43 protein-coding genes, 1 tRNA gene and 2 pseudogenes are annotated in these 48,995 nt (G+C 64.0%); 21 read left to right on the top strand and 25 right to left on the bottom strand.

Features of this window, described 5'->3' with window-relative positions; genetic code table 11:
- Positions 1–324, top strand: a pseudogene (locus AC3WJM_RS18315) (DUF3417 domain-containing protein); the annotation flags it as partial.
- A gap of 103 nt (positions 325–427) precedes the next feature.
- Positions 428–1,747 (top strand): annotated as a pseudogene (gene glgC / locus AC3WJM_RS18310) (glucose-1-phosphate adenylyltransferase); the annotation flags it as partial.
- On the opposite strand, the gene AC3WJM_RS18305 reads toward glgC, so the two are convergent.
- The 9 genes from AC3WJM_RS18305 to AC3WJM_RS18265 form a co-directional block, all read right to left on the bottom strand.
- Positions 1,743–5,174, bottom strand: coding sequence for an error-prone DNA polymerase (locus AC3WJM_RS18305; RefSeq protein ID WP_492272590.1), 3,432 nt, complete (start codon positions 5,172–5,174; stop codon positions 1,743–1,745). The pseudogene glgC and the gene AC3WJM_RS18305 sit on opposite strands and share 5 nt — an antisense overlap.
- A gap of 35 nt (positions 5,175–5,209) precedes the next feature.
- Positions 5,210–6,832, bottom strand: coding sequence for a DNA polymerase Y family protein (locus AC3WJM_RS18300; protein WP_332602069.1), 1,623 nt, complete (start codon positions 6,830–6,832; stop codon positions 5,210–5,212).
- Positions 6,829–7,485: a DnaE2-dependent mutagenesis accessory factor ImuA' gene (gene imuA', locus AC3WJM_RS18295; protein ID WP_332602070.1), complete on the bottom strand. Its 657-nt coding sequence runs from the start codon at positions 7,483–7,485 to the stop codon at positions 6,829–6,831. Before imuA' ends, AC3WJM_RS18300 begins: the two co-directional genes overlap by 4 nt.
- Before the next feature lie 31 nt (positions 7,486–7,516).
- The gene (locus AC3WJM_RS18290) at positions 7,517–9,259 is read right to left on the bottom strand and encodes an ABC transporter permease subunit (protein WP_307052947.1); all 1,743 of its coding nucleotides are present in this window, start codon (positions 9,257–9,259) and stop codon (positions 7,517–7,519) included.
- Positions 9,259–10,785 (bottom strand): ABC transporter substrate-binding protein, encoded by a 1,527-nt coding sequence (locus AC3WJM_RS18285; RefSeq protein WP_306959446.1) that lies wholly within the window; start codon positions 10,783–10,785, stop codon positions 9,259–9,261. The genes AC3WJM_RS18290 and AC3WJM_RS18285 overlap by 1 nt, the downstream gene beginning before the upstream one ends.
- A gap of 34 nt (positions 10,786–10,819) precedes the next feature.
- On the bottom strand, positions 10,820–12,082 hold the full coding sequence (locus tag AC3WJM_RS18280; protein ID WP_492272589.1) for an MFS transporter: 1,263 nt from the start codon (positions 12,080–12,082) through the stop codon (positions 10,820–10,822).
- Positions 12,079–12,879: an ABC transporter ATP-binding protein gene (locus AC3WJM_RS18275; protein ID WP_306959450.1), complete on the bottom strand. Its 801-nt coding sequence runs from the start codon at positions 12,877–12,879 to the stop codon at positions 12,079–12,081. The genes AC3WJM_RS18280 and AC3WJM_RS18275 overlap by 4 nt, the downstream gene beginning before the upstream one ends.
- On the bottom strand, positions 12,876–13,670 hold the full coding sequence (locus AC3WJM_RS18270; protein WP_492272588.1) for an ATP-binding cassette domain-containing protein: 795 nt from the start codon (positions 13,668–13,670) through the stop codon (positions 12,876–12,878). The genes AC3WJM_RS18275 and AC3WJM_RS18270 overlap by 4 nt, the downstream gene beginning before the upstream one ends.
- A gap of 241 nt (positions 13,671–13,911) precedes the next feature.
- A complete protein-coding gene (locus AC3WJM_RS18265) occupies positions 13,912–14,757 on the bottom strand; it encodes a phosphotransferase (RefSeq protein WP_492272587.1) in 846 nt (281 codons plus the stop codon).
- Between the two features lie 14 nt (positions 14,758–14,771).
- Between AC3WJM_RS18265 and AC3WJM_RS18260 the strand changes: the two genes are divergently transcribed.
- The 3 genes from AC3WJM_RS18260 (at position 14,772) to AC3WJM_RS18250 (ending at position 16,517) form a co-directional block, all read left to right on the top strand.
- On the top strand, positions 14,772–15,446 hold the full coding sequence (locus AC3WJM_RS18260) for a cadmium resistance transporter (RefSeq protein WP_492272586.1): 675 nt from the start codon (positions 14,772–14,774) through the stop codon (positions 15,444–15,446).
- Positions 15,447–15,534: 88 nt separating this feature from the next.
- Positions 15,535–16,098, top strand: a complete 564-nt coding sequence (locus AC3WJM_RS18255) for a hypothetical protein (RefSeq protein ID WP_492272585.1) — start codon at positions 15,535–15,537, stop codon at positions 16,096–16,098.
- A 47-nt stretch (positions 16,099–16,145) separates the two neighbouring features.
- Positions 16,146–16,517 carry a sec-independent translocase gene (locus AC3WJM_RS18250; RefSeq protein ID WP_332602078.1) on the top strand — a complete coding sequence of 124 codons (372 nt, stop codon included), beginning with the start codon at positions 16,146–16,148 and terminating at the stop codon, positions 16,515–16,517.
- Between the two features lie 4 nt (positions 16,518–16,521).
- Here the strand turns inward: AC3WJM_RS18250 and AC3WJM_RS18245 are convergent, their stop codons facing one another.
- Both AC3WJM_RS18245 and AC3WJM_RS18240 read right to left on the bottom strand, forming a co-directional pair.
- Entirely contained in the window at positions 16,522–18,243 is a 1,722-nt protein-coding gene (locus tag AC3WJM_RS18245) for an amidase (protein ID WP_492272584.1), read from the bottom strand.
- Positions 18,240–19,286 (bottom strand): agmatine deiminase family protein, encoded by a 1,047-nt coding sequence (locus tag AC3WJM_RS18240; protein WP_492272583.1) that lies wholly within the window; start codon positions 19,284–19,286, stop codon positions 18,240–18,242. The genes AC3WJM_RS18245 and AC3WJM_RS18240 overlap by 4 nt, the downstream gene beginning before the upstream one ends.
- Before the next feature lie 100 nt (positions 19,287–19,386).
- Between AC3WJM_RS18240 and AC3WJM_RS18235 the strand changes: the two genes are divergently transcribed.
- Positions 19,387–20,052, top strand: coding sequence for a TetR/AcrR family transcriptional regulator (locus AC3WJM_RS18235; protein ID WP_492272582.1), 666 nt, complete (start codon positions 19,387–19,389; stop codon positions 20,050–20,052).
- Here AC3WJM_RS18235 and AC3WJM_RS18230 read toward each other — a convergent pair.
- Genes AC3WJM_RS18230 through AC3WJM_RS18215 form a run of 4 tightly spaced genes read right to left on the bottom strand, consistent with a single transcriptional unit; the run spans position 20,049 to position 23,889 of the window.
- A complete protein-coding gene (locus AC3WJM_RS18230; RefSeq protein ID WP_492272581.1) occupies positions 20,049–20,888 on the bottom strand; it encodes a PfkB family carbohydrate kinase in 840 nt (279 codons plus the stop codon). The two genes, AC3WJM_RS18235 and AC3WJM_RS18230, sit on opposite strands and share 4 nt — an antisense overlap.
- Positions 20,889–20,934: 46 nt before the next feature.
- Positions 20,935–21,429: a nucleoside deaminase gene (locus AC3WJM_RS18225; protein ID WP_284988296.1), complete on the bottom strand. Its 495-nt coding sequence runs from the start codon at positions 21,427–21,429 to the stop codon at positions 20,935–20,937.
- An 11-nt stretch (positions 21,430–21,440) separates the two neighbouring features.
- The gene (locus tag AC3WJM_RS18220; protein ID WP_492272580.1) at positions 21,441–22,418 is read right to left on the bottom strand and encodes a nucleoside hydrolase; all 978 of its coding nucleotides are present in this window, start codon (positions 22,416–22,418) and stop codon (positions 21,441–21,443) included.
- Positions 22,419–22,455: 37 nt separating this feature from the next.
- Positions 22,456–23,889, bottom strand: a complete 1,434-nt coding sequence (locus tag AC3WJM_RS18215) for an MFS transporter (RefSeq protein WP_284988294.1) — start codon at positions 23,887–23,889, stop codon at positions 22,456–22,458.
- Positions 23,890–24,048: 159 nt separating this feature from the next.
- Here AC3WJM_RS18215 and AC3WJM_RS18210 point away from each other — a divergent pair, with 159 nt between their 5' ends.
- On the top strand, positions 24,049–24,834 hold the full coding sequence (locus AC3WJM_RS18210) for a GntR family transcriptional regulator (protein WP_492272579.1): 786 nt from the start codon (positions 24,049–24,051) through the stop codon (positions 24,832–24,834).
- A gap of 105 nt (positions 24,835–24,939) precedes the next feature.
- Here the strand turns inward: AC3WJM_RS18210 and AC3WJM_RS18205 are convergent, their stop codons facing one another.
- Positions 24,940–25,719: an SDR family NAD(P)-dependent oxidoreductase gene (locus AC3WJM_RS18205; protein WP_284988292.1), complete on the bottom strand. Its 780-nt coding sequence runs from the start codon at positions 25,717–25,719 to the stop codon at positions 24,940–24,942.
- A gap of 91 nt (positions 25,720–25,810) precedes the next feature.
- A complete protein-coding gene (locus tag AC3WJM_RS18200; RefSeq protein ID WP_059389342.1) occupies positions 25,811–26,428 on the bottom strand; it encodes a TetR family transcriptional regulator in 618 nt (205 codons plus the stop codon).
- On the opposite strand from AC3WJM_RS18200, the gene AC3WJM_RS18195 reads away from it, so the two are divergent.
- Positions 26,310–27,479, top strand: coding sequence for a ScbA/BarX family gamma-butyrolactone biosynthesis protein (locus AC3WJM_RS18195; protein WP_492272594.1), 1,170 nt, complete (start codon positions 26,310–26,312; stop codon positions 27,477–27,479). The genes AC3WJM_RS18200 and AC3WJM_RS18195 overlap by 119 nt on opposite strands.
- Position 27,480: 1 nt before the next feature.
- Here AC3WJM_RS18195 and AC3WJM_RS18190 read toward each other — a convergent pair whose 3' ends face one another.
- On the bottom strand, positions 27,481–28,179 hold the full coding sequence (locus tag AC3WJM_RS18190) for a ScbR family autoregulator-binding transcription factor (RefSeq protein WP_284988290.1): 699 nt from the start codon (positions 28,177–28,179) through the stop codon (positions 27,481–27,483).
- Here AC3WJM_RS18190 and AC3WJM_RS18185 point away from each other — a divergent pair.
- Positions 28,170–29,120 carry an NAD-dependent epimerase/dehydratase family protein gene (locus tag AC3WJM_RS18185; protein WP_284988289.1) on the top strand — a complete coding sequence of 317 codons (951 nt, stop codon included), beginning with the start codon at positions 28,170–28,172 and terminating at the stop codon, positions 29,118–29,120. The genes AC3WJM_RS18190 and AC3WJM_RS18185 overlap by 10 nt on opposite strands.
- A gap of 251 nt (positions 29,121–29,371) precedes the next feature.
- Positions 29,372–29,447 (top strand) — tRNA-Ala (locus AC3WJM_RS18180).
- A gap of 75 nt (positions 29,448–29,522) precedes the next feature.
- Here the strand turns inward: AC3WJM_RS18180 and AC3WJM_RS18175 are convergent.
- The gene (locus AC3WJM_RS18175) at positions 29,523–29,900 is read right to left on the bottom strand and encodes a cupin domain-containing protein (RefSeq protein ID WP_059389338.1); all 378 of its coding nucleotides are present in this window, start codon (positions 29,898–29,900) and stop codon (positions 29,523–29,525) included.
- Between the two features lie 209 nt (positions 29,901–30,109).
- Between AC3WJM_RS18175 and AC3WJM_RS18170 the strand changes: the two genes are divergently transcribed.
- Entirely contained in the window at positions 30,110–31,249 is a 1,140-nt protein-coding gene (locus AC3WJM_RS18170) for a class I SAM-dependent methyltransferase (protein WP_492272593.1), read from the top strand.
- A gap of 3 nt (positions 31,250–31,252) precedes the next feature.
- On the opposite strand, the gene AC3WJM_RS18165 is transcribed toward AC3WJM_RS18170, so the two are convergent.
- Entirely contained in the window at positions 31,253–32,143 is an 891-nt protein-coding gene (locus AC3WJM_RS18165; RefSeq protein ID WP_332602082.1) for an aminoglycoside phosphotransferase family protein, read from the bottom strand.
- A 129-nt stretch (positions 32,144–32,272) separates the two neighbouring features.
- Here AC3WJM_RS18165 and AC3WJM_RS18160 point away from each other — a divergent pair, with 129 nt between their 5' ends.
- The 4 genes from AC3WJM_RS18160 (at position 32,273) to AC3WJM_RS18145 (ending at position 36,791) form a co-directional block, all read left to right on the top strand.
- Entirely contained in the window at positions 32,273–33,526 is a 1,254-nt protein-coding gene (locus tag AC3WJM_RS18160) for an ROK family transcriptional regulator (RefSeq protein WP_284988286.1), read from the top strand.
- Between the two features lie 104 nt (positions 33,527–33,630).
- Positions 33,631–34,986, top strand: a complete 1,356-nt coding sequence (locus AC3WJM_RS18155; RefSeq protein WP_492260307.1) for an extracellular solute-binding protein — start codon at positions 33,631–33,633, stop codon at positions 34,984–34,986.
- Between the two features lie 126 nt (positions 34,987–35,112).
- On the top strand, positions 35,113–35,916 hold the full coding sequence (locus tag AC3WJM_RS18150; RefSeq protein ID WP_492272592.1) for a carbohydrate ABC transporter permease: 804 nt from the start codon (positions 35,113–35,115) through the stop codon (positions 35,914–35,916).
- A 20-nt stretch (positions 35,917–35,936) separates the two neighbouring features.
- Positions 35,937–36,791 (top strand): carbohydrate ABC transporter permease, encoded by an 855-nt coding sequence (locus AC3WJM_RS18145; protein ID WP_306960214.1) that lies wholly within the window; start codon positions 35,937–35,939, stop codon positions 36,789–36,791.
- Positions 36,792–36,809: 18 nt separating this feature from the next.
- On the opposite strand, the gene AC3WJM_RS18140 is transcribed toward AC3WJM_RS18145, so the two are convergent.
- Entirely contained in the window at positions 36,810–37,013 is a 204-nt protein-coding gene (locus AC3WJM_RS18140) for a hypothetical protein (RefSeq protein ID WP_113990700.1), read from the bottom strand.
- Between the two features lie 451 nt (positions 37,014–37,464).
- On the opposite strand from AC3WJM_RS18140, the gene AC3WJM_RS18135 reads away from it, so the two are divergent.
- Together AC3WJM_RS18135 and metE are read left to right on the top strand one after the other, a co-directional pair.
- The gene (locus AC3WJM_RS18135; RefSeq protein WP_307052968.1) at positions 37,465–38,433 is read left to right on the top strand and encodes a methylenetetrahydrofolate reductase; all 969 of its coding nucleotides are present in this window, start codon (positions 37,465–37,467) and stop codon (positions 38,431–38,433) included.
- 65 nt (positions 38,434–38,498) lie between these two features.
- A complete protein-coding gene (metE, locus tag AC3WJM_RS18130) occupies positions 38,499–40,832 on the top strand; it encodes a 5-methyltetrahydropteroyltriglutamate--homocysteine S-methyltransferase (protein WP_492272578.1) in 2,334 nt (777 codons plus the stop codon).
- A gap of 89 nt (positions 40,833–40,921) precedes the next feature.
- On the opposite strand, the gene AC3WJM_RS18125 is transcribed toward metE, so the two are convergent.
- Positions 40,922–41,428 (bottom strand): DUF2004 domain-containing protein, encoded by a 507-nt coding sequence (locus tag AC3WJM_RS18125; RefSeq protein ID WP_059389332.1) that lies wholly within the window; start codon positions 41,426–41,428, stop codon positions 40,922–40,924.
- A gap of 51 nt (positions 41,429–41,479) precedes the next feature.
- Complete coding sequence (locus AC3WJM_RS18120) at positions 41,480–42,457, bottom strand: LysR family transcriptional regulator (RefSeq protein WP_492260306.1); 978 nt, start codon at positions 42,455–42,457, stop codon at positions 41,480–41,482.
- A 486-nt stretch (positions 42,458–42,943) separates the two neighbouring features.
- On the opposite strand from AC3WJM_RS18120, the gene nrdH reads away from it, so the two are divergent.
- The 4 genes from nrdH to nrdF all read left to right on the top strand — a co-directional run bounded on the left by nrdH (position 42,944) and on the right by nrdF (position 46,965).
- Complete coding sequence (nrdH, locus tag AC3WJM_RS18115; RefSeq protein WP_028267421.1) at positions 42,944–43,186, top strand: glutaredoxin-like protein NrdH; 243 nt, start codon at positions 42,944–42,946, stop codon at positions 43,184–43,186.
- A 56-nt stretch (positions 43,187–43,242) separates the two neighbouring features.
- The gene (nrdI, locus tag AC3WJM_RS18110; RefSeq protein ID WP_059389331.1) at positions 43,243–43,713 is read left to right on the top strand and encodes a class Ib ribonucleoside-diphosphate reductase assembly flavoprotein NrdI; all 471 of its coding nucleotides are present in this window, start codon (positions 43,243–43,245) and stop codon (positions 43,711–43,713) included.
- 11 nt (positions 43,714–43,724) lie between these two features.
- A complete protein-coding gene (gene nrdE / locus AC3WJM_RS18105) occupies positions 43,725–45,872 on the top strand; it encodes a class 1b ribonucleoside-diphosphate reductase subunit alpha (RefSeq protein ID WP_492272591.1) in 2,148 nt (715 codons plus the stop codon).
- 118 nt (positions 45,873–45,990) lie between these two features.
- Positions 45,991–46,965: a class 1b ribonucleoside-diphosphate reductase subunit beta gene (gene nrdF, locus AC3WJM_RS18100; protein ID WP_059389329.1), complete on the top strand. Its 975-nt coding sequence runs from the start codon at positions 45,991–45,993 to the stop codon at positions 46,963–46,965.
- Between the two features lie 97 nt (positions 46,966–47,062).
- Here nrdF and AC3WJM_RS18095 read toward each other — a convergent pair whose 3' ends face one another.
- Together AC3WJM_RS18095 and AC3WJM_RS18090 are read right to left on the bottom strand one after the other, a co-directional pair.
- Entirely contained in the window at positions 47,063–47,731 is a 669-nt protein-coding gene (locus AC3WJM_RS18095; RefSeq protein WP_492272577.1) for a DNA alkylation repair protein, read from the bottom strand.
- A 118-nt stretch (positions 47,732–47,849) separates the two neighbouring features.
- On the bottom strand, positions 47,850–48,995 hold a 1,146-nt coding region (locus AC3WJM_RS18090; protein WP_492272576.1), incomplete at its 5' end, for an HNH endonuclease signature motif containing protein.

The raw sequence follows: 48,995 nt of genomic DNA, 5'->3' as shown, positions 1-48,995 counted from the left end.
GAACACGTCGATTCCATCGGCGTCTCCGAGGAGCCCCAGATCGGCGACACCCTCCAGGTCAACGCCTACATCGCCCTGCACGAACTCACGCCCGAGGACGTGTCGGTTGAGGTGGCGTATGGCCGGGCCCAGGACGGAGACGAACTGGAAGATGTGGCCCTGGTCGAGCTGACCGAAACGGAGGACCTTGGCAACGGGCGCCACCTGTTCACCGGGTCCATCCTGATCAACCGCTCCGGATCCTTCGGTTACACCGTCCGGGTCTTCCCGAAACACCCCTCCCTGGCCTCCAAGGCCGAACTGGGGCTGATCGCGAACGCCTAGGAATGCGCCCCCGCTGCTGTTCGAGCAGCGGGGGCGCGTTCCACCCCGAGCTTCATCGCAACGCGCGGTGAGTAGTTCCACGGCCAACATCAAACACAAGGGAGTGACGATGGCTTCGAAGAAAGTCTTGGCGATTGTGCTGGCCGGCGGTGAGGGTAAGCGACTCATGCCGCTTACCGGAGATCGCGCCAAACCAGCCGTCCCGTTCGCAGGGAGTTACCGGCTGATCGACTTCGCCCTGTCCAATCTGACCAACTCGGGCTATTGGCAGATTGTGGTGCTGACCCAATACAAGTCCCACAGCCTGGACCGGCACATTTCAGAAACGTGGCGGATGTCCGCACAATTGGGCAACTATGTAGCGTCGGTTCCGGCTCAACAGCGCGTCAGTAAAAGCTGGTTCCTAGGCAGCGCAAATGCGATCTACCAGTCGCTCAACCTCATCGAAGACGCCCGTCCTGACATCGTCGTGGTCGTGGGTGCTGACCACGTCTACCGGATGGATTTCGAGCACATGGTGCGCAGCCATATCAGCTCCGGCGCAAAGGCCACTGTGGCGGGCGTGCGTCAACCTCTGGCCATGGCCGACCAGTTCGGCGTGATCGAGGTGGACGAGGCCGCTGGTTCCGATACCGCGAGCGGCGGCGCGGCCAAGAGGATCGCAGCATTTGTGGAAAAGCCGGCTTCGACGCGTGGGCTTCCTGAAGACCCTTCCCAGTTCCTGGCATCGATGGGGAACTACGTTTTCGACGCCGATGCCTTGGTGGGGGCGCTTGAGCACGACGCCACCCGGCAAGACACGAGACACGACATGGGCGGTGACATCATCCCCTATTTCGTTTCCCGTGGCGAAGCGTTCGCCTATGATTTTTCAAGCAATGATGTCCCAGGGGCCACGGATCGTGACCGCAACTACTGGCGCGACGTCGGTACTATCGACTCATACTTTGAAGCACACCTCGATTTGATTTCGCCGGATCCGGTGTTCAATCTCTACAACTCCGATTGGCCGATCTACACACGGCAAAGTGCTTCGCCTCCGGCCAAGATGGTTCGCGGGGAAGGCGGAACCGTCGGCACGGCCCAGGACTCAATTGTTTCCAACGGCGTCATCGTATCGGGCGGTCTCGTGGAAAATTCGGTGCTCTCCAACGATGCGTTCATTTCCAGTGGTGCCCGCGTTATCGACTCGGTGCTGTTGGACAACGTCACCATCGGCGAAGGGGCGGTGGTCAAGCGGGCCATCCTGGACAAGAACGTCAGGGTTCCAGCCGGCGCAACCATCGGCCTGGACCCGGACCTGGACCGACGGCGCGGCTATAACGTCACGGATTCGGGCATCACGGTCCTGAGCAAAGGTCAACACGTACCTCTCCCGGATGAACACGACCGGGAACTCGCCCGTGCGGCACTCCTGGCTACCTGAAGTCGCGGGAGTTGGACTTCACTGTCAGGACCAGGGGTTCCAGCTTGTCCGCCACGAGATTGGTGACTCCTTCCGGCGATCGTTCGAGGAAACCCCGGACGACCAGCGCGGATGATTCCCGGGCGACGCGGCGATGCCTCTTCCAGAGGCCAACGCTGCAGATGACATTGAGGATGCCGCTCTCGTCCTCCAGATTCACGAAGGTGATCCCTTGCGCGGTCTGGGGGCGTTGGCGGTGGGTCACGACGCCGGCCACTTCAACACGCGTGCCGGACTCGACCTGGGAGAGCCGGTCCACCCGCAGCACCCCCCTCGAATCCAGGGCCTCGCGGGCATGGCGCATCGGATGGTCATCGGTGCTGATTCCTGTCGCCCACATGTCGTAGGCAACATTTTCCAGGGGGGAGAGCTCGGGCAGCAGCGGTGGCTGGACGGCGACGTGGGTCCCGGGCAATTGTCCTTCCCGCTCGAGCGCGGCATCTCCGGCTTGCCACAATGCTTCGCGGCGGTTCATTCCCAGCGAATCGAGTGCTCCCGCTGAAGCGAGTGCCTCCAGCTGATCCGCGCTGAGATTCGCGCGGCGGGACAGATCCGCCATGTCCCGGTAGGCGCCATGCTCCGCACGCTCGGTGACGATCCGCTTCGCCACTTCGACGCCGATGGACGTGACGCCGTCGAGCCCCAACCGCACGGCGCGTGAGCCATCCCGCCGGTGCAGGTGGTCCTCGCGTGGTCGATCCTGATGGAAGAGGCCGATCTCCGGCTGGTGGAAGTCCAAGCAGGAATCCATGCCGCCCACTTGGCCTGTTTCGGCACTTGCAGCCTCGTCGAGCACTTCGAGGGTCGCCTCGGCAAGGGAATGCAGTACATCCGGGCGCAACACCTGGACCCCGTGCCTGCGGGCATCCGCCACGAGGGTTTGCGGGGAGTAGAAGCCCATGGGTTGTGCCCGCAGCAGGGATGCGAGAAATGCGCCAGGGTAGTGCAGCTTCAGCCACGAGCTTGCGTAGACCAACACCGCGAAGCTCAAGGAGTGGGATTCCGCGAAACCGAAGTTCGCAAAGGCCTGGATCTTGGCGTAGATGGCGTCGGCGTCGTCCTTGCTGATCCCGTTGGCCGCCATCCCCGCATAGAGCTTGGCCTCGAGCGACTCGATCTTCTCCCGGCCCCGTTTGGAGCCCATCGCGCGGCGGAGCAGGTCCGCATCCTCGGCGGTGCAGCCGCCCACGGCAACTGCCATCTGCATCAGTTGCTCCTGGAACAAGGGCACACCCAAAGTCCGCTTAAGCACGGGCTCCAGCAATGGATGAAGGTACGTGATTTTTTCCGTGCCTGCACGGCGCCGAATGTAGGGGTGCACGGCGCCACCTTGGACCGGACCTGGGCGGATCAGCGCGATTTCGACCACCAGATCGTAGAATTTCCTCGGTTTCAGCCGCGGCAGCGTGCTGATCTGGGCCCGTGATTCCACTTGGAACACCCCGATCGAGTCGGCCCGGCAGAGCATGTCGTAGACGGCCGGTTCTTCCCGCGGGATGGTCTCGATGGTCCAACGCTCCCCGAAATGCTTGTCGATCAAATCAAAGGAGTACTGCAGGGCGGCGAGCATGCCCAGGCCAAGAAGGTCGAACTTGACCAGGCCCATCCACTCGCAATCGTCCTTGTCCCATTGCAGGACCGTGCGGTTTTCCATCCGGGCGCGTTCGATGGGTACCACCTCGCCGACAGGCCGTTCGGTGAGGACCATGCCGCCGGAGTGGATGCCCAGGTGCCGGGGGAAGCCCAGTATCTGGTCAGCAAGGTCCAGGACCGGGGCCGGGATGTTGTTGGTCTTGCCATCGCTGAGATCGCCCCAGTGATCGAGCCGCTTGGACCAGGCGTCCTGTTGGCCCTGGCTGTAGCCGAGTGCTTTGGCAATGTCCCTGACGGCGTTCTTCGGCCTGTAACTGATGACATTCGCTACTTGGGCCGCGTTGAACCGTCCGTACTTGCGGTAGACGTATTGGATGACTTCTTCCCGCCGGTCCGAGTCGAAATCGACGTCGATGTCCGGTTCTTCTTCGCGGAGGCTGGAGAGGAAACGCTCAAACGGAAGGTTGTAGAAGATGCTGTCGACGGCGGTGATCCCCAGCGCGTAGCAAACGGCAGAGTTCGCCGCGGACCCCCGGCCTTGGCAGAGGATGCCGCGGGAACGGGCAAACTGCACGATGTCGTGCACAATCAGGAAATAGCCGGGGAAGTTTTTCGCCTCGATCACTGCGAGTTCCTGCTCGATCCGGCGATGGACCCGTTCGTCGGCGTCCGGGTACTTGTCCCTCACCCCTTCTTCAACAAGTTGCCGCAGCCACGTGATGAGACTGTGCCCCGCAGGAACATCGAGCTTGGGAAGCTTCGGGCGGGCGGCCCGTAACTGGAATGCAAGCTCGTCTGCGATCTCGACAGTCCGTTCGACCGCGCCGGGGTAGCGGGCGAACCGCGCTACCATCTCGGAACCGCTCCGCAAATGGGCGCCGCTGCTTGCGGGCAGCCACCCGTCCAGCTCCTCCAGGCTGCGGCGTGCCCGGACCGCCGCCATGGCCGTTGCCAGCGGATATCCCTCCGGGGACGCATAATGTACGGCGTTGCTGGCGATGAAAGGTATGCCTGCGCGCTCGGCAATCCGGACGAGGGCATCGTTGTGGCTGCTGTCGAGGGGATTCCCGTGATCGAAGAGCTCCACCACCACGTTTTCCCGCCCGAATCTCTCGATCAAGGCCTCCACTTCCAACGCAGCGGCTTGCTCGCCGTCGCTCATGAGGGCCCTCCGGACTGAGCCTTTGCGGCATCCGGTCAGCACCAGGCAGTGGTTCCTCAGCGAATGCGCCAGCTCGTCGAGGTCGTAGATGGGATGGCCCTTCTCGGCATCGGCCGCCAGATGGGCGGACGTCATGGCCCCTGCCAAACGGTGGTACCCCTCTTCCTGGCGGGCGAGGACGAGCAAATGGTCACCTTCGGGGTCGGCTTCGCCTTGCTGGGGTTTGCTGAGCCCGAGTGACAGCTCAGCGCCGAACACGGTCTTCAGCTCGTAGGCTTCGGCGGCCTCCGCCATTCGCACGATCCCGTAGAAGCCGTCATGATCGGTCAGTGCGAGGGCATGGAGGCCCAGCCGGACCGCCTCCTCAACCATCTTCTCGGGTGAGGAGGCGCCGTCCAGGAAGCTGTAGTGCGAATGCGCGTGCAGTTCGGCATAAGGCACGACGGCGGCACCCGCCCTCGACGCGACCCTTGCGGGATCGAGGGGGACCGGGCGGTAAGGCCCGCGTTTCCTTGACCAGGCGGGGCTGTCGCCGCCGTCCCCTTTGGACTTGCCGATCTCCGGCACGCGCCGGTCCGACAGCGTGCGTTCGAACTCCGACCACGGGATCGACGGGTTGTTCCAAGCCATCTTTGTCTTCCTGACTAAAGTTCAGTGTCTGGTGTTCAGTCGTAGCGGGCCTCTGCCCACCAGTTCTGCTCGTCCAGGAGAAGGAGCCAAGCCTCTCCGTTTCCGTCCACAAGCTGGAACCGGTCCGCTTCAAGGCGATGATCGGCGTCCCACCACCTCTGCCGCAACGGCCAGGGGCCGGCCCACTGCGCTACCAGTCGCCGTCGTGCAGGGTCTCCGCCAGGACAGAACCACATGGGCGGTGCAATCAATCCGCCGCGATGGTCTGTACGGACTTTTTCCTTGTTCGCATCAAGCAGCAGGACGGGGATGAGGGAAGCGAACACCGTGGCGGGCTGCGGGTCTGGAATCCTGCCCGGCCACGGCCTGGAGGCCAGGGCGGCCGTTCCCGCGGGCAAGGCATCTCCCCAAGGAACCAGGCGGCGCCGCTCGGCCAGCAAGCGACCTCCGGAAACCGCGGGCACTACCACGGCTTCATGCCCCAGCATGCTTTGGATCCGGCTGAGTCCATGATGAATCTGTTCCTCGGCTCCGTCTCCAAAGAGCGCCCGACCATGATGGGCAATGGAATCCACACGGACGGGGACGAACTCGACCCTCGTGACCGGTGACGACAGTCCGCCGCGTGCCATGCCGCCGTCGTGCGTTCCGCTGGCTTGGGCAGTTTTATCGTTGGATACAGGGGGCTGCGACTGAAGCTGCCAACGCACCCTGTCCACGACGTCGCTGGCTGTGAAATGGCGGGGGTGGCCCCACGTCCGCTCGGAGCGGCTCCCTCGTTCGTCAGTGATCAGAACCCTCAGCTCCGTGCAGACCAGGCCTTCCGTCTGCACCCCGGCCACGAAGGCGTCTGCCGTGGCGCGGAGTTGGAAGGCGAGTTGGTCAACCCGGTCCAGGCCGGGTTCGAATTCGACACGTTGATCCAGTTTCCGCGGGGGAGTCCGGGGGATCACCTTGCGGGGATCCTGTCCGCTTGCCAGGGCATGCGCAGTGATTCCGGCAGCCCCGAAACGGGCCCTGACATCTGCGGCGTGAAGATTCGCGAAATTCCCCAAAGTGAGGATGCCAAGGCGTTTGAGCAAGGAAGCCAGCTTCGGCTGCCCCAGTACTTCCACCGGAAATGGAGCCAGGAAATCCCGGGAAGAACCCGTCGGGAGGACCAGGACGGCAGATAGTTCGCTGGTGCTCCGGGCTGCTTGCTCGGCGGCGAACACGGAATCGGCGATCCCCACCCGGGCCTCCACGGCGAGGCGGTCGGCCGATTCAAGCACAGCACCTGCGGCCGCTTCTTCTCCGCCGTAATACCGGGCGGCACCCTTGGCCCGGATAGCGCAGAGGCCGGGTCGAAGCACTTCCACTCCAGGGGTCCGTTCCTCGAGAGACGAGACCACAGGTTCGAATTCCCTCGCATCCCGCACCGGATCAACGGCACACACCACCAGCTCAGGGCAGCGGGTCTGCGCTTCCCGCAGCCGCAAGCCCCGGACCACTCCCTCTGCCCGGGCTTCCGCAGAGCAAGCAGCAATGACCCCTTGGCCGATGACTGCCACAGGTACATCAGGCGGCAGGGCATCTGCCAGGCGGGCGGCGACGAGGGGCCAATCCGGGAACCAAGTCACCAACGCCCGTACCGGGGTTTCAAGCTGAAACAGCATCATGCTCCCATCCGATGGCGGGACAGCTCCACCGGGCCGCTGTCCGCAAGATCCACGGAGGCCCTGCGGGAACTGCCCCGCAGCGCAACCTCGAGCTCGAGTTCCTGCTTGGCGAGATGTCCGTGGCCCTGTCCGAGCCCCGCCCACTCGTATCCATTCACGTGCAAGACGGCTTCACTCTGCGGCCATGGTCCCAAGACAAGGAGGACGGCACTCCGCTCGCGGAGCCTGGCTCCCAAGCGGGCGGCCTCGGCGGGTGCGACTCTTTCCGGAGCCCGAGCAAGGACCACCGAGAGCACGTCCGCCAGGGCGGCGATCACCGGCATCCAACTGGCCCCGGGGTCAGGCACCAGCACCAGCCGGTCGAGCGCAATGCCGAAACCTGCTGCCGCCTCGATCCCGAAGTCAGGCAGCCCAGCTACTCCGCACCATGAGCCATTGCGTGACGGCCCGGCCAACAAGGCCATGGCCAGCGACATGGATCCCTGTACGGAGTACGCCGCTCCCGGTCGCAGTCCGCCCGGGAGAAGCCTGCTGAGCGAGGGGAGTACGGGAAGCGAACGTTCGCTTCCGCGCTTGCCCTGCATGAGATGGATCTGCGCCTGCAAGTCATCGCGCAGCGAAGCCGGCGAAGCGGAAGACAGGCGGGATGACATGCTTCAATTTTCGAACATATATTCGAATGAGTCAATCGGGGGCCGGATCCCCCTGCGAGCGCGACCACGTGACGCTCGACAGTGAAACGGCCAGAATCGAGGCGAGGATCAATGCCGACGCCGGGGCGGCAACGGCCCACGGTGCCCGCTCCACGTAGTTGATTCCTTCGGCAAGGACGAGGCCCCACTCGGGCGACGGCTGATGGGGGCCGAGGCCCAGGAACCCCAGGGCAGCCAAGGCGAGCGCGATTCCCGGTATCCGGAGCATCGAATGCCTGAACACCGGGCCAAGGATGGTCGGGAGGATGTAGCGCCAGAGGATGCGGACCCTTCCCACGCCCAGGACCGGAAGGATCTTCACGTGGGGCTGGGCCCTGGCCTCCTGCGCCAGGGCGGCAGTGTGGGCGGCGAGGGGTGCCCAACTGACCAGGGTGACGGCTATCGCCGCACCTTCAGCCGATGGGCCGGTCATCACGGCAACGATCAGCCCGGCCAGGATAGGCGGAGCGGCGTTGGCTACTTCAAGGGGACCGGTGGCCGCGAGCGGGAAGAGCCCGACGACGATCCCGATCACAAGGCAAGCCAGGACCACGAGCAATGCAGTTCCCAACGTGGACACGGCGCCATGCCCCACCCGGGCAAGGAGGTCCCGTCCGCTTGCATCGGCCCCGAAGGGCAGCTCCAAACCCGGGCCGGCAAGCCGTGCATGGCTTGAGGTGAACGGATCGCGAAGCAAGCCCGCGACGACGATGAGCAGCAACGCTCCCGCAGCGACGAGCGGAACCGCGGCATCCCGCCGTCGTGGTGTTCCCGGGGAGTCCGGAACCGGAACTGTCCCCGAGCGCAGCGCTGCTCCCATGAGAAGGTTCCGGGCCGCGGCGCTGAGGGAACCTGCCCCGATCGCCAGCATGAGGAGGGCCAGTACTCCTGCCTGCAGCGCAGGTATGTCCTGGGCGCTCGCCGCCCCCAGGACCGCACGGCCCAAACCGGGAATCGCGAAGACCTTCTCCACGGCAACTGCCCCACCGGTGAGGCCAATGAGGACAAGCCCGATCTGGCTCATCACCGATGGCAGGGCCCGACGGAGCACAGCCGCGGTGAGCCTGGCGCGGCTTGCTCCGGCCATGGCCCACGTGGCCACCCATTTTTCGGCGAACGCCACGCTGATGGCGTCGGACAGGAGCCGCCCGATGAGCCCGCCGGCGGGCAGGCCGAGGGCGAGAGCCGGCAACACCGCGTGGTCCAGGACCTGCCAGCCGTACGGCGGGAACAAGCCCAGCCACACCGCGCCGACGACAAGGAGCATCGCCGCCAGCAGGAACTCGGGGAGCGCCGTCATGGCCGCCGCCACGACGCCGGAGCCCCGCCTGGGGTTCCCGGCGAGCCCCCGCATCACGGAAGGAACGCACAGTGCGGTGGCCACCACCGTTGCAACGGCCACCGCGCAGGCCATCAGGGTGACGGAGACGCCGAGGGTTTCCACAGTGCCGGCGCCAACAGGCGTGTTGGTGATCCAGGAATTTCCCATGTCCCCGCGCACAAGGCCTCCGGCCCAGTCGAAGAAGATGTGTACTGGTCCTCGATCGAGTCCAAGCTCCGCGCGGATCATGCCCAGCGTTTCGTCAGTCGCTTCCCGGTCGGCATACCGGGCCCGCAGGATGGTGTATTCCGGGCTGTGTCCCGAAAGCCACGGCAGGAGCCCGATCAGCACGACTATGGCAAAGAGCGCCACAGCTCGGGAAACCGCAGCTTTGATGAACGCGGGGCACCGCATCAGCCGGAGATTCCTGTCTTGCTGGTGATCAGGGCGCGCTCGCGGGGATCGCGTTCCACGTTGCGGATCCTGGCCGATTCGCCTTGGATGACGCGTTCGTGGAGCAGGGGCACCGCCGCGTCCTTCGAGAGGATCAGTGCCTCGGCGGCGGCAATTGCCGCCCGGCGCTCCGGGCCTGCCGGGATGGCTGCGGCCTTGCTCAATGCCGCGTCCACCTCCGGATCGCAGAACTGGGAGATGTTGAAGGAGCCTTTGCAGGAGAAGTCGCTGAACATATAGGCGACGGGGTCGCCGGAGTCGAGGACCGTGGCCCGGGACAGGATGAAGGCATCGAACTTTCCCGCCAAGGCGTCTGCCTCGATGTGCTGGTACTCGCGGACTTCCTGCTCCACGATGAAGCCGGCGGCTTCGAGCTGCTGCTCAAGCTGCACGGCGACCTCGGGCAGCTCGGCCCGGTCCGTGAACGTGCCAAGTTTGATGCGGCGGCCGTTGGCGGGTGCCGCTTCCGCCCGCTTTTTCAGGGCTTCGATATAGGAGGCGTTTTGCCGCTCCTTGGCGGCCCAGGGGAGAGCCGGGCCGAGGAAACCTTCGGCGATGTCCGCCCGTCCTTCGTAGACCCGGTCAACAATGGTGGCCCGTTCGACCGACGTACGTGCCGCTGCCCGGACCGACGGATCCGCGAAAGGACCCGCCTTGGTGTTCAGGTAGAGGGTGTTGGTGCGGGGCATGGGGACTTCGTGGATCAAGTCGGCCTTGATCTGGGCGACCTGGCCTACGGGAATGGCCTCCACGACGTCGGCCGTTCCGGTCCTGAGGGCGGCAGCGCGTGCCGTGCCGTCGGGAACGTATTGGACGTCGACGCCGCCGCTCGCCGCCTTCTCGCCCCAGTAGTCGGCGAAGCGGTTGAGTGTTGCCGAGCTGGTGCCGTCCGCGGACGCCAGGACGTAGGGCCCCGTTCCGGCGTTGATGGGGCTCACGACGCCACCGGGCTTGTAGGCGGACGCGGCGAGGATGGATAGCTGGGGACTGGAAAGCCGCTGCGGAACCAGCGGGTCGTCCGTCTGGGTGGTCACGACGACGGCGTTCCCGCCGTCGGTGCGGACGCTGAGCTGCACGCCGTCGAGGATCCGCGGCTTGGGCTTGGCATTGGCTGCTGCCGTTAACGACGCCGCCACTTGCTCCGCCGTCAGGAGCGTTCCGTCATGGAATTTCACGCCTGCACGGAGTTCGAAGCGCCAGTTCCTGCCGTCCAGTTGCGTCCAGGCTGTTGAAAGCGATGGCTGGGCATCGCCGAGGGCATCCAGGACAACCAAAGTCTCGGCGGTCTTCCAGCGTGAGAGTTTGAAGGCGTCGTCGCTCAAGGGAGTAAGTCCTGAACGCGGTGGCTGCAGCATGGCTACCTTGATCCGGGAGTCGGTGCTGCTGGCTGATGGCGCGGTGCCTTGGGCGAAGCAAGCGCTGAGGGCGGCGGCCATTGCGGAGGAGAGGAGTATCGCGGCAACTGCTTTTGGGCGTGGAATAGCCATGGATTGGTGCCTGTCTTTCGTGGGTGTGAGTGGATCAAACGGTGTGGAGTTGTTGCGGACGCGGTGCCGGGACGGATGCCGGAAGGAAGCGATGTATGAGTGCCGCGGAGCTCGCCGCGAGAATTGCCGACACCAGCCACGGAGAGACCGCGGCCAGGGATGGTGTGGTGGCCTGTTCATAGAGCGGAGCAAGGAGCATATTGCCGAGGAGAACCATGGTTCCGCCGCAACTCGCGAGCAAGCCGTAATAGGCGCCGGTGGAGCGTCCTGCGGCAAATTCGAGGACCAGATCCATGGCAACTGGTGCCACGCACATGTGCCCGACGGCGAGCGCAGTGACCAGCAGGAACGCCGGTAGCGCAGGGAATGCGGCGGGCGGGGGGAAGGCGGCCATGGCTGCGATAGCGACGAACCCCAGGGCCTGAACGGCGAATCCCGCGGCGAGCGCGACGCCCGGTCCCTTCCGTTTCATGAGCCTGGCGATGGGCCATTGCAGGGTGATGATAAAAATGGATGCGTAGGCGAAAATCGCCGAGAGCGCACCCAAACCCGCGTCGCTCCGTTCCAGCTCGATGGGCAACCCGAAGTAGAGCTGGTTGTAGGCAAAGAGGTTGACGCTATAGAAAGCCGCGAATGAGACGAAGCCCTTCTCCCTGAGGCAGGACCAAGCGTCCGACGGCGGCGCGGCGGCCGAGTTCCCGGCGGACGTTACGACGGCGCTCGCCGTCGTCGCTGGTAGGAAAGTGCCGAAGACCACTGCCATCACGGCGAAGACCCCCGCCCCGACGAGCAGGGCCGCGTCGAAGCCGGTCTGAAGCAGGACGGAGCCGAGCAGGGGACCGGCCACGGCGCCGATTTCCCCGAAAATGACCAGCAGCGCGAAAAGAGTGGTTTTGTGGGGCTGAAGGGTGGCACGTCGTTCTTCGGCCCCACCCACAAGGCTTTCCAAAGCGGGTGAAAAGAGGGCGCCACCCGCCCCTGTGATGATGGCTCCCAGGAGGAAAAGGGGGAAGTCCGAAGCCCACAGCAACAAAAGGTACCCGGAGATCCGGGCGAGGCATCCGGCAATCATGACGGGCCGGGCTCCCCAACGATCCGCGGCGGCTCCGCCCACGAGGAACAATCCTTGCTGGGCGAAAGTACGTGCGCCGAGGACAACTCCCACGGCCATTGCGCCCATGCCAAAGTCCTCGCGCATCAAAACCGCCAGGAAGGGGACAACCGAGTAGAAGCCAAGGTTGAAGATGAGCTGGCTGGCCAGCAGTAGCCGGGGCGTGGGCTCCGCGCGTGAGTTCATGGCTTGTCCTGTCCTACGTCCCTGCCCAGTCCGGGGATGGAGGTGACAAGCTCCCTGGCCTCCCGGGTCTGTGGGTTCGCGTACACGGCAGCGGTGGGTCCTTGTTCCACGATGCTTCCCCCGGAGAGGACCAGGGTTTGGGAGCACAACCGGGCGATGGCGGCCAGGTCATGCGAGACAAACAGGAGCCCAAGCCCGTCCCGATGGACCAGCTGTTCCAAGAGGGCCAAGACCGAGTTCCTGAGGGGAAGGTCGAGTCCGCTCACCGGCTCGTCAGCCAGGAGGATGGTTGGCGCGGGGACCAGGGCACGTGCAATGGCCACGCGTTGTTTTTGCCCGCCGGAGAGTTCCGAGGGCCGACGCGCAAGCAAGCCGCGATCGAGATCGACCCGTTGCAAGGCATCCAGGATCATCCTGCGGTGATCTCCATTGATGCGCAGTTGCCTCAGGGGTTCAAGGAGCAGCCGCTCCACGTTCATGCCCGGATCAAGGCTCGCCGCCGGATTCTGCGGGATGTATTGCACCGCGCGGCGGTACCACCTCAAGGACGACGCCGGGCCGGGCACAACCGGGGTGTCGTTGAACGTGACGGTTCCGGCGTCCGGCTTCTCCAAAGCAAGCAGGATCCGCAGGAGCGTCGATTTTCCGGCGCCCGAGCCACCCACCAGGCCAACGCTGTCTCCCGTGGCAATCCTGAGGGAAACGTCCTGCAATGCCGGCCGGGCCGGCCGTTGCTTCAGGAGCCTGCGGCCCGGGTAGCTGAGTCCGAGATTGCCAGCGCTCAGGACTGCCTTCATGCTGTGGCTCTCCGGCGGAGGGAATCGAATCCGAGATGGGCGGCTTCCACCAGTTGCTTCGTGTACTGGTGCCGGGGCCGCTCCACCACCGATTCCATGGATCCCTCTTCGACGATCCGGCCGGAACTCAAGACGAGGGCCTGGTGGCAAAACGCCGCAGCCACAGCAAGGTCATGCGTAATGAACAACATCGCGCCGGCGGCCGCGGAACGCGCGGATTCCGGATACACGGATTCCGAGCAAGCTGATTCCGAATACAGGGACAAGGCCTCAAGGACCTTGGCCTGGCTGACCATGTCCAATGCGGTAGTGGGTTCATCAGCTACCAGGACGGAGCTGCGGCAGGCAAGGGCGAGCGCGATGCAGACCCGCTGCAGCTGACCTCCCGACAGTTCGCCGCTGAAGCTTTCCATGGTCCGTTCGGCTTCCTCTATTCCCATCGACGCGAGCAGCTCAAGTGCCCTTTTCCGCGCCGCGGAGCCTGAAAGGCCGGCATGCCGCAGCGGGATCTCCAGCTGTTTGCCCAGGCGCACCAAGGGATTGAGCGCTGACATCGGGTCCTGATGGATAGCGGTGAGTCCCGAGCGGCGGGTTCGCCGGTCGGACAAGGTCACGTCTACTCCGTTGATCTGCAACTGCCCGGAGGCGCTCATCGAAGCCGGGAGCTGTCCCAGGAGGGCAGCCGCCGTCAGGGACTTGCCCGAACCCGAAGCTCCCAAAAGGGCCAGTCTTTGACCCCGGTCGACAGTGAAGCTGACTCCGTCAATCAGGGCGCGTCCATGGAGGGACACCCTCAAGTCTTGAACCAGGAGGGCAGGGTGCATGGTGAACTTTCGGCTAGGGGCGATATGATTACTGATGCTATCAATAATCATTATCATTAAACCAAATGTTTCCGGGGAGCCGCCTGATGATCGTGCCTGGAAACCATGGAGACTGCCTTGGGGAACAAGCAGCCAGCGACGGCGATCTCCGGACCACGCGCGACCCTTCCTCTTCTGCTCCGTTACCTCGACGACGATTAACGCCAGGTCACGTTATTGCGGCGTGAAGAACTGCGGCGTTTTCGGCTAGCCACGCTTGGCGGCGAAGAATCTTGTCCCCGATGCCCTCGTCCCACATCCGTTTCCACCCGCCGCCCTGGGCAAGCGCCCTGTGCCGCATCACATGCCAGGAGCGCTCGGCGGCGTTCCGGGTTACGCCAACAATCTTGGCCCGATCGGCCGGGCCCAAGCCATAGGCGTCCACCAGCATGGCAGCCCGGGAGGCGGCGTCGACTCCGCGCATGACGGGATCGCGGTCGGCGACGGGCATCCACGCGCCCCACCAGAGGAGCAAGTTCGCGACCTCTTCAGACCGGGTCGCGGGGCGCAGCAGATCGAAGTCAATCAGGGCGACGGCGGTGCCGTCCCGGAAGACGACATTCTCCGGGGTGATGTCCATGTGGGCGAGGAATGTCGCCGGTCCCGCGATTGAGCCGGGGCACCCAAGAGGATCAGCGGCGTCGTCCCCGTGTGCCCAGCCGGGTACGCCCAGCGGCTGCACTGCGTCATCGTAGGCCCGCACCAGGCGCGCGACGCTGATGGCACTCGATTCGTCGGCTACCCAGCTTGGCCAGGGACGGCCGGCGGTGTCCCCGGGAACGAAACTCAGGGTGTCCCTGCCGCTTTCGTCGATGCCCAGGAATCGGGGCGCGCCCTGGAAGCCGGCCGATTGGAGGAAATCCAGGAGGCGGCGGACCCGCGGAGAAGTGTCGCCCACAGGGCGCCGCACTGTATCGCCCACCCGGACGAGCCCCTCCGTCACGTCCCCGCCAAGTAGCGGAACGGCAAGTTCCTGCTGCCCGGGCTCGACGTACGGACGGGTATCTGTGGTCATCGTCCGATGCTGCCATGGCGGGGTCGACTGCGCCAGCCGGTGTGGTCAGGGCAAGGGCACCGGCCCACGCGGTAGTGTCATCAGCGATGGAAGATCTGGGCGGCACCGTACTGACAGCGGCTGGAGCCTTCGCGGCGACCAATCTTGATGACCTCCTGGTCTTGTCCGTTCTTTTCCTGTCAGCCAGGACGCGCCCGGTGCCCAGACTCTGGAGAATCTGGGTAGGTCAATACCTCGGCATTGGAATACTGACCGGTGTGGCGGGCGCGGCCGCGTTGGCGCTAACTCCCGTCCCGGTTGAGTGGGTTGGTTTCCTGGGTCTGGTGCCGCTTGTCTTGGGCTGCTACGCCTTGATTAAGGTTTCCCGCCCGTCCGGAGATCCACCGAAGCCCCGTTCGCTGACCGTGCCCGTGGTTGTCGCGGTGACAGTTGCCAACGGTGGAGACAACATCTCGGTCTACATTCCACTGTTCCATTCGCTGGGACCGACTGCTTCGGTCGTGACGGGGCTGACTTTCGCGGTGCTGGTGGCGGTGTGGTGTGCCGCCGGTTACTGGCTGACAGCCCACCCGAAGGTGGGCGCGTTCTGCCGGCGGGCCGGAAACTGGGCTATTCCCGTGGTGTATGTGGCGCTTGGGCTCACCATCATTGTCCGCTCCGGAATCATTGCGCTGCTGTTCCAGCGCTGATCTTCGTAGCATGCAGGGTTCTCCCATCCGGAACTGATATGACTGCGGGTGGGTTTCATCCGGAAGCGCGCAGGAGGATTGGCAGGATATGTTCCGAGGTTCGTTTGTTGTAGGCGCTCTGGTTCTGCTTTTCGGGGCAGCGGCCGTGTTGGGGTTCGGAGCCATCTTCCGGGCCAAGAGTGTCGCGGCCCGGATTGACGCCGTAGCCGCCGGGATATTGGCCGCCGCAATGGCGGCGGTAGGGCTCGGGTGGGCTCCGCTCGGTGTGGTCCCGCTGGGAGCGGCGACTGGCGTTGTCTTCCTCTTGTCCGTCGTGAGGATCGTGTACCAAGGGCCACGGGCAGCGGGAGCCGCCGGAGCCGGGCGGTGGTCGGCGATCTATGGCGCAGCGGTGGCAGCCCTCTCGGGCTGGGTGCTGCTCTCCGCGTCGAGTGGAGCCGGATCGGTGTCGGATCATCCAGGACACCAACTGGGCATCATTCTCGCCGACATCATGGGCGCGATCCTCATGCTTTTCGCCGCCACGGGTTGGCTGTTGGGCACGTTCGCGATGCCGGCCGAGAGTAAATCGCACGCCGTACCCCGATTGAAGGGTGTCCGCGAGGCGTTGGTGGCAGCTGGACTTGCCGTAGCGTTGTACGCGATCTCCTAAGCCCGGTGCCGCCCGGAACCACCTGGCGGCGGATTTAGAATGGAGCCATGATCGATATTTCGGTCGAGAAGGTAGCTCTTCTCCTGATCATTGCCGTTTTGGTCCTTGGACCCACCAAGCTTCCGGAGTACGCGAGGAAGCTGGGGCGGCTTATCCGCGAACTGCGGCGCATGGCTTCCGGAGCGCAGGAAAAGCTTCGCCAGGAGCTCGGTCCGGAATTCGAGGACATCGATTGGCGGAAAATGGATCCGCGCCAATACGATCCTCGCCGCATCATCCGTGAAGCCCTCCTCGAGGACGAGCCGCTTCCTGAGCCTGCCATCCCAACCCAGCCCCAGACCCCTGGACAGCCTCCTGCCCGCCCGGTTGTGCGGTTGGCGGCCGGGCAGAAGGCCCCTTTCGACGACGAGTCCACCTGATCCGTTAGTCGAGGCGCGGTGTGCGCGGGGGAGCGGTGCGGCGCTCGCCTGTTCCTTCGAAGGCCGCGGCCAGTGTCAGCAGTGCGGTGTCGTCGTACGCGCGGCCGGCGAACGTGAGCCCCACGGGCATGCCGATATCGCTCATAGTTCCCATCGGTACGGTGACTGTCGGGATCCCCAGGTGCCGGGGGACGAGGTTGCCGTTGGCCACCCAGACGCCGTTGCGCCAGCCGAGATCGGCTGAGGATTCGTTGACGTCCATGTCGGCCGGGCCGACGTCGGCTGCCGCGGGGAAGATGACCGCATCCAGGCGGAGGCCGTCCATCCACTCCTCAAGGTCAACCCGCCGGGTCTCTTCGAGTCCGTGCAGTCCTTCTTCGAGGGACGGGATGTCGGTGACGGAGGCAACCCCGTGCAAGCGGATGTGCGCCGGGTAGTCGGCGATATCGTCGTCGAACCCGTCATAACGGTCCGGGAGCGCGCCTTCCGGATGCGGGAAGATCGCAGCGCCGTCGACGTCGGCCAGGCTGTTGAGCGACGGATCCCCGTTGGCGGAGAGGAAGTCGTCCCAGGCCCAGGCCGAGAGATCGACGATTTCGCGCTTGAGGAAGTCCGGGCTCACCAGTCCGCGGGTGGCGATGGTGGGCGCCCCCGGGCGGTCGCCTTCGTAGTTGGAAACCACGGGGAAGTCCACCAGCACCACGTCGGCGCCGGCGGCTTCGAGGTCGCGCCGGGCTGCCTCCCACAGTGCCATGACGGAATCGCGCGTCTGGATTCGTTGACCGGTGGGTCCGCCGATGCCGGGAGTTTCGCTGGTGCCGGCGTCGGGGTCCGCGTTGATGTACATGCGCGGCACCCCGAAGCGCTTGCCCCTCAACGCTGAGCGGGCGCCGTCTACGTTGGATGGTGCCAGCGCAGGGTAGGAGGCCGGACGGACCTGGGACGCGGCCGGGATCTGGACCCAGGGCTGCGCGCGCCAGAAGTCGCCGCGGGTTTCGGCGTCGTCGGCCACAATGACATCGAGCAGTTCCAAAAGATCCGCCATGGACCGGGTGTGCGGCACCACGACGTCCATGGTGGGGACCAGCGGCCAGTTCCCGCGCACCGAAATGACCCCGCGAGACGGTGTGTACGCGCACAAGGCATTGTTCGACGCCGGCGCGCGGCCGCTGGACCAGGTCTCCTCGCCCAGGCCGAAGGCTCCGAAGCTCGCGGCGGTAGCGGTTCCGGAACCGTTCGAGGACCCGGAGCCGAAAGCGGCGGTGAGGAAATCGCCGTTGTACGGGCTTTCGGCGCGTCCATAGACGCCGCGCTGCATGCCGCCGTTGGCCATGGGCGGCATGTTGGTCAGGCCGATGAGCACGGCCCCTGCCGCGCGGAGGCGTTCGATGGTGAAGGCATCGCGTTGCGCGATGAGGTTTTTGAACGCGGGGGAGCCAGCGGCGGCCGTGAGCCCTCTGGCCAGGTAGCTGTCCTTGGCGGTGTAGGGAATGCCGTCGAGGGGCCCGAGGGTGGTGCCGCTTGCCCGGCGCACGTCGGAGGCCCGGGCATCGGCGAGTGCGTCGGGGTTCATCACCACCAGTGCGTTCAGCGTGATGCCGTTGCGGTCGTAGGCGTCGATGCGGTCAAGGTACGCCTGGGTGAGTTCCCGGCTGGTCACCGTGCCGGCTTCCAGGGCGGTGCGCAACTGCGCGATGGAGGCCTCGACGACGTCGAAGCGGCTCATCGTGCCACCGGCCCGTTGAGTGTGGGCTGCTGCTGCGTGATGCAGTGGATTCCCCCGCCCCGGGCGAGGATTGGCCGGGCGTCCACGGTCACGACCCGGCGGCCCGGGTAGGCCTCGGCCAGGATTTCCGCGGCCAGGGCGTCAGCGCGCTCTTCGCCATAGCCGCATGCGATCACGCCGCCGTTGACTACGAGGTGGTTGACATAGCTCCAATCGACGAAGCCTTCTTCGTCGCGGAGGGTCTCAGGCGCGGGAAGCAGCGTGATCTCGAACGGCTTGCCAGCCGCGTCTTGCTGGGTTTCGAAGAACCGCTGCAGGGTGCGGCTGACCTCGAAGTCGGGGTGGCCCGGGTTGGTCTGCGAGTGCAGCAGGACCCGGCCGGGAGAGGGAAGGGTGGCCACCATGTCGATGTGGCCGCGTGTGCCGAGGTCCTCGTAGTCACGGGTGAGACCGCGCGGTACCCACACGGTGTGGGTCGTGCCCAGGGTGCGCGACAGTTCCGCTTCGACCCGTGCCTTGTCCGCGTAAGGGTTTCGGTGTGGATCGAGCTGAACGGTTTCGGTAACGAGGACGGTGCCTTCGCCATCGACGTGGATGGCCCCGCCTTCGTTGACCAGCAAGGAAGTGACCAGTTCAGCGCCGGACTCTTCGGCGACAAAACGGGCCATGCCGGCGCTCTTCTGCCATTCGGACCAGGCCGGGGCGCCCCAGCCGTTGAAGATCCAGTCAACTGCGCCGAGCACTCCGGGCCGTTCGTCGTCGACGACGAAGGTGGGTCCGACGTCGCGCATCCAGAATTCGTCGAGGGGAGCCTCAAGCTGTTCGATTCCGGCGCCGAGCATCCGGCTGGCCCTGTCCCGTTCGCTGGGGTCGACCACCATGGTGACGGGTTCGAACTCGGACACCGCATGCGCGACGGCGGTCCAGGCCGCGTACGCTTCTTCCGCCGAAGCGGCGTCGTCGCCCAAGGTCAGGCCAGTGCGGGGGAACGCCATCCAGGTGCGCTCATGGGGTGCGGTTTCGGCTGGCATTCTCCAGGCCATGGAAGTCTCCTCCGTGTTGTGAGGTGAAATGTGGTGTGAGGTGTCATTTCTTATTGATCGCATGATCAACAACAGGAAAACTACTTTAGACTGTTGTGTGATGTCAAGCACCATACAGAAACGCGCTGCGCGGAAGACGCCGGCCGAACGCGCGGCCGAAATAGCCGAGGCCGCCAAGGAAATAGCGCTTGAGCAGGGGCTTTCCGCCATTACGCTGCGGAACGTTGCAGCGCGGGTAGGGGTGGCCTCGGGCCTCGTCGCGCATTATCAGCCCAACGCGGAGGCCTTGGTGGCGGGGATCTTCTCGACCATCGTGGCGGCGGAGACCGAGGAGGTTGCCGGCCTTCTGGAGGCGCAGCCGACTCCCTTGGAACAGCTCGGCATGCTCCTTGAAACGCTCATGGACAGCAGCCGCCTGGACGTCACAGCCATCTGGGTGGAGGCATGGACCCTGGGGCGCCGGAACGAGGCGCTCGCAGCCTGCGTCCGTGAGCAGATGGATGCATGGCAGGCCGTGGTGCAGCGCGTGGTCGAAGCGGGGATCGACGCCGGTGAGTTCGACACGTTCGACGCTCCGTCTGTGGCCTGGCAGATCCTGGGCATGGTGGACGGACTGAACGCCCAGGCGCTGGTGCGCTGGGACGGCGTCAGCGACCGCGGAACGCACCTGGCCCGCGCAGTGGAGGGCATGGTGGGTGCGGCCCGCGGTTCGCTGTTGCCGGGCGGCGTCCAGCACACCGGGATGACCCCAAGTCCGGATTCTTAGTTCGGCAGGTAGTGTTCCAGCCGCTCGAACTCCGGTTGCGAAAGCTCGCTCCCGACGGCGGCGGCCCCCACCGCGCAGGCCGCCGCGAGGCTGCTTTCCTCGTCTAGGCCCGACGCAAGTGCGAGGACGAGCGCCGCACAGAAGGCGTCGCCGGCCCCCACGCTGTTGACGACGCTCGTCCTCGTCGCGGGCGCATGGGCAGTCTTGACCCCTTGCGTGTACATCGACGCCCCGCCCGCACCATACGTCACGGCCACGCGTTTGGCGTTTCGAAGCTGGGGGATGAGCTCGTACTCCGACTCGTTGACGATCACCAGATCGCACCGTTCAAGAAGCGCTGCCGGGAGTGCCTGTGCCGGGGCCGCGTTGAGGGCGAAGAACCCGGTGGTGCGGCGCGCGGCTTCCAGTACGGTTTCGACGGCGATCTCAAGCTGTGCGAGTACCGGCCCGCCATCCGAGAAATCAGCGCGTTCCAGCGAAACCATGGCGTTGGCTCCAGGAGCCACGGCGATCTGGTTTTCGCCCTCGCTGTCGATCACGATCAACGCGGTGCCGGTCGGCGCTGAAACCTGCTCCACTGCCGAAGTGTCAACCCCTGCCCGGTCCAGGGCCTCCGTCAGAAGCCGGCCATCCGGATCCGCGCCGACTGCGCCCACCATGCGGGCGGCACCGGCGAGCCGGGCAGCTGCCGCGGCCTGGTTGCCTCCCTTTCCGCCGGGCTGCCGGGTGAGCGTGCCGCCGCCGATGGTTTCACCGGGGGACGGCAAGCGATGGACGCGGCACGTGAGATCGACGTTGAGGCTGCCGACAACAGTGAGCGTGCTGGGGTGGGGCATGAGTTGTCCTTCGGGTGGTGCTGGATTGCGGGGTCGGGTTTCTGGCCTAGTGCCAGAAGCCACGGTGGACTTCTGTCGCCTCGGGAAGCGGAACCGGGCCGGTCACGGCGACGGTGTTGCCGCCGTGGGCAAGGACTTCGCGGCAGGGCAGGTCAAGGGTGGGCACGCCCGACTGCTCGGTGACGATCGAGGCAAGGTCCTTCTCGGACAAGGCATAGACCACGCGCCCGATTCCCGCCCAATAGATGGCACCGGTGCACATGGCGCATGGTTCGGTGCTCGTGTACAAAGTGCTGCCGGCCAGTGCCGCGGCATCGAGCTTCCTGGCGCTCAATCGGACCAAATTGGTCTCGGCATGCCCGGTGGGATCGTGTTCCGTGTTGACGGTATTCATGGCTTCCACGAGGGTTCCGTCCGGGGCCAACAGGAGTGCACCGAACGGGTGGTCGCCGCGATCCCGGGCAGCCCGCGCGAGCGAAATGGCGCGGTGCAGGAACTCAAGGTCGGCCTGGCTTGGCTTGGCGGGTAACGAAGTGTTCATCAAAAGCCCCTTCAGTTCGCTGTTGGCAGGGACAGGATCCGCTCCAAGAGGTGTGCCGCGGCGTCGCCCTTGACGGACAGCACAACCCGCGATGCCCGGTCCGGCACCTCCCGCACGCCGGCGGCTTCGCCGTCGAGCCGCTCACAGCGGGTCTTGCCGTGAGCCTCACCCTTACTCGTATCCACGGAAATTCCAACGTACGGGGCGTCGTCGAGCTCGAGGGCACCCACGGCGATTGCGGCCGCCAGCGGATCGTGGAGGGCGGCGCAGTGTTCACCGAAAATCGTGTTGTAGAAGGCGAAGTACTGGACGAGCATGCCCGACAGTGCGCTGGCCACCGGATGTCCGGCAGTTCCGAGCGCCGCACGATGGGCCTCATCGAAGCGGTGGTTCATGGTGACATCCAGGGGCACCAACGTGACCGGCCAGTCGGCTTCCATCACCACGGCCGCGGCCTCGGCGTCGTTGAAGATGTTGGCCTCGGCGACGGGGCTGATGTTGCCCGGCACAAACGCGGCTCCGCCCATGATCGTGACATCGCGGACGAGTGCCGGGAGGTTCGGGTCCAGCTGCAGCGCGAGGGCCAGATTGGTGAGCGGGCCTACGGCGATGACGCGCAATTCACCCGGATACTCGTTGGCGAGCCGCACCAGAATCTCCGCGGCAGTCTCTGGTTCCACCGTCAGTCCGGCGTCTTCCAAGGTGATCCCGCCGATGCCGTTCTCGCCGTGAACGTGCGGCGCCCCGCCGTCGAACGTCCCCATGAGGGGATCGTGGGCACCCACGGCAACCGGGATCCCGGCCCGGCCCGCAGCATGGAGCAGATTCAAGGTGTTGACGGCCCCGGTTGCGGCGCTGACGTTGCCGCTGACGGTTCCGATCCCGGCCAGCTCCACCTCTGGGCTGGCCAGGAGATAGGCGATGGCCAGGGAATCGTCGATGCCGGTATCGCAATCGAGGTAGAACGGCTGCGGTGTGGTGGTGGTCATGGTGCTCCTTCGGGGTTTTGGTGACGTGGGTTCGGGCTTAAGCATGGGCGGCGACGGCGGCAGGTGCCGCTGCGGCGCTCGCAGCGACAGGGCGGAGGATCAGGGAAGCAGCAAAAGCCGCCAGGGCGAAGCCTGCCGAGATCCACAGGGCAGTTTGGTAACCGGCGATGGTTCCGGCGGCGACGGCGGGTGCGACGACGGCGATTCCCACACTGGCTCCGATTCCAAAGCATGCTCCATTCAGGCCGGGCACGGAACCGGGCGCCGATTTGGGTGAATTCAGCACGGCGATCCCGCTGACGGTGCTCTGGAACTGGCCGAGATAAAGGACTCCCATGATGATCAGCAAGGCGAAGACCATCCAGCGGTCCGCGGCAAAGATTGCCACCGCGACTGCCGCGACGACGATCAGCCCGCTGCTGATCCGCAGGGCCTTGAACCAGCCGATGCGCTGCGCGAACCAGCCGGAGAACACCGCAGTGAGCACACCCACGAACGCTGTAGGCGTCAGGTACAGGAGGGCTGACATGGAGGCGGATAGTCCGTATCCCGCGTGTGCGTCCTGGCTGAGGAGGATCACGGTGAAGTTCAACGCCGAGAAGATACCGGCAAGGGTCAGCACGGTGCTCGCCAAAACCGGCCATACCTGGCGGGATCGCAACTGTTCGATGGCGATCAGGGGACGCGCAACCCTCTTTTCCACGGCCACGAACGCCAGCCCGGCAATCACGGCGCCGGCGAGATATCCAAGGGTCCAGATATCGCCCCATCCGGACGTGGAAGCCTGTCCGATCAGGTTGCTCAAGAGAACCAGGAACGTGCCCAGGGTGCCCGCGCCCCACCAGTCCATGCGTCCTTCCCGTGTCCGGGCGGCCCTTTTCGGGACGACGACGGCGACCAACACGATCGCCAGCACGCCCACACCGAGGACAAGGACAAAGAGGAACTGCCAGCCGATGGTGTCGGTGATGAAACCGCCCAGGAAGCCGTCGAGTCCGCCGATGCCGCCGTTGACCGCCGAAATGACGCCGACGGAAATGCCGAAGAGGCGTTTGCTGAAGCGCTCCGACAAGAGCAGGAAGGAAATGGTGAACGTGGCGCTCGTGGCACTTTGCAGGACACGGCCCACGAGAAGGATGGTCAGGTTCGGCGCCCACAGGCATAGGACCGTGCCGCACAACATCATCGAGAGGACGATCAGCAAGGTGCGGCGGCGTCCCAGGAAGTCGCTCCATCGCGAAAGCGCCATGCCCAGGACGGCGCCGGTCAGGAAGAACAGCGACTGGACTTTGGCCACGTTTTCGGTGGATTCCTGGAAATGGGCAGCCATGGCCGGCAGGGCCGCCGAGAACAGGCTGGCGTTGAGCTGGTAACTGAGGATCGAAAGGATGAGCGTGGCGATGAGGACGGGCACTCGCGCTGCTTTTCGCCGAAGGGGGAGCCCTGGGGTGCTGGTGGCTTGGGTGGTCATGGACAAACTTCCTTGTTTGAAACAAAACGGCTTCTGGGGGCGGCTCGATGCAGGTGTGGCGCAGAGCACAGGATGGCTTATATGTGCATCATACACGCTTGTTATACAAGCTCGGAATACCCATCGCGTAAACTCTGAACATCGACGAAGGGAGCCATCTTGGACCGCAGCGCTGAAGCCGTTCTGTCGGAGCCGTTGGATGCCACCGCCAACATCCCGCTCCGTGTTGCCGTGTACTCGCGCATCATGAACGCCATCAGGGCGGGGCACTTCCCCGTTTCCTCGCTATTGCCTTCGGAAACGGACCTGGGTTCGGCAATGAAGGTCAGCCGGACAGTAGTCCGTGAGGCGCTCATGCTCCTCGAGGAAGACGGCTATGTGCGGTCCCGCCGGGGCATTGGACGGTTTGTGGCCACGCGCCTGCCGCGGGTCGGCCTGGAGCGGATCAGGCCCATGGAGGAGATTCTCGCTGAGGCCGGATCCGCTATCCAGGTCAGCCGGACGCAGCACGTACTGCACCCGTCGTCGTCGGTGTTTACCGCAGAGCCCCTCGGAATCCGCGAAGAGGAGCCCTCCTGGTTCTTCGAGAGCGTCCTCACACGGGACGGCTCTCCTATCGCCTTGGTCCAAGAGCACGTCGCAAGCGAGGGGGGTCTCATCGATCGTGACCCTGAAGCGGCACGCGCCATTGTGGACGACGTCGGGCGCGAGGCCACGCTGCTGGCTAACTTGATCTCGGCTGTTGGCCCGGCCTTTGGTCCCGGCGAGACCGACATCGCAGCAGGCACCCCGGGCGTCGCGCGCGGCGAGCTGCTTGAGCTGGATGCCCAGGACCCGGTGCTGATCCTGACCCAGACCGTGGAGCACTCCGGCCAGGTCGTCTACCTGGCCAAGACACTGGTCAACACCGGAGTGGTCCAGATCGGAATCATCCAGGGAACCTAACGGGCGGGCACCCAACTGACTCGCAGTAGATGTCGTTTTGAGGGCCTATAACGACACCTGCTGCTAGTCAGTTGGGGACTTGCGGGGCGAGGGTGGCCGTGGGGACTAGTTGGCTGGGCGGACGGCTCGTCCCGCGGCTGCGATTACCAGCTTCTCCGGGAGCAGCTTGACTGCCACCCGGGCAACAAAGGAGTTGAGCCGGCCATCCACGACGCTCGGCTTGTTCCCGCGGATCGCGGACATGGCGGTGTCCACCACCTGCTCCGGGGTCCGCAAGGATCCGGCGGCTGCTGCCTCGCCGGCGATGTCAAAGAAGGGCGTGTCCGTAGCCCCCGGGCAAACGGCAAGGACCTTCACGCCCGTTCCTTGAGTCTCCGCCCACAGCGCTTGGGTGAAGGAGAGCACAAACGCCTTCGTCGCGCCGTAGACGGCCATGTGGGGTATCGGCTGGAATGCGGCCGTACTCGCGATGTTGATGATGGCCCCCGAGCCGCGCTCAGCCATACCAGGCAAGTAGCGTGTGCTGGTACCGACCAAGGTGGAGCAGTTCAACTGGATCTGTTCGGCGTAGCGGTCGGCGTCCGCTTGGACGACTTGTCCGTGTGTTCCGAATCCCGCGTTGTTGACCAGGATGTCCACTGTGAGTCCCAGCGAATCGGTGGCGAGCTGGAGTTCCTTTGCGGAGTCCGGAAGGCTCAAGTCCATGGCAAGGACGGTCACTTCGGTGCCGTGCCCGCGGAGTTCAGCCGCAAGCGCGTCAAGTTTGTCCTGGCTGCGCGCAACCAGGATCAAGCGTGCGCCCTCAGCGGCAAGTCTGCGGGCGAAGACCGAACCAATGCCCGTAGAGGCTCCAGTGATGAGGGCTGTTTTGGCTGAAATGTTCATTTTCTTCTCCTACGTTCCGACTGTTAATAAACTGACTGTGCGGTTTGTTTTTTGCCCACGAGTCGAAGCCTCAGGCTCGTGGCCCGCTGCATTACTGGCTGGAAATGAACTGCTGCTCGAGGAATTGCAACAGCAGGTTCGCGCGTCTCTCGAAGGCATCGAGATCTTTGGGGTCAAGGGCATCGGTGACCGACTTCAACCCGTCGAATGCGGCCACGATAACCGTTGCCGCGTCGCCGGGATCGCCTGAAAACGCCAGGACGCCGCTTGCGCGGCCCCTTTGAAGGATGCCGGCCACGAGATCCACCCATGCGGCCAGGGGAGAGGCGCCACCGGGGTGCTCCTTCGTGGATGCCAGTTGATTCGCCAAATGCACCACGCCCCACGCGGAAGAGTCGCTCAGGACTGTTCTGACCATGAACTCCCCGAGGCTGCGCAACTCCTCCAGCGGGTTGTTCTTGCTCAGAATTTCTTCTTGCACGCGACGCAGCCAACGTGACTTTTGCTCGTCGACGACGGCCTGGGCCAACATTGCTTTCGAAGAGAAGTGGAAGTAGATGGCTCCCTTCGTGAGCCCGACTTCGCGGATGATGTCGTCCATCCGGGTCTGCTCGAACCCCTTGCGCGCAAAAACGTCCGCGGCAACTCGAAGGATCTCATTCCGTGTGGCCGCGCCCTTGGGCGTACTGCCTGTGTCGCCGAACTCCATATTGCCACGTTACAAACCGACCAGTAGGTATGTCAATCTGGGTAGTTCGCCGGCTTCGATCATCCGATGGGCACAGCGTGCCGATAGGATTTGGTCGTTTAATAAGGGGCGCAACAGTAGCGATCGCTGCTCTGGCAGATTTTGGGAGGAGTGGGGGGACCCAATGCGCGATGAAGCGCTCTTCGAGGCTTCCGTCAAGCGGGAGCTCGTTCATAAGCGCTCCGTTTCGGAAGTCTTCTTGACTGACTTTGTCCAAACAAGTTCAAGGCGGTTCATTGCGGGAGCGCAGTGGCCGCGATGGCACGTTTTTTATGGGTCGCCGGACGGTTCGCCTGATTCGGCGCTCATGGCTGAGACATTGAGGCAGGCGGTAATCTTCATGTCCCATTTGTGCGGAGTGCCCTTGACCCACAAGTTCCTCATGCCGTACATGAGCATCTCGGTAGAAGCCGCGCTCCTGGATCCCTTGGTACCTGCGCAAGTTGCGGTCGAACTTGACGTGAAGGATATGAAGCTCAGTGGAGGGCAGTTGTCCGCCCTGACTGTCACTGCTCGGTTCGTTGTTGACGGCACTCCCATAGGGGAAGGGGCCGCGGCGGCCCGCATTGTGAATCCTGCGACGTACCAGCGATTGCGCGGGGCGGTCCCCACTGTATTGCCGGCCGCTGGAGAAGACTTGCTGGCGTGTGCCGACGTCGGGCATGCCACCCAGCGGAACGTGATGCTCGGGCCAAGCTCGCGCCCCTTCGTCTGGCCGCTGCGGGTTGACCCAACCCACCCCATCTTCTTTGACCATCCGCTGGACCACGTCCCGGGAATGCTCTTGGTGGAGGCCGCAAGGCAGGCTGCGCGCGCAGCGTGTTCCCGGCCGGATGTCGATTTTGCCCTGTTTGAGGCGGAATTCATGAAGTTGGTTGAGTTCAGCTATCCCGTGGATGTTGTTGTGACTCGACTCGAATCACATGCCGCCCATGGTGTGATGAGAGTCCGGTTGTTGCACGAAGAAGAGACTCTGATGTCCTTGGTGGCTCGGGTCAAAACGCCGCATTGATTCAGGGCGTCCCTGGGCCTTGCGGGTGGCTGGGTATTAATGCCGGCATCATGAAACCCCACATGTCGTCAATCCTTTTGAGAACGTCGCGCCGTTCTGTCAGCACGTTGGAAACCATCTGGACGCCCGTGAAAGACGCAACCAAATACCGTGCGAAGTCTGCGGCCTCAACCTCGGGCCGCACGTCACCGTCCAATTGGGCTTGGCGCGTCAGCATCTCCATGGTGGTTACCCAGTCCTGGTAGGGACCTTTGACGTCTCCATTGAACGCCGAAGCTTCGAAGGTCAGCCGGATTCCGGCCCTGACGATTGGCTCATCGAGTAGCTGTTGGCCGAATGTCCGGCACATGGCGATCATGGTCTCCAGCGCGGGCAGTCCCGCGGCGGCGATCTTCTCCCCGGCGACACGCACGATGTTGTGCTGTTCGGCGATGACGGCAAGCGCCAGGTCTTCCTTCGACTTGAAATGGAAATAGAGCGCGCCTTTAGTGACCGAGGCGCGCTCAGTGACGTCGCTCAGGCTTGCATTCCCGTAACCGACCTCTTCAAAGATCGACGCTGCACCCTCGATGACTGCCGTTCGGGTGGCTTTGGCACGTTGTTGCATGATCCGCGTGGAGACCTCTCCGGTTTCTGCGTCCGGGATACTTGAGTACATGAAACTGACGGACCCGAAGATCGGTGGGGGACATGTCAACATGTGTTGACCATGTGCCCCGGGTACTGGTCCTCGGTTCGTCCGGTTTCATTGGAAGCCGGGTTGTAGCCTCACTCGCCGGATCCGGAGGGGCGCACGTTGTTGCACTCTCACGAAAACCGGTTGCAAGACTACGAAACAACAACGCTACCATTGCGACCGCTGACATTTCCGTCCCGGGGAGCCTGATTCCCTTCTTGGCCGGTACGGATGTGGTCATCCACGCAGCATCCTATGTGGGCGCCGAGCCTCGCCTTGCCCATGCGATCAACGAGGCCGGCACCGGTCACGTCGTTGAGCAGTGCCGGGAAGCCGGGGTAGCCCGGCTGATCTATGTCAGTACGTGCAGTGTTTACGGGAGCGGTCCCCACCGCGGCATTCTTGAATCCGAGGTGGGATATCACCCGGCCTCGGTTGCCAGCGCCACCCGTGCCGTTGCCGAACAGCTGGTTCTCGGCAACGGCGGCGAAGTTGTTCGCCCCAACCTCGTGTTCGGTGCGGGAGACCGCTGGTTTGTTCCGGGCCTGCTCAGGCTGATGAAGGTTGCTGGCGGGTGGCCGGGCGATGGTTCGGCGCTGCTTTCGATCATCGGCGTCGAGGCCCTTGGCAGGCTGCTTTCCGGGCTTGCGTTGGCACCCCGGCAACCCGGGCGCGCTTTCCATGCCGCATATCCGGAACCTGTTCCGGTGTCATCCCTCCTGGAGAGCGTTGCCCGGGTATTCGGTGTGGAGTGCCCCAAGTTCCTGGGAGATGACGAACAGGCAGGCCCGGCCTTGCGCGCGGCAGGATTCAGTAGCCATCAGGTTGACTTGGTGACGAAGGATCACTGGTATTCCTCCGGAGGCCTTTGGCGGATCTCCGGGCTCGAACCGGAAACGTTCAGCAGTGCCCTTGGTGAATTTTCTTCCGCCTACCACGTTTCCCGGGAGCCCAACCGGTCATAAACCGGTTGATCGGTTTGTTTAATGGCCGGCCAGTCTCTAGACTTCAGTCCAGCGGCTCGTTGTGTTTGCGGCAACTAGTTGAAGGGCAGTAATGGGGGGAGGTGCGGCCGAGCAATCGACCGCACCTCATCTGTCCTACCGCACATCCTCGGTCCGGGTGCCGATGGCGTTCGATTTCCTATCTCACATCCTTGTGGTTTAGTATTGACGAGTTGCTCCGGCGGGGATGGAAGTCCCGGTGAGCAAAGTTCGGGGCTGTGGCGCAGCTGGTAGCGCACCTGCATGGCATGCAGGGGGTCAGGGGTTCGAGTCCCCTCAGCTCCACCACAAGAAAAGGGAATCACCCGAGCGGGTGGTTCCCTTTTTCGTCTCTCCGTGGCAAGCGTCAGGCACGGCCCCGTGCTACTCGCGCTTGACTCCATATTCTGCCGCGCTGACAAACTCGATCGCCGAGTAGGTCTCGTCGCCTACCACCCAGGCGTTGTGTCCGGGCGGAATGGTGTACGAATCTCCTTTGGAGATGCTGATCTTCTTGCCGTCGCTGGTCTCGACTTCCAGTGCGCCGGCAATGCAGTAACCCACGTGGTTGAGCTGGCAGGAATCCGTTTGGACCACCGGTTTGATGCAGTCCGCCCAACTCCAGCCCGGTTCGAAGCTGAGGCGGCCGATCGTGTAGTCACCAACAGTGACGTTTTCCACCACGGTTTTCTCCGGGCGGCGAACTTCATCGGGGGAATTGTGCGACTTTACTTCAAGCTGAGTGACGAGGTTGACAGTCATGGTCTGCTCACAAGGGGAGTGGGAGCCTGGTCTTCCAGGTCCGCAACGTGGCTCGCCCTTCGCAGCGGACCCTGATGTCCGGGCTGCTTGCGGCGCGTGCCGTGCCTTCAGCAGCGGTCAGACGGTCGATTACTTGCAATCTCTACCATCCTCCGCCACCCCCGTGTTGTCGAGGGTTCCTGAGGGGGATAGATTGGTGCACCGTGACCTTGACCGAGCTGGATGCACACCTTGAGACGCTCTTCGGCACCCTGCGCCGCTTTCCCGACGTCGAGGCGGAGAACCTGCACGCGCATGACGCCACCGACCGGCTCCTCCTTGAGACCGCGGCGGGCTACCTCAGTAATCCGGAAACCCGCGTTGCGGTGATCGGCGACCGCTACGGAGCCCTGACCCTCGGCGCCTTGGCGGCGCTCGGCGTCGGGCACGTCCGGGTGACCCAGGACCTCTACGCCGGCAGGCTCGCGCTGCAGCGGAACGCCGAGGCGTCCGGGCTGTCCGGCCGCTTTGATCAGTTCGAGCTGGGCGCCGGCCTGCTCGATGGCGCCGAACTGGTGATCATGCAGCTCCCCAAAGCCCTCGCGGAACTGGAAGAAATCGTCGACGCCGTAGCGCGCTTTGCGGCGCCGGGTGCCGTCCTGCTCGCCGGAGGTCGCGTCAAGCACATGTCCCTGGGGATGAACGCCGTCCTTGAACGCAGCTTCGAATCGGTGCAGCCGCAGCTTGCGCAGCGGAAGTCACGTGTCCTGCTTGCCGCCGGTCCCAAGCGGCCGGACACTCCGGAGCGCTTCCCGGTCTCGGAACAGAACACGGAGCTGGGGATGACGGTCTGTGCCCACGGGGGTGCGTTTTCGGGCACGAAGCTGGATATCGGCACGCGTTTCCTCTTGGGCTTCCTGGACAGGATCCCCGGAGCGCGGCACGCGGTAGACCTCGGCTGCGGTACCGGGATCCTGGCCGCGATCTACTCCCGGAAGCATCCCGACGCCCGGGTTACGGCGACGGACCAATCGGCGGCAGCCGTCGCTTCCGCGAGGGCAACCGCGGCAGCCAACGGACTGGCAGATCTCATCACGGTAGTCCAGGACGACGCCATGTCCACTTTCGAACCGGGCAGCGCCGACCTCATCCTGCTGAACCCGCCGTTCCACCTCGGCGCAAGCGTCCATGCCGGGGCGGCCACGAAGATGTTCGATGCCGCGGCGAGGGTCCTGTCTTCCGACGGCGAACTCTGGACTGTCTACAACAGCCATTTGCAGTACCGCGCGGCGCTCGAAAGGCTGATCGGTCCCACCAGCGAAATCGGCCGCAACCCGAAATTCACCGTGACGCGCAGTATCAAACGTTAACCATCAGAGCGCTTCCGACAGCAACTGCTCCACCCCGAAGTGCCCGATTCCCGCCATCCGCGGATTGTCATCCGAGAAACTGACCATCGCCGTCGCAAGGACCACAGCCCAGCCGCGGGACCGGGCCCACGTAGCGGCGTCCACCGCGCCTCCGAAGGCCGCCATGAAACGGCGCCGCGCACCGCCGTCGAACATCAACCATGCCACGGCGAGGTCGACGGCGGGATCCCCGGCCCCGAGGTCGCCGAAGTCGACGACGGCGGCGAGGCGGCCGTCGGGCCGCAGGAGGACGTTGGCCGGGTGGAGATCTCCATGCAGCCACAGCCCGGGGCCATCCCACGGCGGCGCCCCGCAGGCCTCGGAAAAGAGCGTCCGCAACCGTGCCGCCTGCGGATAGCGGCTGGAATCGTCGAGCCGCTCCATGACCACGCCGGACCTCGCTGCCAAAGGCACCCCCCGGACGGGATTGACGGGCGCGCCCGGTGGGGCCGGAACGTGGATGGCGACGAGGAACGCGGCAAGGTCCTCGGCTGCCGCGTTCCGTAACTCCTGGGACGCCCGCGCCGCGGAGAGTCCCTCCAACCAAGGAGTCACGCTCCACGGCCATGGATAATCCGCGGATGGCCGCCCCGAATGGATGGGGCTGGGGAGGGGCACTGGCGAACGCTTGGCATACCCGGGGAGATAGTGCTGCTCATGCAGTATCAGCTGCGCTGCCGCCTCCCGGCGGGGCAAGCGGACGGCCCACTCCTTGCCGAGCCGGTACATGACGTTGTCCCAGCCGTTGGCCACCAACTCCAAGGGAAGGTCGGCGAGCCCTGGCAGCTGATCTTCGAGCAAACTCCTCACCAACCCTGCGGTGATGTCCAGCTCGGCCTGCGGCATGAGTGCCATATTCGGGGGCCTCCGATCAGCAATATCCGGGTCCATTACGCCTGGGCAGCGTGTGGGCATACCGGGACAAGCACAGGTGCCGTACGATGCAAATGCAACAGCATTATTCGAATGATTTTAGGGGAATCCGTGACTGAGATCCGCCAGCCGACTCCGAGGCGCGGAACCAATCTGCCCCGCATGGGGGACTTCAACCTGACCGTCATTCTCGACGCCATCAGGCGTTCGTCCGGCGGACTGAGCCGGGTGGAACTCGCCCAGATTGTCGGCCTTTCACCGCAGACCATTTCGAACATCTCCCGCCGCCTCCTGGATCAACATCTCATTGTCGAAGCGGGCAAGGAAGGCAGCGGCCCGGGCAAGCCCCGCACGATCCTGCGCCTGAACCCTTCCGGAATGTACGCGCTTGGCGTCCATCTCGATCCTGCGGTCATCACCACCGTGGTCCTGGACCTGGTCGGAGACGTTGTGAAGCACTCCAGGATTCCCACGCCGGCCGGAAGCAATCCGCAGCGCGTCATCGCCGCCATAGCGGAGGAAATCAAGGCGCTGATCGAAGATTCCGGTGTTGATACGGGAAAGATCGCGGGACTTGGCGTCGCGGCGCCGGGCCCCATAGACCTTGACGAGGGTACGGTCGTGGATCCGCCCCTCATGACGGGTTGGGACCGGGTGCACTTGAGGGACGCCCTTGCCGAAGCCACCGGGCTCGAGACCCTTGTGGACAAGGACGTAACCAGCGCGGCCGTCGCCGAAACCTGGGCGGGCGGGGCCAGCGGCACCGGAAGTTTCATCTTCATGTATATGGGTACCGGTATTGGTTGCGGCATCGTCTTGAATGACGAAGTTGTCCGTGGAACGTCCGGCAACGCCGGTGAGATCGGACACATCATTGTCGATCCGGACGGGCCAGCATGCGATTGCGGCCTGCGCGGTTGCGTCAAGTCCTCCTGCATCCCGCAGGTGCTCGTGGCCGAAGCCGAAGAGCAAGGTGTCCTGAACGGTGGCCGCAAAGGCACCGAAGGCCCGGAGGTCCAGGAAGGCTTTGCCCGGCTTTGCGATGCGGCGGACGCAGGTGACGAACGGGCCATCGCGATCATAGACAAGTCGGCGGTGCTGGTTGCCCGGGCGGTCGCGGTGGTGACCAACACCCTCGACGTCGAACGCGTCGTGTTTGGTGGCCCGTTCTGGGGCCGGATGTCCGAACGTTACCTGGATCGCATTCCGCCCTTGCTCGCGGCCAACAGCGCCGCCAACAGCATCCACGGCATCGAGGTTGTCGGGACCGGAGTGGGCGAAGATGTCGGCGCCATCGGCGCGGCCTGCCTGGTGCTGGAACATACGCTTGCGCCGCGCGCCCAGCGGCTCCTCTTGGAAGGCTGAAGCCTTCACCACGTCCTGCGTCGCAGGGCCGCATTTATCAATATCGGTAACAGGCTGGGCCAGCTGAAGTGTGGGGGCTGCAGCCGCTTGAAGATCGGAGCGTCATGCGTCGCCCAGTCCGGATCGGAGCAGCACTGCTCGGCGTCGTAGGCCTTTTGGCCTCGGCCGCCTGCTCTGCCCAACCGCAAGCTGTTAACAAACAAACCATCAAGATCGTCTATCAAAAGACGGACTCCTTCACCGCCCTGGACAAAGTCTTCCAGGACGCCAAACAGGAATTCGAGGCGGCAAACGCCGGCGTCACCGTGGACTTGGAGCCCATCCAAGCCAACGACGACGATTACGGCACCAAGCTCGCGCTGGCCCAGCGTTCCCCGGACACGGCTCCGGACGTCTTCTACGAGGACACCTTCAAGGTCCGCTCGGACGTCGACGCCGGATACTTGCTGAAACTCGACTCGCAGCTGGCCGCGTGGGACGAGTGGTCCAAGTTCAACGAGGGTGCCAAGGCCGCGGGACGCGGTGACGACGGCAGCATCTACGCCGTCCCGCTCGGCACTGACACGAGGGCCATCTGGTATAACAAGACAGTCCTCCAGAAGGCCGGCATCTCGGTGCCCTGGCAGCCGAAGACCTGGGAAGACATTCTGGTTGCGGCCCGCAAGATGAAGGCCGCGGATCCGGGCGTGATTCCCTTCAGCATGTACGCCGGAAAAGGCACCGGTGAGGGAACCGTCATGCAGAGCTTCTACGAATTGCTCTATGGAACGGGAAGCTCCCTGTATTCGGAAAGCGACAAAAAGTGGGTTGTGGGTTCCAAGGGGTTCACCGACTCGCTCCAGTTCCTGAAGACCCTCTACGACGAGAAGCTTTCCGTGACCCCTGCGGATGCCCTCGATTCGAACGTCTGGAAGAAAGTCTTTGGACAGTGGCTGCCGCAAGGCAAAATGGGTGCCACCGTGGAAGGCTCCTACGCGCCGTCTTTCTGGCAGAAGGGCGGCTCCTACGAATGGGCCGGCTATGCGCAGGACATGGGAGTGGCCATGTTCCCGACACAGCGTGGACAGGATCCCGGTGGCGTGAGCATGTCCGGTGGATGGACGCTCGCCGTCGGCGCGAAGACCAAGACCCCGGACCTGGCCTTCAAGTTCCTGACGACTGCCGTGAACAAGAAGAATGCCTTGGCGTTTGACGTGAACAACTCGCAGATCGCCGTCCGCACCGATGTCGCTTCCGATCCCGGATACCAAGCGGCCAACCCGTTCGTGAAGGATGTTTCCGATTTGGTGGGCGTCACCCACTATCGCCCGGCAACCGCCGACTATCCGAAGATCTCCCTCGCGGTCCAACAAGCCACCGAGGCTGTCATCACCGGCAAACAAAACCCCGCGGAAGCCGCAGCCGAATACGACGCTTCGGTCAAGAAACTCGTCGGCGACGCCAAGGTCATGCAGAAATGACGCATGGCAGTCCCTGATTCCCTCAACCGCGGTTCCCTGCGACGCAGATCGCCCGTCCGAAAGGCTCTGCGTCGCAGGCTCCGCTTGTTGCCGGTTTTGCCGTCAATACTGCTGTTGGCCCTCTTCATGGTGGCACCTGTGGCGTGGTCCTTCTACGCCTCCTTCACCAACGCCGCATTGTCCGGCAAGGCGGCCTTGAACCCCCAATGGGTCGGCCTGGACAACTACGCGCGGATGCTGACGGATTCGGTCTTTCCGCTCTCGGCTTGGCTGACGGTAATTTTCGTGGCCGTTTCCGCGATCCTCGGACAGAACGCCCTGGGCCTGGTCATCGCCCTGTTGATGACGAGATCCGGGGGAGCGACGGCGTCGCTGGTGGGCACCGTGGTGGTCGCGGCGTGGATCCTGCCGGAGATCGTGGCGGCCTTCGCGGCCTACGCGTACTTCAGCCAAGACGGCACACTCAACCAGCTCTTGGCATTGTTCGGTGTCCAAGGCACCAACTGGCTCTACGCTTTTCCGATGGCCGCCATCATCCTGGCCAATGTGTGGCGCGGCACCGCGTTCTCGATGCTGGTCTACAGGGCCGCGCTTTCCCAGGTCCCGCGCGATATTTCCGAAGCCGCCCTCATGGACGGCGCCAGGGGTTGGCAACGCCTGGCTTTCATCACCCTGCCGATCATCCGGGGAAGCATCGCCACGAACCTCATGCTGATCACCCTCCAGACTCTCGCGGTATTCACCCTCATCTGGGTGATGACGGCCGGTGGTCCCTCCAACGCGAGCACCACCTTGCCCGTGCTGGCGTACCAGGAAGCCTTCAAGCTCGGAGACATCGGCTACGGCACCGCGATCGCTTCGGTATTGATCCTGATCGGCATGGTCTTCGGGGCTGTGTACGTCAGGCTGATCCGCGGGGCGAAGCCGTGACCTCCCTGCGGCGTGCGCCCCTGCTCGCCGGGAAGCGCCCGACGGCGGTACCAGGGCGGCGGCTCCGCGTGCGCTTCGCTGCCAATGCGGCTTTGGCCGTGATTGGGCTGTGCTTTGTGCTGCCCCTTGCGTGGTTGCTTCTCGCCTCCGTTGATCCGCACGCCGGATACGAGACGCGGTGGCCGCAATCGGCGTCGCCCGCCAATTTTGCCGCCGTGATGACGCCCGGGCTGCTCTTCCACCCGCTCGTGAACAGCTTCCTGCTCTCTGCCGGAACCGCCGTCGTGAACCTGGCGGTTGCCGTGCTCGCGGCCTATCCGCTGTCCCGCTACCAATCGCGCTTCAACAAGCCGTTCCTCTACGCGATCCTGTTTGGCACTTCGCTCCCGGTCACGGCGATCATGGTGCCCGTCTACGGCCTGTTCGTACAGTTGCAATTGCTGGACTCGATGCCGGCAACCATTTTCTTCATGGCAACCACCACTTTGCCGATGGCCATTTGGATGACCAAGAACTTCATGGACTCCGTGCCGTTGGAGCTGGAGGAAGCCGCCTGGATGGACGGCGCCTCGGGACTCGCCACGCTGCGGAGAATCGTGGTGCCCCTGATGAGGCAGGGGCTGGGAGTGGTGTTCATCTTCGTCTTCATCCAGGCCTGGGGGAACTTCTTCGTCCCGTTCATCCTGTTGTTGTCTACCTCAAAGCAGCCGGCCGCGGTGTCTGTCTTCAGCTTCTTTGGCCAGCACGGAGCCATTGCCTACGGGGAACTCGCCGCGTTCTCCATCTTGTATTCGGTCCCGGTGCTTATCCTCTACACGGTGGTCGCCAAGGGTTCGGGAAGCGCGTTTGCGCTGTCCGGCGCGATGAAGGGCTGAGCGGCCGACAGCCAGGACTCAGTCGATGTCCTCCACGATGGTGCCGTAGGGGATGGAATCATCCAGGTGTGCTTGGTGGCCGGTGAGGCCGCGGTTGTAAAGCACCCGCACCCCGTGAAGCTTGTCCGCGGCCGATTGCATCAAGATGGGGCGGACGGTTTGGATGAACCGCTCGTCCTTGCCGTCGAGGTATTCCTGATAACTGGCTGGAAGCTGGATCATGGCAAAAGAATAGTCCTGCAGGACCGTCATGGGGAGGGCTCGCAACGGGCTTCTCTGTGGCGTACTGTTTTCGGCTTTAAACCCTGCCAGTAGCCAAAGCGAACAATCTTCAGAAATCAGGCGAAACCTAGCGTAAAAATGCGTCTTAATTCGGCGGGGGATTTGTGGCGCCCGGAACCCCGATCTAGAGTCGTATTCAAGTTACCGCGGTAACGTGTCAGCGATCCTCCGCCGGATCTGCCTCTTGAAGGCAGGCAGGAGGGTGTGGGTGCCCCCATGTGGGCCTGACATTTGCACACGGACAACTTCATTCCAGGCGTAACAGTCGCGGCTGCGCCCTGCTGGAGTTCGTTGCGTGTATCCCCGAACTCAATTCACCGATTCTGCAGTCCATGGACCTGGCTTTCAAGTCCGTGAACGCAGGCCCGCTGACACACAGCCAAGGACGCAAATGTCACCACCAAGCCTCATCGACACCCATCCAAACTTGACCGGCACGGCTCCCGTTGCCCTGTCCTACGAACTTTTCCCTCCCCGCTCTCCCGCCGCCGCGGAGTCCCTCTGGACGACCATCGGGGAGCTCGAGGCCACTGACCCCGATTTTGTCTCGGTCACCTACGGCGCCAGCGGCTCCAACCGGGACACCGCCGTCGAGCTCATCAACCGGCTGCTGCTCGAAACGACCCTGCGGCCATTGGCCCACCTGACCTGCGTTGGAAACACCCCGGAGGAATTGGCCGAGATCATCGGCGAGCTCCTGGACAATGGCGTGCGCGGCATCCTTGCGCTGCGTGGCGACCTCCCCAAGGACAGCGGACAGCCGGTCAACGGTTCGCTGCGCTACGCCCAGGACCTGATCGAACTGATCCGCCGCGTGGAACAGCGACGTTCGGCCCTGCTGTGCGCGGGCAAGATCGCCGTTGGCGTGGCCGCCTATCCCACCCGCCACCCTGAGTCGCCGAGCGTGGAGCACGACGTCGAGGTGCTGCTTGCGAAGCAGCGTTCGGGCGCAGACTTCGCCATCACGCAGGTCTTCTTCCACACCGAACAATATGCGGACCTGATCTCCCGGGCCCGGCGTGCGGGCGTCACGATCCCGATCATCCCGGGCGTCATGCCGCTGACCAGCCTTCGCCGGCTCAAGCGCCTCGGCGAGCTCACCGGCGTCGAGCCGGCACCGGAGCTCATCGAGAGCCTTGCCGCGGCGGACAGCGACGCCGAACGGCGCAGGATCGGAGTCCGTGCCACCGTGGACCTGGCCAACGCCGCCCTCCAGGCCGGTGCTCCGGGCATCCACCTGTACACGTTCAACGAGCACGCCTGCGCCCTGGACGTGCTGGACAAGCTTGCCTTGCCCCGGCCGGCCAGGCCCGCCAGCAGGCTCAGTGCCATCGCCCGCCGCCAAGAACTCGTCAGCTGATCAGCCAACGCTGCTCCGCACACCCTAGACACATCGATTTGCACCTACTGCCCCAAGGAAATCCCATGACTGAACAGAACATCACCCAATTCCCCGCCGCATCCCTGCTCGGCTACCCGCGCATCGGCCGCCGTCGTGAACTCAAGAAGGCTGTTGAAGCGTACTGGGCCGGCAAGATCGACGCCGCTGCTCTTGACGCCGCTGCCAAGGACATCCAGCTGACCACGGCGAAGCGACTCCGGGAACTGGGCCTCAATGAAGCCGCCGCCGTTCCCGGCACCTTTTCCTTCTACGACCAGGTGCTCGACGCGACGGCTCACTTGGGCGCCGTCCCGGCCCGTTTCGGCCAGTTGCTCAACGCCGAGGGCCAGCTCGACATCGATGGCTACTTCACCTTGGCCCGCGGCAACAAGGAACAGCAGCCGCTGGAAATGACCAAGTGGTTCGACACCAACTACCACTACCTCGTGCCGGAAATCGGCCCGGAGACCGACTTCAAGCTCGCCTCCAACCGCATCGTCGAGGAATTCGAGTTCGCCCTGGCCAACGGCATCGAGACCCGCCCGTACATCGTGGGCCCGGTGACCTACCTTCTGCTTTCCAAGGCTTCGGACGACGCTCCTGCGGGCTTCGCCCCGCTGTCCCGACTCGAGGACATCCTCCCGGTCTACGTTGAGCTGCTCGGCAAGCTTGCCGCCGCCGGCGCCAGCTGGATCCAGTTGGACGAGCCCGCCCTCGTCGTAGACCAGGACACCCCGGCCGAAGAAATCCAGGCTGCCGTTGCCCGTGCCTACGAAGTTCTCTCCGGTGCCGCAGCGCGCCCCCAGCTCTTCGTGTCCACCCCGTACGGCTCCCTCGACGGCCAGCTCGGTACCCTTGCCGCCACCAACATCGACGCCCTGCACATCGACGTCTTCAAGGGCGCGGTACCGTCCGCGGCAGCCCTGGCGGGCCTCGGCAACAAGACCCTGGTTGCCGGCGTCGTCGACGGCCACAACATCTGGCGCAACGACCTCGCGGTCTCGGCCGCAAAGCTCGACGAATTGAAGGCCGCGGCCGGCAAGCTCGCCGTCAGCACCTCCACCTCCACCCAGCACGTTCCGCACGATACTGCCGAGGAAACCCAGCTCTCCGCGCAGCTCCGCAGCTGGCTCGCATTCGCTGACCAGAAGGCCGTCGAGGTCAAGACCCTCGCCGACTACTTGGCCAACCCGGCTTCCGCGAAGGCCGCCATCGACGAAGCGTCCGCAGTGATCGCCTCCCGCGCCACCGCCGAAGGCGTCCAGCGCGCCGACGTCCGTGCCCGCACCGCTGCCCTCACCGAGGCCGACTTCAACCGCTCCGAGTACTCGGTCCGCGAAGCCGCACAGGAAGCAGCGCTTCACCTGCCGCCGCTGCCCACCACCACCATCGGTTCCTTCCCCCAGACCTCGGAAATCCGCTCCGCCCGTGCCCGCAACAACAAGGGCGACCTCACCAACGAGCAGTACGAACAGCTCATGAAGGATGAGATCAAGCGCGTTGTCGAGCTGCAGGAAGAGCTCGGCTACGACGTCCTGGTGCACGGCGAGCCCGAGCGCAACGACATGGTCCAGTACTTCGCCGAGAACCTCGAAGGATTCGACGTCACGGTCCACGGCTGGGTCCAGTCCTACGGCTCGCGTTGCACCCGTCCGTCCATCCTTTGGGGCGATGTCACCCGTTCGGCTCCCATCACGGTTGCTTGGGCCGAATACGCGCAGTCCCTCACCAACAAGCCGATGAAGGGCATGCTCACCGGTCCGGTCACCATCCTGGCCTGGTCCTTCGTCCGCGACGACCAGCCGCTGGGCGAGACCGCCAACCAGGTGGGCCTGGCGCTGCGCGACGAAATCGCCGATCTCGAGGCTGCCGGCATCAAGGTCATCCAGGTGGACGAGCCCGCCCTGCGCGAACTCCTGCCGCTGCGCAAGGCCGACCACGCAGCCTACCTGAAGTGGTCGGTTGACTCCTTCCGCCTGGCCACCGCTGGTGCCGCCGACGCCACCCAGATCCACACCCACCTCTGCTACTCGGAGTTCGGCGTGATCATTGACGCGATCGACGGCCTCGACGCCGACGTTACGTCCATCGAAGCAGCACGTTCACGCATGGAGGTTGTCCACGACCTCGAGGCGCACCACTTCGGCCGCGGCGTTGGTCCGGGCGTCTACGACATCCACTCGCCGCGTGTTCCGGGCGAGGCCGAAGTCACCGAGCTGCTGTCCACCGCCGTCAAGCACGTTCCGTCCCGCCAGCTCTGGGTCAACCCGGACTGCGGCCTGAAGACCCGTGGCTACGCCGAGACCGAAGAGTCCCTGCGCAACCTGGTCAAGGCCACCAAGACGGTCCGCGCCAGCCTGCTCGAAGCAGCCAAGTAGACATCACGTAGTACGAACGGCGGCGGCCGGTCACCTCGAAAGGTGACCGCCCGACGTCGTTAACTCTGCCTCAGGACCTTGGTCCTGCGTCACGACTCCCAGAGGATCTCGTCGTCCACCACGCCGTCCTCGTCCGCCGCGACTACCAGGAGTTCGTCGGTGAAGTGCGAGCCCAAGGTGAAGTCGAGGACGAAATAGCGCTCCGGCTGGCCGGGGTAGATCGCTACATGGCCTAGTTTGAGGGCCTTGAGGAAGACGTCCTTGGTGAGCTGCGTCTTGTCGCGGACGCCGAACACTGCCTCCAGTTGCTCGTCCTTGAGCTGGTTGGAGTGGAAGTGGAGGAATTGCTGGGAGTTGGTGCCGTCCTGGTCCAGCTCCTCGGCGATCATGTCCCGGACCTGGTCCACCAGCTCGGGGAGGTAGCCCAGGCGGTAGTCCACCTTATGGAGTGCCTTCTCGTCGAAATGGTCGTGCGCCGCGACGTTCAGGTCCAGTTCCAGGGGATTTCCGGCGAGCTCGTGCGAAGCCACGTAACAGTGCTCCCGCCCGTGGTTGAGCTCGATCTCCCCAAAATGTTTGCTCGCTACCTTGCTCATGTCTTCAAGATAGTCCCAAACAAGCGGCGTGTTCCAGCATCCTGGAAGATTTCAGGTGCGTGGTTTGGGCGTTGACTTTTGAGTCGATTTGGGCATCGTAGCGGCACTGCCGGCGCGGACGGTTGCGGTGCTCCCGCGAAGGGTATCGGCCAGCAATTCCGTGAAGAGCTGCACCTGCGCTGTGCGCTTCTCGTTGATGAGCAGGGCGAACACGTTGCGGGCTAGCCGGATGTCCGGAACGTCGAGGACCACGACGCCGGGCGGCCGGTGCCGCAGCGCGAGTTCCGGCACCAGTGCGGCGCCGAGCCCCGCTGCCGCCATCTCGAGGCTGGCGTGGAAGTCGTCGCTATAGGCCGCGACGCGCGGGTGCAGATTGCAACTGGCGAACAAGCGTTCAATCACCACCGCATCGCTCGTGCCCGGGTGGTGCATGATCCAGGGCATGTCCGAGAGTTGCGAGGCCTGCATTTCGGCGTCCTCCCGGATGCCCCAGGACGCGGGGAGCACCACCCGGAAGTCGTCGTCGCCGATCCATTGCCGGTCCAGGGTGTGGGGCCACGCGAGTCCGGACTGGCCCACTTGGTACACCAGCGCCAGGTCCAGTTCGCCGCCGGTGCGCAGCCCTTGGATGGTTTGGGAAGGTTCGGCCACCCATACACGGAGTTCTATGCCAAGCTTTTTCCAGCGCGGGTTCCGGAGAATGTCCGGCAGGACGTAGGTTGCCAGGCTGGGGAAGATGCCGAGCCGCAGTTCCTGGACGGGGGAGTCCGCGCTCCTCGATGCGGCGGCCAGCAGGGTCTCGACGTCGGTGAGCACTTTGGAGGCATGCCGCACCATGGTCAGGGCGGCTTCGGTGGGAACCACGCTGCGTGGGGAACGGTGGAAGAGCTCGACGCCGGTGTCCCGTTCCAGGGATGCCATCTGTTGGGATACGGCTGAGGCTGTGTAGCCGAGCCGTGCGGCGGCTGCCGCGAAGGAACCGAGCCGCGTGACTTCAAGCAGTGTCCGCAGGTGGAGAAGGTTGACCATCAGTGATCCTTAGGCTCGATGCCGGCCGAAATCCGTGCCCAGCCAGCATAGCGGTGTGAATTCGGTCTCCGCTGCTGCCCGGGGGAGCCACGAAACCGTGTTTGCAGGATGCCGCGACACGCCGGGATCCAAGCGACACGCTGAGGATTAAATGTGGCTAAGTAGTCCACAGGGTGTGGATTACGTCTCCGGATTTGGCGGATTCCCGGACATTTTTACCTCCCTTGCCTGTGGACTACCGGTGCGTAAAATGACATACTTGTAATACATCATCTTGGGGTTCCGCTGAGGCGCTTGCACTACATGTAGTATCGATTTACGGATTGAGCGGGAAACCAGCACAAGACATGCAAGACATGAATGCAAGACGTGAATAGAAGAGTTCGGCCGCCTAGGCGGTCAGCGGGCCAGCATCGGAGTCGGAATCAGTTCCGGTCGGGGCCTGCCAAGCGAAGAGCAAAGACTTCAACAAAGGGGACAGGGACCATGACTGTTACGGTTTACACGAAGCCGGCCTGTGTTCAGTGCAACGCAACCTACCGTGCACTCGACAAAAAGGGCATCGCCTACCAGAGCGTTGACATCTCACAGGATGCCGAGGCCCTTGAGCGCCTGAAGGCCCTTGGATACATGCAGGCCCCCGTCGTGGTGACCGAGCAGGACCACTGGTCAGGTTTCCGTCCGGACAAGATCGAAGAGCTGGCGCTGGCTGCCGCTTCGGTAGCGTAGTTTTTCAGGACTCCGCCACAACAACAAAGTATTCCAATGTAGTCGAGGTGACTCCCATGGCAGCGCTGGCAACAGCAACTGCTCAACTGAACGCTGAAGCCGTCAGCACGCGGAGTCACCTCATCTACTTTTCCTCCACATCTGAGAACACCAAGCGCTTCGTCCAGAAGCTCGGCGTCGACGCGGAACGCATCCCGCTCCATGCCAAGGACGCACCGCTGCTCGCACTGGAACCTTTCGTCCTGGTGCTGCCCACGTATGGCGGCACGAATGGCGAAGGATCGGTGCCCAAGCAAGTCATCAGGTTTCTGAACAACCCGCAGAACAGGGAACTGATCCGCGGCGTCATCGGAGCAGGAAACACCAACTTCGCGGAAAACTACTGCATGGCGGGAGACATCATCGCCACCAAATGCCGGGTTCCGCTTCTTTATCGATTCGAACTCATGGGGACTCCGGAAGATGTTGACCGGGTCAATCAAGGATTGGAAAAGTTTTGGACACGACTGTCGCAGATACAGAAGTAACCAAGGGCGCTATGGACACCGCCAAGGTCAAGAAGCCATTGCCGGAGGCCTACAAGGGCCTTGGCTACCATGAGCTCAATGCCATGTTGAACCTCTATGGTCCGAACGGGGAGATCCAGTTCGAAGCCGACCGCGAGGCCGCGCACCAGTACTTCCTGCAGCACGTGAACAACAACACCGTTTTCTTCCACGACCTGGAAGAGAAGCTGGACTACCTGGTCAAGAACCAGTACTACGAGCGCGAGACCCTCGATCAGTACACGATGAACTTCATCCGTGACCTGTTCAACCGCGCCTACAAGAAGAAGTTCCGCTTCGAGACCTTCCTCGGCGCCTTCAAGTTCTACACTTCCTACACGCTCAAGACCTTCGACGGCAAGCGTTTCCTGGAGCGCTACGAAGACCGTGTCTGCATGGTTGCCCTGCACCTTGCCCGCGGCAACGAGGAGTTGGCCAGCCGCCTCGTCGACGAAATCATCGACGGCCGCTTCCAACCCGCCACGCCCACGTTCCTCAACGCCGGCAAGGCCCAGCGCGGCGAGCTGGTCTCCTGCTTCCTGTTGCGCATCGAAGACAACATGGAGTCGATCGCCCGCGGCATCAACTCGGCGCTGCAGTTGTCCAAGCGCGGCGGTGGCGTGGCCCTCTCGCTGACCAACATCCGCGAGCACGGCGCCCCCATCAAGCAGATCGAAAACCAGTCCTCCGGCGTCATCCCGGTCATGAAGCTCCTCGAAGACAGCTTCTCCTACGCCAACCAGCTCGGTGCCCGCCAGGGTGCGGGTGCCGTGTACCTGCACGCCCACCACCCGGACATCTACCGATTCCTGGACACCAAGCGTGAAAACGCCGACGAGAAGATCCGCATCAAGACGCTGTCCCTCGGCGTCGTCGTCCCGGACATCACGTTCGAGCTGGCCAAGAAGAACGAGGACATGTACCTCTTCTCCCCGTACGACGTCGAACGCGTCTACGGCGTCCCGTTCTCCGACATCTCGGTCACCGAGAAGTACTACGAGATGGTGGACGACTCCCGGATCAAGAAGACCAAGATCAGCGCCCGCGAGTTCTTCCAGACCCTCGCGGAGATCCAGTTCGAGTCCGGCTACCCGTACATCATGTTCGAGGACACCGTGAACCGGGCCAACCCGATCGCGGGCAAGATCACCATGAGCAACCTGTGCTCGGAGATCCTGCAGGTGTCCACGCCGTCCATCTACGCAGAGGACCTCAGCTACGAGACGGTCGGCAAGGACATCTCCTGCAACCTTGGTTCGATGAACATCGCCAAGACCATGGATTCCCCGGACTTTGGCCTCTCGATCGAGACGTCCATCCGGGCCCTCAGTGCGGTGTCGGACATGTCCTACATCAACTCGGTGCCGTCCATCGCGCAGGGCAACGCCCAGAGCCACGCCATCGGCCTCGGCCAGATGAACCTGCACGGCTACCTTGCCCGTGAGCACGTCCACTACGGTTCCGAAGAGGGCCTGGACTTCACCAACATCTATTTCTACACGGTGCTGTTCCACGCTCTCCGTGCCTCGAACAAGCTGGCCATCGAGACCGGCCAGCCCTTCGGCGGCTTCGAGAACTCCACCTACGCCAGTGGCACGTTCTTCGACAAGTACACCGATCAGGAATGGGCCCCGGAGACCGGGCGCGTCCGCGAGCTCTTCGCAGGCATCCACATTCCCACGCAGGACGACTGGCGCGAGCTGAAGGCTTCCGTCATGGAGCACGGCATCTACAACCAGAACCTGCAGGCCGTCCCGCCCACAGGTTCCATCAGCTACATCAACAACTCGACGTCGTCGATCCACCCGGTCGCGTCGAAGATCGAGATCCGCAAGGAAGGCAAGATCGGCCGCGTCTACTACCCGGCCCCTTACCTGACGAACGACAACCTGGAGTACTACCAGGACGCGTACGAGATCGGTTACGAGAAGATCATCGACACCTACGCCGCGGCCACGCAGCACGTGGACCAGGGCCTGTCCCTGACCCTGTTCTTCAAGGACACCGCCACCACGCGTGACATCAACAAGGCGCAGATCTACGCATGGCGCAAGGGCATCAAGACGCTCTACTACATCCGCCTCCGCCAGCTAGCGCTGGAAGGGACCGAAGTTGAGGGCTGCGTTTCCTGCATGCTGTAACCGATAACGGTTGCTTATTTGCGGCAGCCGCCGCGCCTCAAAACTGAAGAGTACGACGCCGGGCGAGCGCCCGGCGTCGTACGCTTACCTTAAAGAACACAAACGTTAAGGGGACGAAATGACCGAGAAGGTCAAGCTGCTTAGCCACGTCGAAGCGATCAACTGGAACCGCATCCAGGATGACAAGGACGTGGAGGTCTGGAACCGCCTGGTCAACAACTTCTGGCTGCCGGAGAAGGTGCCGCTGTCCAACGACGTCCAGTCCTGGCACACCCTGACGCCGGACGAGCAGCAGCTCACCATGCGCGTCTTCACGGGCCTGACCCTGCTGGACACCATCCAGGGCACGGTTGGCGCGGTTTCCTTGATCCCGGACGCGATCACCCCGCACGAAGAGGCCGTGTACACCAACATTGCCTTCATGGAGTCGGTGCACGCGAAGTCGTATTCGTCGATTTTCTCGACCCTATGCTCCACCAAGGAGATCGACGACGCTTTCCGCTGGTCCCTCGAGAACGAGAACCTGCAGAAGAAGGCGCAGATCGTCATGGACTACTACCAGGGCGACGATCCCCTGAAGCGCAAGGTCGCTTCGACGCTGCTGGAATCGTTCCTGTTCTACTCCGGGTTCTACCTTCCGATGTACTGGTCCTCCCGTGCCAAGCTCACGAACACGGCAGACCTCATCCGCTTGATCATCCGCGACGAAGCCGTGCACGGCTACTACATCGGCTACAAGTTCCAGAAGGGCCTCGAAAAGGTCTCCGAGGAGAAGCGCCAGGAAATCAAGGACTACACCTTCGAACTGCTCTTCGAGCTGTACGAAAACGAAGTCCAGTACACGCACGACCTCTACGACGGCGTCGGCCTAGCCGAGGACGTCAAGAAGTTCCTGCACTACAACGCCAACAAGGCCCTCATGAACCTCGGCTACGAGGCGATGTTCCCGGCGTCCGTCACCGACGTAAACCCGGCCATCCTGTCGGCCCTGTCACCTAACGCTGACGAGAACCACGACTTCTTCTCGGGGTCGGGGTCGTCTTACGTCATTGGTAAGGCTGTTAACACTGAGGATGAGGACTGGGAGTTCTAGTTCCATTTCCTCGGCGTCGGTCGTCTTAGCCGTCAACGAAGCTGCCCCCGCACGGAAATCCGTGCGGGGGCAGCTTCGTTATTTCCTTCCCCAATACCTACTTATCTAGTCGGCGCACCATTTCAGTGATCCAGATGGGCGCGAACGGAGAGGTGCAGTTCGGGGGAGTCGGGTAATCCTTGAGCACCTCCAGGCGCTCACCGATGTCGATAGCGCGGGCGCGGTGCCCGGCGTGTTCGATTCCGATCTGGGCCAGGCAGTGGTTCATGGCCCATTGCAGGCGATCCGGGGCGTCTTTCATTTCGGCCTCGATCACATCGAGCAATCCTGCAAGGTCCAGGCCCTCGGGATTCTTTGAAGCGCGTTCAGTAGTCAGCGCCCAGCCGGCGCTCGCAACTACGGGATCCGGATCAGCGAACCAGGCAAGGCGGAGCTCCTCGCAATGCGGGTTCTTCTTCACCACGTAGTTGACGAGCCAGTCGTGCACTTTGGGTACACGTGCAGCACGCAACATGACGTCCAGCTCATCGCGCTCGAACGCCTTCGGGCGGCAGACCAGGATCGCGAGCAGTCTGGCCGCCGTGTCTTCGGTCGCCCAGAGCTGGTGCGCGAGTTCCTGCTGCGTCTTCAACCGCTTCGCGAGCGCGCGCAGTTTGCCGAGGTTCACACCGTGATCGTCACCGTGTTTCTCGTTCACCGCGCGTGCTTTCGGGTCCTCGAGCGCGGCCAGCTCGGCAACTATCTCGTGCACGGACGTCTCGGCCACCTCAGCCTCCTGTTCATCATTTGTGGCTTGAGCCTACTAGGACGCGCAGCCTCGCCGCGCCGTCACGAGAGCGTGCAGAGGCTGCCGGCCGGTGTCCCCTCTCTGGACTACCAGGTGGTCAGGCGCTTTGGTGCGCGGCGTATTCCGGGAAGGGGTCGTCGAGGAAGGTGGGCTCGCTTAGCCAGCCCGGATCGCCTGGATCGTCGGAATCGGCGTCGGGCCATGGGTGCGCGGCCGTGAAGGAGTTCCAGTCCGGGAACGGATCCGCGGGCAGTTCCGGTTCCTGAAATGCGGGCGGGTCCAGGTCAGGGAGGGTGTCCGGTTCCTGGCCGGTCGGGAGGTGGTGTGGCCAGTGGGGTGGTTCCCAGTCCTGGTGTTCGCTGGGGTAGTGCCGGTGTGAGGGTGAGGTCCACCCGGGGGGATTGTCTTTGCTGGCCGGGGTGGGGGTCCATGCGGTGGTGTGTTTGAGGCGGTGGTGTTTGGGGCAGGGCTGGCCGAGGTTGGAGATGCCGGTGGTGCCTCCCTCGGCCCAGGCCAGGAGGTGGTCTGCTTCGTTGTCCAGGGAGTGGTTGTTGCAGCCTGGGAAGGGGCACTTGCCGTCGCGGAGCCGGAGCCATTTGCGCTGGGCTGTGGTGAGGCGGTAGCTGGTGCGTCCGATTTCCAGCGGGGCGCCGTCGCGGGGGTCGGTCAAGACCCGGTGGAAGGAGTCGGCGCCGTCGGCGACCAGTGCCCGGGCCATGGAGGGCGGGATCGGCCCGTACCCGTCGAGCGTGGCCGGTTCGTCCGTGGCGCCCAGCAGGGACAGGACCGGGACGGTGATCAGGACCTGCGCCCTCGGGGATGGAACCGGCCCTGCCAGCCCCGGTTCAACTCGTCGGGCGCCCGTGCCGCTGGCTCGCGAACCGCCGTCGCCCGTGCCGCCGTCGGGCAGTCCGCCGTCGACCGTCGCGGAGCCGGTGTTGGCGAGGAGCCAGGTGGCGGTGACGTCGGCGCGGAGTTGGGCGAGGGTCCGGGCCTCGTGGGGGCCTTGAAGGGCGCGGGCGGCGGCGGTGGTCCGTTCCCAGATCCCGGCCGCGGTGTCGGCGGGAAGGTGGGCGGAGAGCCAGGCCATGCCGTCGCGGTCCGGGAGGTATTCGACCCGCCGCTCCGCGGCTCGTGTGGTGTGGCGTTCTTCGATGCTGACGGGGTGGTGGCGTTCGCGCCAGGTGCGGGCTTTGGCCCGGAACCGGGACGGGACGAGCTCCCCGGCGGGGCAGCCCCGGGC

This window comes from Arthrobacter sp. FW306-1B-G06A (genome assembly GCF_058781765.1).
This window is presented reverse-complemented; position numbering and strand designations above follow the sequence as displayed.

Coding starts and splice junctions, on each gene's coding strand:
- AC3WJM_RS18305 (WP_492272590.1), bottom strand. CDS start 5,174: ATGGCTTGGAACAACCCGTCGATCCCGTGGTCGGAGTTCGAACGCACG.
- AC3WJM_RS18300 (WP_332602069.1), bottom strand. CDS start 6,832: ATGATGCTGTTTCAGCTTGAAACCCCGGTACGGGCGTTGGTGACTTGG.
- imuA' (WP_332602070.1), bottom strand. CDS start 7,485: ATGTCATCCCGCCTGTCTTCCGCTTCGCCGGCTTCGCTGCGCGATGAC.
- AC3WJM_RS18290 (WP_307052947.1), bottom strand. CDS start 9,259: ATGCGGTGCCCCGCGTTCATCAAAGCTGCGGTTTCCCGAGCTGTGGCG.
- AC3WJM_RS18285 (WP_306959446.1), bottom strand. CDS start 10,785: ATGGCTATTCCACGCCCAAAAGCAGTTGCCGCGATACTCCTCTCCTCC.
- AC3WJM_RS18280 (WP_492272589.1), bottom strand. CDS start 12,082: ATGAACTCACGCGCGGAGCCCACGCCCCGGCTACTGCTGGCCAGCCAG.
- AC3WJM_RS18275 (WP_306959450.1), bottom strand. CDS start 12,879: ATGAAGGCAGTCCTGAGCGCTGGCAATCTCGGACTCAGCTACCCGGGC.
- AC3WJM_RS18265 (WP_492272587.1), bottom strand. CDS start 14,757: ATGACCACAGATACCCGTCCGTACGTCGAGCCCGGGCAGCAGGAACTT.
- AC3WJM_RS18260 (WP_492272586.1), top strand. CDS start 14,772: ATGGCGGGGTCGACTGCGCCAGCCGGTGTGGTCAGGGCAAGGGCACCG.
- AC3WJM_RS18255 (WP_492272585.1), top strand. CDS start 15,535: ATGTTCCGAGGTTCGTTTGTTGTAGGCGCTCTGGTTCTGCTTTTCGGG.
- AC3WJM_RS18250 (WP_332602078.1), top strand. CDS start 16,146: ATGATCGATATTTCGGTCGAGAAGGTAGCTCTTCTCCTGATCATTGCC.
- AC3WJM_RS18245 (WP_492272584.1), bottom strand. CDS start 18,243: ATGAGCCGCTTCGACGTCGTCGAGGCCTCCATCGCGCAGTTGCGCACC.
- AC3WJM_RS18240 (WP_492272583.1), bottom strand. CDS start 19,286: ATGGCCTGGAGAATGCCAGCCGAAACCGCACCCCATGAGCGCACCTGG.
- AC3WJM_RS18235 (WP_492272582.1), top strand. CDS start 19,387: ATGTCAAGCACCATACAGAAACGCGCTGCGCGGAAGACGCCGGCCGAA.
- AC3WJM_RS18230 (WP_492272581.1), bottom strand. CDS start 20,888: ATGCCCCACCCCAGCACGCTCACTGTTGTCGGCAGCCTCAACGTCGAT.
- AC3WJM_RS18225 (WP_284988296.1), bottom strand. CDS start 21,429: ATGAACACTTCGTTACCCGCCAAGCCAAGCCAGGCCGACCTTGAGTTC.
- AC3WJM_RS18220 (WP_492272580.1), bottom strand. CDS start 22,418: ATGACCACCACCACACCGCAGCCGTTCTACCTCGATTGCGATACCGGC.
- AC3WJM_RS18215 (WP_284988294.1), bottom strand. CDS start 23,889: ATGACCACCCAAGCCACCAGCACCCCAGGGCTCCCCCTTCGGCGAAAA.
- AC3WJM_RS18205 (WP_284988292.1), bottom strand. CDS start 25,719: ATGAACATTTCAGCCAAAACAGCCCTCATCACTGGAGCCTCTACGGGC.
- AC3WJM_RS18195 (WP_492272594.1), top strand. CDS start 26,310: ATGTCGTCCATCCGGGTCTGCTCGAACCCCTTGCGCGCAAAAACGTCC.
- AC3WJM_RS18200 (WP_059389342.1), bottom strand. CDS start 26,428: ATGGAGTTCGGCGACACAGGCAGTACGCCCAAGGGCGCGGCCACACGG.
- AC3WJM_RS18185 (WP_284988289.1), top strand. CDS start 28,170: ATGTCAACATGTGTTGACCATGTGCCCCGGGTACTGGTCCTCGGTTCG.
- AC3WJM_RS18190 (WP_284988290.1), bottom strand. CDS start 28,179: ATGTTGACATGTCCCCCACCGATCTTCGGGTCCGTCAGTTTCATGTAC.
- AC3WJM_RS18175 (WP_059389338.1), bottom strand. CDS start 29,900: ATGACTGTCAACCTCGTCACTCAGCTTGAAGTAAAGTCGCACAATTCC.
- AC3WJM_RS18165 (WP_332602082.1), bottom strand. CDS start 32,143: ATGGCACTCATGCCGCAGGCCGAGCTGGACATCACCGCAGGGTTGGTG.
- AC3WJM_RS18155 (WP_492260307.1), top strand. CDS start 33,631: ATGCGTCGCCCAGTCCGGATCGGAGCAGCACTGCTCGGCGTCGTAGGC.
- AC3WJM_RS18150 (WP_492272592.1), top strand. CDS start 35,113: ATGGTGGCACCTGTGGCGTGGTCCTTCTACGCCTCCTTCACCAACGCC.
- AC3WJM_RS18140 (WP_113990700.1), bottom strand. CDS start 37,013: ATGATCCAGCTTCCAGCCAGTTATCAGGAATACCTCGACGGCAAGGAC.
- AC3WJM_RS18135 (WP_307052968.1), top strand. CDS start 37,465: ATGTCACCACCAAGCCTCATCGACACCCATCCAAACTTGACCGGCACG.
- metE (WP_492272578.1), top strand. CDS start 38,499: ATGACTGAACAGAACATCACCCAATTCCCCGCCGCATCCCTGCTCGGC.
- AC3WJM_RS18125 (WP_059389332.1), bottom strand. CDS start 41,428: ATGAGCAAGGTAGCGAGCAAACATTTTGGGGAGATCGAGCTCAACCAC.
- AC3WJM_RS18120 (WP_492260306.1), bottom strand. CDS start 42,457: ATGGTCAACCTTCTCCACCTGCGGACACTGCTTGAAGTCACGCGGCTC.
- nrdH (WP_028267421.1), top strand. CDS start 42,944: ATGACTGTTACGGTTTACACGAAGCCGGCCTGTGTTCAGTGCAACGCA.
- nrdI (WP_059389331.1), top strand. CDS start 43,243: ATGGCAGCGCTGGCAACAGCAACTGCTCAACTGAACGCTGAAGCCGTC.
- nrdE (WP_492272591.1), top strand. CDS start 43,725: ATGGACACCGCCAAGGTCAAGAAGCCATTGCCGGAGGCCTACAAGGGC.
- nrdF (WP_059389329.1), top strand. CDS start 45,991: ATGACCGAGAAGGTCAAGCTGCTTAGCCACGTCGAAGCGATCAACTGG.